The sequence below is a fragment of the Nocardia sp. bgisy118 genome, from assembly GCF_057708605.1.
On the sequence record NZ_JBYISM010000009.1, the window covers coordinates 56,339 to 114,009 of the forward strand.

At 68.4% G+C, this 57,671-nt stretch carries 43 protein-coding genes and 1 pseudogene (2 of these 44 running past the window's edge); 28 read left to right on the forward strand and 16 right to left on the reverse strand.

Annotated features, from left to right (window positions below):
• A protein-coding gene (locus tag AC3EO7_RS13640; RefSeq protein WP_435591355.1) for a response regulator transcription factor crosses the window boundary here: on the forward strand, positions 1-22 show its end. The gene continues 110 nt to the left of window position 1, outside the view; only the last 22 of its 132 coding nucleotides appear in the window; its start codon lies off the left edge, out of view; it ends in the stop codon at positions 20-22.
• A gap of 69 nt (positions 23-91) precedes the next feature.
• Here AC3EO7_RS13640 and AC3EO7_RS13645 read toward each other — a convergent pair whose 3' ends face one another.
• Positions 92-1,096 (reverse strand): NAD(P)H-dependent flavin oxidoreductase, encoded by a 1,005-nt coding sequence (locus tag AC3EO7_RS13645; RefSeq protein ID WP_435591356.1) that lies wholly within the window; start codon positions 1,094-1,096, stop codon positions 92-94.
• A gap of 50 nt (positions 1,097-1,146) precedes the next feature.
• Entirely contained in the window at positions 1,147-1,320 is a 174-nt protein-coding gene (locus tag AC3EO7_RS13650; protein ID WP_435591357.1) for a hypothetical protein, read from the reverse strand.
• Positions 1,321-1,445: 125 nt separating this feature from the next.
• On the opposite strand from AC3EO7_RS13650, the gene AC3EO7_RS13655 reads away from it, so the two are divergent.
• The 3 genes from AC3EO7_RS13655 (at position 1,446) to AC3EO7_RS13665 (ending at position 4,572) form a co-directional block, all read left to right on the forward strand.
• Positions 1,446-2,525 carry an AraC family transcriptional regulator gene (locus tag AC3EO7_RS13655; protein ID WP_488186271.1) on the forward strand — a complete coding sequence of 360 codons (1,080 nt, stop codon included), beginning with the start codon at positions 1,446-1,448 and terminating at the stop codon, positions 2,523-2,525.
• Between the two features lie 69 nt (positions 2,526-2,594).
• Positions 2,595-3,458 (forward strand): helix-turn-helix domain-containing protein, encoded by an 864-nt coding sequence (locus AC3EO7_RS13660; RefSeq protein ID WP_435591359.1) that lies wholly within the window; start codon positions 2,595-2,597, stop codon positions 3,456-3,458.
• A gap of 94 nt (positions 3,459-3,552) precedes the next feature.
• Positions 3,553-4,572 (forward strand): alpha/beta hydrolase, encoded by a 1,020-nt coding sequence (locus AC3EO7_RS13665; protein WP_431969861.1) that lies wholly within the window; start codon positions 3,553-3,555, stop codon positions 4,570-4,572.
• Between the two features lie 10 nt (positions 4,573-4,582).
• On the opposite strand, the gene AC3EO7_RS13670 is transcribed toward AC3EO7_RS13665, so the two are convergent.
• Positions 4,583-6,748 (reverse strand): acyltransferase family protein, encoded by a 2,166-nt coding sequence (locus AC3EO7_RS13670; protein WP_435591360.1) that lies wholly within the window; start codon positions 6,746-6,748, stop codon positions 4,583-4,585.
• A 248-nt stretch (positions 6,749-6,996) separates the two neighbouring features.
• On the opposite strand from AC3EO7_RS13670, the gene AC3EO7_RS13675 reads away from it, so the two are divergent.
• Positions 6,997-8,517 (forward strand): amidohydrolase family protein, encoded by a 1,521-nt coding sequence (locus AC3EO7_RS13675; protein ID WP_435591361.1) that lies wholly within the window; start codon positions 6,997-6,999, stop codon positions 8,515-8,517.
• A gap of 7 nt (positions 8,518-8,524) precedes the next feature.
• Here the strand turns inward: AC3EO7_RS13675 and AC3EO7_RS13680 are convergent, their stop codons facing one another.
• On the reverse strand, positions 8,525-9,655 hold the full coding sequence (locus tag AC3EO7_RS13680) for an IS630 family transposase (protein WP_435591441.1): 1,131 nt from the start codon (positions 9,653-9,655) through the stop codon (positions 8,525-8,527).
• A gap of 158 nt (positions 9,656-9,813) precedes the next feature.
• On the opposite strand from AC3EO7_RS13680, the gene AC3EO7_RS13685 reads away from it, so the two are divergent.
• On the forward strand, positions 9,814-10,752 hold the full coding sequence (locus tag AC3EO7_RS13685; RefSeq protein ID WP_435591362.1) for an oxidoreductase: 939 nt from the start codon (positions 9,814-9,816) through the stop codon (positions 10,750-10,752).
• Positions 10,753-10,996: 244 nt separating this feature from the next.
• Here AC3EO7_RS13685 and AC3EO7_RS13690 read toward each other — a convergent pair whose 3' ends face one another.
• Entirely contained in the window at positions 10,997-11,332 is a 336-nt protein-coding gene (locus AC3EO7_RS13690; RefSeq protein WP_431969865.1) for a histone-like nucleoid-structuring protein Lsr2, read from the reverse strand.
• A 323-nt stretch (positions 11,333-11,655) separates the two neighbouring features.
• A complete protein-coding gene (locus AC3EO7_RS13695) occupies positions 11,656-12,168 on the reverse strand; it encodes a DUF2231 domain-containing protein (RefSeq protein WP_431969866.1) in 513 nt (170 codons plus the stop codon).
• Positions 12,169-12,492: 324 nt separating this feature from the next.
• On the opposite strand from AC3EO7_RS13695, the gene AC3EO7_RS13700 reads away from it, so the two are divergent.
• The 3 genes from AC3EO7_RS13700 (at position 12,493) to AC3EO7_RS13710 (ending at position 16,082) form a co-directional block, all read left to right on the forward strand.
• Positions 12,493-12,918 (forward strand): DUF7144 family membrane protein, encoded by a 426-nt coding sequence (locus AC3EO7_RS13700; RefSeq protein WP_435591363.1) that lies wholly within the window; start codon positions 12,493-12,495, stop codon positions 12,916-12,918.
• An 85-nt stretch (positions 12,919-13,003) separates the two neighbouring features.
• Entirely contained in the window at positions 13,004-14,713 is a 1,710-nt protein-coding gene (locus AC3EO7_RS13705; RefSeq protein WP_435591364.1) for a SulP family inorganic anion transporter, read from the forward strand.
• 49 nt (positions 14,714-14,762) lie between these two features.
• Positions 14,763-16,082 carry a diacylglycerol/lipid kinase family protein gene (locus AC3EO7_RS13710; protein WP_435591442.1) on the forward strand — a complete coding sequence of 440 codons (1,320 nt, stop codon included), beginning with the start codon at positions 14,763-14,765 and terminating at the stop codon, positions 16,080-16,082.
• Positions 16,083-16,677: 595 nt separating this feature from the next.
• Here the strand turns inward: AC3EO7_RS13710 and AC3EO7_RS13715 are convergent.
• Together AC3EO7_RS13715 and AC3EO7_RS13720 are read right to left on the reverse strand one after the other, a co-directional pair.
• Complete coding sequence (locus tag AC3EO7_RS13715; protein ID WP_488186272.1) at positions 16,678-16,824, reverse strand: hypothetical protein; 147 nt, start codon at positions 16,822-16,824, stop codon at positions 16,678-16,680.
• A 41-nt stretch (positions 16,825-16,865) separates the two neighbouring features.
• Positions 16,866-18,494 (reverse strand): FAD-dependent oxidoreductase, encoded by a 1,629-nt coding sequence (locus AC3EO7_RS13720; RefSeq protein WP_435591365.1) that lies wholly within the window; start codon positions 18,492-18,494, stop codon positions 16,866-16,868.
• A 124-nt stretch (positions 18,495-18,618) separates the two neighbouring features.
• Between AC3EO7_RS13720 and AC3EO7_RS13725 the strand changes: the two are divergent.
• From AC3EO7_RS13725 to AC3EO7_RS13750, 6 genes and pseudogenes are all read left to right on the forward strand, one after another.
• Positions 18,619-20,776, forward strand: a pseudogene (locus AC3EO7_RS13725) (MMPL family transporter).
• Positions 20,777-20,864: 88 nt separating this feature from the next.
• Complete coding sequence (locus AC3EO7_RS13730) at positions 20,865-21,134, forward strand: metal-sensitive transcriptional regulator (protein ID WP_431969871.1); 270 nt, start codon at positions 20,865-20,867, stop codon at positions 21,132-21,134.
• Between the two features lie 44 nt (positions 21,135-21,178).
• The gene (locus AC3EO7_RS13735; protein ID WP_435591366.1) at positions 21,179-21,421 is read left to right on the forward strand and encodes a YgaP family membrane protein; all 243 of its coding nucleotides are present in this window, start codon (positions 21,179-21,181) and stop codon (positions 21,419-21,421) included.
• A gap of 7 nt (positions 21,422-21,428) precedes the next feature.
• Positions 21,429-21,947: a GNAT family N-acetyltransferase gene (locus AC3EO7_RS13740; RefSeq protein ID WP_431969873.1), complete on the forward strand. Its 519-nt coding sequence runs from the start codon at positions 21,429-21,431 to the stop codon at positions 21,945-21,947.
• Between the two features lie 81 nt (positions 21,948-22,028).
• Positions 22,029-22,397 (forward strand): SpoIIAA family protein, encoded by a 369-nt coding sequence (locus tag AC3EO7_RS13745; protein WP_431969874.1) that lies wholly within the window; start codon positions 22,029-22,031, stop codon positions 22,395-22,397.
• A gap of 408 nt (positions 22,398-22,805) precedes the next feature.
• Entirely contained in the window at positions 22,806-23,510 is a 705-nt protein-coding gene (locus tag AC3EO7_RS13750; protein ID WP_431969875.1) for a DUF5995 family protein, read from the forward strand.
• A 55-nt stretch (positions 23,511-23,565) separates the two neighbouring features.
• Here AC3EO7_RS13750 and AC3EO7_RS13755 read toward each other — a convergent pair whose 3' ends face one another.
• Positions 23,566-23,892 (reverse strand): GYD domain-containing protein, encoded by a 327-nt coding sequence (locus tag AC3EO7_RS13755; protein WP_431969876.1) that lies wholly within the window; start codon positions 23,890-23,892, stop codon positions 23,566-23,568.
• Positions 23,893-24,437: 545 nt separating this feature from the next.
• Between AC3EO7_RS13755 and AC3EO7_RS13760 the strand changes: the two genes are divergently transcribed.
• From AC3EO7_RS13760 to AC3EO7_RS13795, 8 genes are all read left to right on the forward strand, one after another.
• On the forward strand, positions 24,438-24,833 hold the full coding sequence (locus AC3EO7_RS13760) for an SHOCT domain-containing protein (RefSeq protein ID WP_431970016.1): 396 nt from the start codon (positions 24,438-24,440) through the stop codon (positions 24,831-24,833).
• 102 nt (positions 24,834-24,935) lie between these two features.
• Positions 24,936-26,777, forward strand: a complete 1,842-nt coding sequence (locus tag AC3EO7_RS13765; RefSeq protein WP_435591367.1) for a glycoside hydrolase family 15 protein — start codon at positions 24,936-24,938, stop codon at positions 26,775-26,777.
• Between the two features lie 12 nt (positions 26,778-26,789).
• On the forward strand, positions 26,790-28,172 hold the full coding sequence (locus AC3EO7_RS13770) for an MFS transporter (RefSeq protein ID WP_431969878.1): 1,383 nt from the start codon (positions 26,790-26,792) through the stop codon (positions 28,170-28,172).
• Between the two features lie 4 nt (positions 28,173-28,176).
• The gene (locus AC3EO7_RS13775) at positions 28,177-28,713 is read left to right on the forward strand and encodes a hypothetical protein (protein ID WP_431969879.1); all 537 of its coding nucleotides are present in this window, start codon (positions 28,177-28,179) and stop codon (positions 28,711-28,713) included.
• Between the two features lie 83 nt (positions 28,714-28,796).
• Complete coding sequence (locus AC3EO7_RS13780) at positions 28,797-29,615, forward strand: class II glutamine amidotransferase (RefSeq protein ID WP_431969880.1); 819 nt, start codon at positions 28,797-28,799, stop codon at positions 29,613-29,615.
• Between the two features lie 411 nt (positions 29,616-30,026).
• The gene (locus AC3EO7_RS13785) at positions 30,027-30,431 is read left to right on the forward strand and encodes a DUF7144 family membrane protein (RefSeq protein ID WP_431969881.1); all 405 of its coding nucleotides are present in this window, start codon (positions 30,027-30,029) and stop codon (positions 30,429-30,431) included.
• A gap of 16 nt (positions 30,432-30,447) precedes the next feature.
• Positions 30,448-31,344, forward strand: a complete 897-nt coding sequence (gene ppk2 / locus AC3EO7_RS13790) for a polyphosphate kinase 2 (protein ID WP_435591368.1) — start codon at positions 30,448-30,450, stop codon at positions 31,342-31,344.
• 28 nt (positions 31,345-31,372) lie between these two features.
• Positions 31,373-34,183 (forward strand): cation-translocating P-type ATPase, encoded by a 2,811-nt coding sequence (locus AC3EO7_RS13795; RefSeq protein WP_435591369.1) that lies wholly within the window; start codon positions 31,373-31,375, stop codon positions 34,181-34,183.
• 7 nt (positions 34,184-34,190) lie between these two features.
• On the opposite strand, the gene AC3EO7_RS13800 is transcribed toward AC3EO7_RS13795, so the two are convergent.
• Both AC3EO7_RS13800 and AC3EO7_RS13805 read right to left on the reverse strand, forming a co-directional pair.
• Positions 34,191-35,630: a DUF1254 domain-containing protein gene (locus AC3EO7_RS13800; RefSeq protein WP_435591370.1), complete on the reverse strand. Its 1,440-nt coding sequence runs from the start codon at positions 35,628-35,630 to the stop codon at positions 34,191-34,193.
• Between the two features lie 323 nt (positions 35,631-35,953).
• A complete protein-coding gene (locus AC3EO7_RS13805; RefSeq protein ID WP_431969885.1) occupies positions 35,954-37,369 on the reverse strand; it encodes a hypothetical protein in 1,416 nt (471 codons plus the stop codon).
• 320 nt (positions 37,370-37,689) lie between these two features.
• On the opposite strand from AC3EO7_RS13805, the gene AC3EO7_RS13810 reads away from it, so the two are divergent.
• Together AC3EO7_RS13810 and AC3EO7_RS13815 are read left to right on the forward strand one after the other, a co-directional pair.
• Positions 37,690-38,142 (forward strand): DUF6325 family protein, encoded by a 453-nt coding sequence (locus AC3EO7_RS13810; RefSeq protein WP_435591371.1) that lies wholly within the window; start codon positions 37,690-37,692, stop codon positions 38,140-38,142.
• A gap of 11 nt (positions 38,143-38,153) precedes the next feature.
• Positions 38,154-38,447 carry an SHOCT domain-containing protein gene (locus AC3EO7_RS13815; protein ID WP_435591372.1) on the forward strand — a complete coding sequence of 98 codons (294 nt, stop codon included), beginning with the start codon at positions 38,154-38,156 and terminating at the stop codon, positions 38,445-38,447.
• Between the two features lie 16 nt (positions 38,448-38,463).
• Here AC3EO7_RS13815 and AC3EO7_RS13820 read toward each other — a convergent pair whose 3' ends face one another.
• Positions 38,464-39,738 (reverse strand): glycosyltransferase, encoded by a 1,275-nt coding sequence (locus tag AC3EO7_RS13820; RefSeq protein WP_435591373.1) that lies wholly within the window; start codon positions 39,736-39,738, stop codon positions 38,464-38,466.
• 3 nt (positions 39,739-39,741) lie between these two features.
• The gene (locus tag AC3EO7_RS13825; protein ID WP_431969889.1) at positions 39,742-41,031 is read right to left on the reverse strand and encodes a glycosyltransferase; all 1,290 of its coding nucleotides are present in this window, start codon (positions 41,029-41,031) and stop codon (positions 39,742-39,744) included.
• Positions 41,032-41,135: 104 nt separating this feature from the next.
• On the opposite strand from AC3EO7_RS13825, the gene AC3EO7_RS13830 reads away from it, so the two are divergent.
• Positions 41,136-42,137 (forward strand): Gfo/Idh/MocA family protein, encoded by a 1,002-nt coding sequence (locus AC3EO7_RS13830; protein WP_435591374.1) that lies wholly within the window; start codon positions 41,136-41,138, stop codon positions 42,135-42,137.
• On the opposite strand, the gene AC3EO7_RS13835 is transcribed toward AC3EO7_RS13830, so the two are convergent.
• Genes AC3EO7_RS13835 through AC3EO7_RS13845 form a run of 3 tightly spaced genes read right to left on the reverse strand, consistent with a single transcriptional unit; the run spans position 42,120 to position 55,632 of the window.
• Entirely contained in the window at positions 42,120-43,193 is a 1,074-nt protein-coding gene (locus tag AC3EO7_RS13835) for an alpha/beta hydrolase (RefSeq protein WP_435591375.1), read from the reverse strand. The two genes, AC3EO7_RS13830 and AC3EO7_RS13835, sit on opposite strands and share 18 nt — an antisense overlap.
• Complete coding sequence (locus AC3EO7_RS13840; protein WP_435591376.1) at positions 43,190-45,505, reverse strand: thioester reductase domain-containing protein; 2,316 nt, start codon at positions 45,503-45,505, stop codon at positions 43,190-43,192. The genes AC3EO7_RS13835 and AC3EO7_RS13840 overlap by 4 nt, the downstream gene beginning before the upstream one ends.
• Positions 45,502-55,632: an HAD-IIIC family phosphatase gene (locus AC3EO7_RS13845; RefSeq protein ID WP_435591377.1), complete on the reverse strand. Its 10,131-nt coding sequence runs from the start codon at positions 55,630-55,632 to the stop codon at positions 45,502-45,504. Before AC3EO7_RS13845 ends, AC3EO7_RS13840 begins: the two co-directional genes overlap by 4 nt.
• 258 nt (positions 55,633-55,890) lie before the next feature.
• On the opposite strand from AC3EO7_RS13845, the gene AC3EO7_RS13850 reads away from it, so the two are divergent.
• Together AC3EO7_RS13850 and AC3EO7_RS13855 are read left to right on the forward strand one after the other, a co-directional pair.
• Complete coding sequence (locus AC3EO7_RS13850; protein WP_431969894.1) at positions 55,891-57,219, forward strand: cytochrome P450; 1,329 nt, start codon at positions 55,891-55,893, stop codon at positions 57,217-57,219.
• Positions 57,220-57,276: 57 nt separating this feature from the next.
• Positions 57,277-57,671, forward strand: partial view of a hypothetical protein gene (locus tag AC3EO7_RS13855; protein WP_435591378.1) — the 5' portion only. It continues 274 nt past the right edge of the window; 395 of the gene's 669 nt are visible here — the first part of the coding sequence; its start codon is at positions 57,277-57,279; its stop codon lies beyond the right edge, outside the window.

Consider the following 57,671-nt stretch of genomic DNA (forward strand, 5'->3'; position numbering starts at 1 on the left):
CAAGACCCACATCCCAACCTGATGACCAAAACCGGTGCCACCAACCGGGTTCGGCTGGCCGTCCTCGGGCTCCGGGGCCACGGATGAGGTGCTACGCGGACGGCGCGGCGGCGAGGTGACGCATCGACGTGCCGTCCCACACCCCGGTGGCGAGGGCCTCGTCGTACTCGGTGCGCAGGCGCGCCACGAGTTCGGCGACCGAGGTGACCTCCTCGAGGGTGCCGACGCCCTGTCCGGAGCCCCAGATGTCACGCCACGCCTTCGCCCCGGTGTTGCCGCCGGAACCGAAATTCATCTTCGACGGGTCGGATTCGGGGAGGTTGTTCGGGTCCAATCCGGCGGCGGCGATGCTGCCGCGCAGGTAGTTGCCGTGCACGCCGGTGAACAGGTTGGAGTAGACGATGTCGGCGGCGGTGCTGTCGACGAGCATCTGCTTGTACCCGGCCGCCGCATTGGCCTCGTGCGTCGCGATGAACGCGGAGCCGACGTAGGCGAGGTCGGCGCCCGCGGCCTGCGCCGCCAGGATCGACGCGCCGTGCGAGAGCGCGCCGGAGAGCAGGAGCGGCCCGTCGAACCACTCGCGGATCTCGCGAATCAGCGGGAACGGCGAGGTCGTTCCCGCGTGCCCGCCCGCGCCCGCCGCGACCGCGATGAGTCCGTCCGCGCCCTTCTCGATCGCCTTGTGCGCGTAGGCATTACTGATGACATCGTGTAGAACGATTCCGCCGTAGGAATGAATCGCGTCGTTGACCTCGGGACGTGCGCCGAGCGAGGTGATCACGATGGGGACCTGGAAGTCCACGCACGCCTGAAGGTCGGATTCGAGCCGGTCGTTGGACTTGTGGACGATTTGGTTGACGGCGAACGGGGCGGCAGGCGCGTGCGGGTTCGCGGCGGTGTGCGCGGCCAGGTCCTCGGTGAGCTGGGCGAGCCAGTCGCGCAGGGCCGACGCGGGGCGGGCGTTGAGCGCGGGGAACGAGCCGATGACGCCGGCTTTGCACTGGGCGCTGACGAGTTCCGGGCCGGACACGATGAACAGCGGCGACGCGACGACCGGGAGCGCGAGCGGAATACGAAGGGCGGGAGGCAAAGTCATGATCGATACTTTCGTTCTGAGTGACGAGTGGTCGGTGATCGGGATTCGCGTCAGGAGAGCCGGGGCAACCAGGTCGGGAGGTCATCGGGCACCCGGCCGGGAAACTTCGGGTCGCGGCGCGCCGACATCTCGATGGTGTAAGAGTTGCCCCTGCCGGGGTTGTTCATGGCGACGGTCGCGATGTGGTCTTCGACCTGGTAGTCCACCAGGGAGCGGTCGCTCATGCTCGTCGTGTTCCTGTCTGTCCGGCACGTTCCCGCGCGGGTCGCCCGAGAGTTCGCCGGGGCGGCCGCGCGGCGAAGGACGGCCGCGTTGTGCCGCCGGGCGGGTTGCGCCGACACATCGGAGTGTGCCGGGCGGGATCGACAAGAAGTTATCCGAGCACGACTCTTTTTTATCTGAGTGCGACAATCTCACCGTGAGTCATATTCGCTCCGCCAGTCTGCGCGGCTTCAGGAGCGTCGTCGCCGAGCTCGGGGGCGACGCGGACTCGCTGGCGCTCACAGTCGGCCTGTCGCCGAAGTCCCTCGACATGGACGACGACCTGGTTCCAGGAAAGGTGGCCGCGGCGTTGCTCGAGGTTGCCGCGGAGCAGTTGCGGTGCCCCGACTTCGGCCTTCGGGTCGCCGGACGTCAATCTGTGTCCGTTCTGGGGACTCTCGCCGTCGCGATGACGAACTCGCCGACCATCGGCGACGCTCTCGACTGCCTGTCGCGATACCTCTCCTCGTACGGCCGGTTTCTCACGGTGTCCATGGGTGAGGACCCTCAGCATCGTCCTGGCGTGGTCGGGCTCTACTACGGCCCGGCCACTGCGGCAGGTCCGGTGCAGGCCGTCGACCTCGGTATCGGCTTCACCCACCGCGCCATCACCTACCTCAACGGCGGACCGTACGGTTTGCTAGGCGTCCATCTCCCGTACGAGTCCCCGGTCTCGCCCCGCGACTACGCGGACTACTTCGGAGCGCCGGTCCGAACTCGGCAGCCCCACCCGGCCGCCATACTCCGTCTCCCCGCGGCACTGCCGAATCAAGAACTCGTGGGCGTCAACGACACGATTCGTCAGCTCGCCATCGCGTTCCTCGCCGAGCAGACGTCGACCGGCAAGACGGACATCGTGTCCCGCACCCGAACCGCGATCAGGGAGTCGCTCGGCACGGGCACGGTCGAGCTGGCAGGGATCGCCCGGTTGCTGATGATGCACCCCCGCTCGCTCCAGCGACACCTGGAGCAAGCCGGTGTCACCTTCGGTCAACTCCTCGACGACACTCGTCGCGAAACCGCGCTCAGACTGTTGCTCGGCACCGACCTGCCACTCGGTCATATCGCGGGCATCGTCGGTTTCGTCGAGCAGCCGTCGTTCTCGCGGGCCGCCCGCCGCTGGTGGAAGCTCTCTCCTCGTGAAGTCCGGCGCACGCGCCGCATCTGACCCGACCGGCTCACCGGGACCGGAGTCGCTCCGGCACACCACCTCTCGCGCGCCTCGTACGATGGCGACATGCCACCTGTCGAGCCGGTTCGTGACGCCGCGGCCGTATGGGACATCGCGCTCCCGGCACGGCCGAGCCGGATCGCCGGAGTCAGCATGGCCGCGTTTCGCGGTCGGACTGCGAGTCTCATCGATATTCGGGTGATCCCGTACCCGGCGCTCACAATGTTCATCGATTTCGGTGATGGGCTGCTCGTCGACGACGCCGGTGGCGGGCGGGCGCGAGGCACTGTCGTCACCGGTCTCTCGCTCGGCGGCGTTCGGGGGTCCGGACGGAATATCGACTGCCTCCAGGTACGGCTGTCGCCGGTGGTCGCGCACGCGGCGCTCGGCGCGTCCTCGGAGCTGGGCGGGGCGGTGGTCGACCTCGAGGAGCTCTGGGGGCCCGACACCGTGCGGATCCAGGAGCGCCTGGCTGCTACCCGGTCGTGGGAGGACCGGTTCGCGATCGTGGAGGCCGCGCTCGCTCGGCGCCATGGGACGGGCCCCGCGGTCGATCCGGAGATCGACTTCGCCTGGGAGCGAATGGCATCGAGCCGTGGGCGAATTCGGGTCGACCGGCTGGCGGACGAGGTCGGCTGGAGTCGTAAACGGTTGTGGACCCGGTTCCGATCCCAGATCGGTCTCACTCCCAAGAGCGCCGCGAAGCTGATCCGCTTCGACCACGCGGCGCACCTGCTCGCCGCGGGTCACAGCGCGGCCGTGGTGGCGGTGGAAAGCGGCTATGTCGACCAATCCCATCTGCACCGGGACGTCATGGCCTTCGCCGGGGTGACGCCACGGGCCGTCGCGGTCGCGCCGTGGCTCGCCGTCGACGACGTCGCGTGGACCGGCGCCGGGCAAGCACAGGCGAACCAGCGCTCGTCCGCCTGACCACCCGAACGGAACATTTCTCCAAGACACCCCCGCGGTGCGCTGGCCATGCTGGCAGTCGAATCTGCAAGCGGGACAGTCCCATGGAGGAGAAATGAACGACGTCACCGGCACCGAACGACTGCCGCTGGGTATCCGGTTGCTGCACGCCGCGCGTAAGGCGCCGGACTGGTCGACGATGACGGCCGACGAATTGATCGCCTACCGCGACGCGGAGAACCGCAGGCGGTCGTCTCGTCTCGGCAGGGTGATCACCGGACGCCCGGCAGGCGGCGTCGCGATCCGGTGGCGTGAGGTGACGCTGCCCGATCGTGAGATTCGGGTCCGTGAGTACCGGCCGTCGACCGAAGACGGCGGTGCGCTGCCGCTCGTGCTGCACGTACACGGCGGCGGGTTCGTCGGCACGGCGGTCCAGTGCGACTGGGCCAACAGCCATCTCGCCGCCTCGCTGCCCGCGGTCGTCGTCTCGGTCGAGCATCGTCTCCTCGCCCCGGGCACTCCCCTGTCGGCGGCCGTCGACGACGGGTGGGAGGTGCTGCGGCACGTGGTGCGGCACGCCCACGAATGGGGAGTGGACCCGACGCGGACCGTGGTCTTCGGTGAGAGCACCGGCGGATTGATCGCCGCGGTGGCTGCGATCCGGGCCAAAGCTTCCGGCCAGCACCTGCGCGCGCAGGTGCTGGTCAATCCCGTGACGGACGTGACCGAGACGGCGTTCGACCATCCCTCGATCACCCGGTACGCGGACACTCCGACCCTCGACGCGGCGCAGCTGCGGCTGTTCCAGCGCTTGGCCGTGCCGCCGGGATCGGACGCGCGGGCGGTGTCGCCGCTGCTCGCCGACGACCTGAGCGGGCTGGCCCCGGCACTCGTGGTGGTGCCGACCGTCGACCCGCTGGCCGATCACGGTCGTCGTTACGCCGAACGGCTGCTGTCGTCCGGCACGCCCGCGCGGCTCACCGAACATCCAGGCGCGCCGCACGCTTTCCTGAGCATGCCGGGCCTGGTGCCGCAGGCCAAGGCCGCGCGTGCGGAGATCACCGAGTTCCTCCGGGATCGTCTCGCCGAATCACGTTCGTTCGCAACGAAATCGAAGAAGGCAGGAAGGCGATGACCAGCCCGGCTCAATCCTCGGCGAGCGCACGGTCGGCGAGTGCGGCGATGACCGGTCCGAGCGTTCTGGCGTAACCGACGGTGAGGTGATTGTCATCGCGGTACACCAGGTTGTCGCCGATCACGAGCGGGCAGCGGGCGGCGGTGCAGAACAGCGAGGTCAGATCGGCGTACCGGCCGCCACCGGCGGTGGCCGCCGCTTGCTCGGCCGCGATACCCGCATCGTCGACCGCGACCGGCCGCGTCGGCGTGCAGGCCCCGGCATTGTCGAGATGTTCGGACAGGCACGCGGGCACGGTGGTGCGCGGATCGGGGACCGACCCGAGAACGAGGACCGCCGCACCGGTCGCGCGCAGCCGGCCGACCAAGCGGTTGAGGCTGTCGACCCAGGCCTGGTCGTAGGAGACGAAGCCGAAGTCGGCGCCGTAGCGCCTGGACATGCTCAGCACGACCAAACGGGGGCGTTCGGCCTGTAGCCGGGTCAGGATCTGGCCGCGCCACTGTTCGCATTCGGTGTACTCCCGGCCCAGATACGGGCTGGTGATGGGCAGGTCGAGCAACGGGCAGGTGACCTTGGCCATGGTTTCCAGCCGCCAGTGCCGTGCCGCGGCGATCGGCTCGAACGCCGGATGCCACATCGCCGCATGCGAATCGCCGACCAGGGCCACCGTCGTGGCCGAGTCCGGATCGCCGGAGGCGCACTCGGCCTGTCCCACGTCACGCCACGATCGCACGCAGCCGTCGGTGAACACGCCTGCCTTGTCGCCAGGCGCGTCGGCGAGCGAGGGCGTGAGATTCGAAGGGACAGCCTGGATTTCGGCCGATGCGGCGACCGCGTCCTGGGTCTCCGCAATCAGCTGCCGGACCACCGCGTCGCGCGGGTCGACGCCGGGAGTGGCCGATGCGGCGGGCGTGGCGAGCGTGAGAGCCGGGGCTGCCGCGCCACGGCCGACCGGGGCGGGAACGAGCACGAGCAGCGTCAGTGCCACACAACTGACGACCGCCGTGATCGCGCCGCCGCAGGCGAGGCTGCGTGCGGCCGAGCTTCGCAACGGGGCGGCGAAGCGGGCCGGATTCTCGACCAGCCACAACGTGAGCATCGCGAGCCCGCCTGCCATCATGAGCGCGCCCATCGAGCCACCCAGTCCGAGCTGGTGCCCGAGCACGCGCGGCGCCAGCAGCAATACCGGCCAGTGCCACAGATACCAGGAGTACGACACGCGACCGATCGCTCGCATTCCACGCAGCGCCAGTCCGCGCCCGACTCCGAATCGCGTGTCAGCGCAACCGGATACGATCACCAGGGCGGTACCGAGAACGGGCAGCACGGCCGCGGTGCCCGGATACGGTGTCGTCTCGTTCAGCTGGGAATACGCCGCGACGATGAGGACCAGTCCGATCCATCCGGCAAGGGCGGCGACCGATTTCGGCAATCGGGACCACACGCCGGCCGACAGCGCGATCATGCCGCCCGCACCCAGCTCCCAGGCTCGCGTCGGCAGCGAGAAGAAGGCCCACGAGGGCAGCGTGCGGGTCAGGATCAGCGAGATCGCGAAGGAGAGCGCGGCGACAACCGCGAGAACGACCATGTACGGGAACGGACCGGTCGATCCGATCCGGCGCCGTCGCGCGAACCAAGCCGTGGCGGCGATCAGCACGGGCCACAAGAGATAGAACTGCTCCTCCACACCGAGCGACCAGAAGTGCTGAAACGGCGACGGCAGCGTATCGCCTGCGAGGTAGTCGTTGCCGCGCAACGCGAGCCGATAGTTCCCGGCGTACAAGGCGCCGGCGATCCCATCGCCGAGGACTTGGCGGGCCTGTAGCGGCGGCAGCAGTACGGCCGCGCCGATCGCGGTGGCGATCAGCACGACACCCGCCGCGGGCAGCAGACGGCGGACCCGCGCGCCGTAGAACCGGACCAGTCCGACAGCGCCGTCGGCGGCCGCCTCGCGGAAGAGGATTCCGGTGACGAGGAAGCCGGAAATGACGAAAAAGACATCCACGCCGACGAATCCGCCCCGAACCCCGGGCATGTTCGCATGGAAAAGCACAACAGCCAGTACGGCGACTGCCCGCAACCCCTCGATGTCGGGTCGAAATCCTCCGCGCGGTGTCGCGTTGAGTGCGCGATTATCCTGCAGATTCGTCAATCCGCCGCTCGCCACCACCGTCATGGACGGCATTGTTCGCGATCTTGCTGGCTATGTCACGGCAACTCACCGCGTCGCAGGCTCCCCGACCTCGACCCTTTCGGACCGATAGGCAGATCGAGTACGAGATCGGGATTTTCACAATGCATCGGCATCGGGACGCGGACAATCAATAACTCCGAATAGTTTCATTCCCGCAAATAAGAAATTGGCCTGACTTCGATCGAGGTGGGCTCCGCCTCGTCGGTGATCCACCGTGATAGAGGAAGAGCGTGGGAATCCTCATCGAAGACGCACACGTGCTGACCATGGACGGCATCTCCGGCAGCACACCGGTCGTGCGCAGCATCCGGATCGAAGGCGATCGCATCGCCGAGATCGGCGCCGGCCTGACCCCGGCCGACGGCGACACCGTCATCGACGGGTGCGACCGCTTGGTCGTTCCCGGGCTCGTCAACGCGCACACCCACTCGTGGGAGACGCTGTTCAAGGGGCGCTACGACAATCTGCCGCTCGAACTGTGGCTCACCATGAGCTATCCGATCCTCGGTGACAGCCGCGTCGCCCCGGAGCTGGTGCGGTTGCGCAGCACGCTGTTCGCGATCGAATCGCTCAAAGCCGGCGTCACCACCATCGTCGACGACGTGATCGAGAATCCGAATCAGGAGTGGGCGCAGCTCGCGGCGGTGTTCGACGCCTACGACGAAGTCGGCATCCGGGCCAACATCTCCGGGCACGTCATCACCCGGCCCTTCGTCGACACCATCCCCTTTCTGGACGATCTGCTGGATTCGGCGATGGTGCGGCACCTCAGGTCGCTGCCCGCTCCCGCCGACGACGAGTACCTCGATTTCTGCCGCCGCGCGTTCGACACTCTGCACGGCCGCGGCGACGGACGGCTGCGGTTCATGACCGCGCCGTCCGCGCCGCAGCGCTGTAGCCCCGAGCTGATCGCCGGGGCGACCCAGTTGGCGCGGACCAACGACGCCGAGTGCCACATCCACGTGCTCGAGACCAAGACCCAGATGATCACCGGACCCGAACACTACGGCGGAACACTGGTCGAGTATCTGCACAGGATCGGCGCACTGACCGCCAATACCACTTTGGCCCACGGCATCTGGGTGACCGAGTCCGATATCGAACTCGTCGCAGATGCCCGCACCTCCCTCGCGCACAACCCCGTCTCCAACCTGAAACTCGGCTCGGGCATCGCGGCGTGGCGGCTGCTGCACGACGCCGGGGTCAACGTCGCGCTCGGCACCGACGGCTGCTCCAGCAGCGACTCGCCGCGCATGCTCGACGTGGTGAAAACGGCGGCGCTGTTGCACAAGGTGACCGATCCCGATTTCCGCCGCTGGCCGCGAGTCGACGAGGTGCTCACCGCGGCGACCATCGGCGGAGCCCGCAGCGCGGTGCTCGATCGCGTCATCGGAACGATCGAGGTGGGCAAGCAAGCCGACCTGGTGCTCTTCGATCTCGACACCATGGCCTTCACCCCGCGCCAGAAGCTCGACAATCAGCTGGTCTACTCCGAGAACGGATCGTCGATCGACACGGTCCTCGTGGCGGGGCGCGTCGTCGTCGCGGGCGGCGAGGTGACCACGGTCGACGAACGCGCGACGCGCGCGGAACTCGACCGGCTGCTGCCGGAAATCATCGCCTGGCAGGACGATCTGGATCGTCGCAATGCCGTGCTGGCCGACGCGATCTCCGCGGCCTATTTCCGGGCGGTCGCCACCCCGGGTCCCGTCAATCGCTTCGCCGGTGACGAGCGCGCCTGGCTAGCCTAGTGCCTCGTCAAGCAACCTTCGGTAGGTAATCAGGTTGCCGGATCTTGGAGTTGACGGCGAAGTCGCGTTTGGGTTGGGCGTGCTGGTTGTACCAGCGGATGTAGGCGCCGATCGCGGCGTCCTGTTCGTTGTGGCTGCGGTGGTCGGTTCCGTTCAACGCGAAATAGCGGAGAGCGGCGAATTCGGCTTCGATCCAGTTCAACCACGATGAATAGGTCGGCAGGAACACCAGCTCCACGTCGTTGACCGCGGCCCAGGCGCGGACCTCGGCTCGCTTGTGCGGGGAGAAGTTGTCGACGATGACGTAGAGCCTTTCGCCAGGCCAGCGCGCCCGCAGCGACTTCAGCAACGACAGGAACTCCTGCCATCGCTTACGATCCCGGATCCGATAGTGGAGCTTGCCGGTCGCCAGATCCAGAGCGCCGAGTAGGTGCCGCACGCCCTGGGTGCGCCGGTAGGTCGCCCGCAGCCGTTTCGGGGTTCGTCGTGGGAACCAGCCACGACCAGCGCGGGGTTGCAAGTTCAGCGGCCCGAACTCGTCCACGCAGACCACCCGTCCATCGGTGGGCCGGTGGTCGTAGAGGTCCAGGACACGGTTCATCTTCGCGGTGAACTCGGGGTCGGTCCCGGCTTTCCAGGTTTTGACCGCCTGCCACGACACCCCCTCGGCTTTGAGGATCTTGCGCAGAGTTTCGCGGCTGATATCAGCGATTCCGTTGCTGAGCAACACTTCTCGCAGTTTCGACAGACTCCACACCGAGAACGGCCAGCCCAGGTCCCGCGGGCAGCACCGGGCGATGCAGGCGATGCGTTCACGCGTCGCCCGATCTACCTTCTTCGGCCTGCCCGCGCTCCATTTTGGGTCCAAAGCCTCGAACCCCCGTTCGTTGAACTCGTGGATCACCTGCCGCACATACGCCTCGCTGACCTGCATCAACCGAGCGATCGCGGGCACCGGCTGCCGCTGCGCCGAGGCCATCACCACGATTGCTCGTCGTGTCCTGATCGGCTGTTTGCTCGCCTTGGTGATCTTCTGCAACCGGCGCCCGTCCTCCGGGGTCACCGCTCGCACAAACACTTCCGGCTTCCGGGCCACCGGCACCACCTCCACCGGCAGCATCACCGACCACAGGCCCACGATCAACCCGACACCCGGTTACCGAGGCAACCTACTTGGACGAGGCACTAGTTCACCCCGATACCCGCTGGCCGGTGATTACGGCCCGATGCCGGTTCCGCGCGCCCTCGATTTGGTAGATTTCGCTGACGACCGAACATTCCACCAGGAGGTTCGCGATGTTCTGGAACGCTTCCCAAATCCCCGATCAGCGCGGCCGGACGGCGGTGGTGACCGGGGCCAACAGCGGGCTCGGGCTGGAGACGGCGCGGCAACTGGCGGCCAAGGGCGCACACGTGGTGATGGCGGTGCGCAATCAGGACAAGGCCGCGGCCGCGGTCGAGAACATCCGCGCGATGGCGCCGGACGCCTCCCTCGAGTTGATCGCCCTCGATCTCTCCGCGCAGGCATCCGTCCGCGCGGCGAGCGAGAAGATCCTCGGCGCACATCAGCGCATCGATCTGCTGATCAACAACGCCGGGGTGATGGCGACCGGCGAGGCGAAGACCGTCGACGGCTTCGAAATGCAGTTCGGCGTGGACCATTTGGGGCATTGGACGCTGACCGCGCTGCTGATGCCTGCGCTGCTGCGCACTGCCCGAGCCCGGATCGTGACCGTGACGAGCACAGCGCATCACATGGGTCGCGCCGTCGATCCGGCCAACCCCCACCTGGAAGGTCGCTACGGACCGTGGCGCGCATATGGTCAGGCCAAGCTCGCCAACTTCCACTTCGGCCTGGGATTGCAGCAGGAGTTCGAGCGGGCAGGCGTGGGCGCGGCGAGCCTCCTCGCGCATCCCGGCTTGTCGAACACCAACCTGCAAGCGGTCAGCGTGCGGGAATCCGGCGGCGGCCTGACACAGCGGTTCAGCCAGTGGGCCGCTGTGCACACGGGGATGTCCGCATCCGATGGGGCGCTGCCGCAACTGCGTGCGGCGACGGACCCTGCCGCGAACGGCGGTGATTTCTACGGTCCGATGTTCGTCAACAATGGACCGCCGGTGCGCAAACCGATCTTCCGCAGAATCGGAATGAACAGCGCCATCGCCAAACTGTGGGACGTCTCCGAGCGGGAGACCGGGGTGCCGATCGACGTGTCCACCGCGGCGAGCAGTTGACGACGGTGCCGCCGAGTGGGTTTCGCGCGGAGAAATGCGTGCGCCGCGGAAAACAACCGACGTATGACCACCACAAGCCAAGCGACGACACAAAGTTCGCGTCAAACGCCCCCCGTTCGCCCATTACCCGATATGGTCGTAGCGGCCCGAGAACGTGGCGGCGTTCCCGCGGCCTGACGGGGAAGTGGTCCGTCCTCCCGTTTCGACCTTCGGGAGGACGGACCCTGATCCGCGATTGCCGCGCCTAGGACGCGGCCTTTTGGTACGCGGCCACGACATCGGCGGGCACGCGCCCTCGCCGGGGAACGTCGAATCCGTTCGCCCTGGCCCACTCCCGCACCACACCGGGACGAGGACCATCGGTGGCCGCGGTCTCGATACTCCTGCTGCGCCGACCCGCTTTACCCACCCGTCGGCTATGAGGAACCCATTGCGCGAACGACTCTCGCAATCGCGCGGCGTTCTCCTCCGATAGGTCGATCTCGTACTCGACACCGTCCACCGCGAACGACACCGTCTCCGCCGCCTGCGAGTGACCGTCGAAATCATCGACGACCGTGACGACTACCTTGCGCGCCATACCAGATACCCCACTCCCAATTCGAAACCCACCGACACCTGCGCGATGAACCGGACGCGCAGAGACTCGACACCAATCTACGAACTCGCCGGTCGAGATTCAGCATGTTACGCCCACCTCGTCGTCGATTACACATCGCAGAAGCCGAACGAACTCCTTCGGGCGCGGCCTGACCTCACCGGTATCTCATTCGGTTCGGGTGCTTCGCCCCCGACGAGCGGCTCGCGGCGATTCTCGGCCGCGCCGCCCGGCAGGGCCGCGATCAACTGCTGATCGAACCCGACATCACCCCCGCCTGACCTCCGGTTCTTCCTTGTCGCGGATCAGTGTCGGAAGCCGCTCGCCTGGGTGGTTTCGTCCGCGACCCGGACACCGTAGTGATAGGCGAGCTGCCCGCCGAGATAGCCGGAGACGCCAAGCACAGCCAGGGCGACGATCGACAGCACCAGCTGGCCCCAGGACACGGCGCCCTGCGGACCGCTACCGGCAGTGCGCCAGAAGAAGCCGACGACGAAGGCGGCGGTCACCGTCAGATTGAGGCTCATGTGCAACAAACCGATGCGAAACGCCGTGGTGCCGGTCGGTATCGCGAGCAAGTCCAGCAGACCCACCACCGCCGCGACCAGTGCGCCGAGCACTCCGATCGCGATCAGCCACGTCGCGCCGCGGGCGAGGAACTGCGGGTCGTCCACCACCCGCGAGGCGATATCGAACACCACGCTCGCCACCCACGCCCCGATCGGCACGGTGACCAGGATCGGGTGGAACGGATGTCCGTACGGACCGGCCACCACGGAGACGACCGGTTGTTTTGCCTTCTGCATCTCACTGGTCATAGCAACCCCTGCTGCCTGGGTATCGGTATCGGTGGCCGCTCGGAGCGCGGCCGTTCGCTGCTCGTTTCTTTCGATCCAGACTCGACAGACGCATACCCGAAAAGATCGGAACTACCGATTCGACGGGACGCCGACCACGCGGTTGCCACGGCGCGTCGACTGATAACCACCCTGATCGCGCCGTACCGGGTCACGTCGCCGTGAGCGTTCCCGGCGGGGAGTCGCTCTGTCGGTCGCTCACTTCACCCGGAACAGGTGAGGATTCGCGCCCGCTCGCGGGGCGACAATCGGCGGATCCGGTCCGATAGCGATGAGGAGTCCACCATGACGAACCCATCGGGTGTCCAGAGTCCCCCGCCCGCCGAACCCTTCCAGCGGCAGAGCGTCGCCACGGGGATCTCGATCACGGCGGCGATCATGCTGCTCGTGCTCGCCACGGTCTCCGTGCTCGAGGGAGTCTCGGCCATCGCCAAGGACGAGATCTACGTCGCGGGCGTCGACTACATCTACGCGTTCGACTCGACCACCTGGGGTTGGATCCATCTGATCCTCGGCGCCGTCGGCGTGCTCTGCGCCGTCGGACTGCTCTTCGGCCGGACATGGGGCCGCTACGCCGCAGTGGCCGTAGCCATGCTGGTGATCATCGCGAACTTCCTGTCGCTGCCCTATTATCCGGCATGGTCGCTGCTCGTCATCGCGCTGAGCGTGGTGGTCATCTGGGCGGTGACCGCCTGGCAGCCACAGCTGTGAAGCGCCTCGGAGGAGAATCGTGAGCAGGAAATCCCCTCACCGGGACGGTGGACCCTTGCGCGCACGTGACGGCTGAGGCCGATCGATGTCCTGGACAGATGTCCTCGGCCGGTTGCCCGGTATCGCGACCGCCCTGCGGTACCGGCGGGACTGGCTGCGCACGGACATCACCGCCGGACTCGTCCTGACCGCGCTGCTGATCCCCGCCGGAATGGGATACGCCGAGGCCGCGGGCCTGCCCGCCTACGCCGGTCTCTACGCCACCATCGTCCCGCTGCTCGCCTACGCGGTAGTGGGTCCATCCCGGATCCTGGTCCTCGGCCCGGACTCCTCGCTGGCCCCGCTCATCGCGGCCGCCGTCCTGCCGCTGGCCGTGGCGGGCGATCAGGACGACGCGCTCGCCCTGGCCGGTGTCCTGGGCGTTCTCATGGGCCTCATTCTGTTGATCGGCGGATTCCTGCGGCTCGGCTTCGTGACCGAATTGCTGTCCAAGCCCATCCGGCTCGGATATCTCAACGCGATCGCGCTCATCGTCGTCGTGGGGCAGCTGCCCAAACTGCTCGGATTCTCCGTCGACGCCACGGGTGTGCTCGCGGAGGTCGCCGAGACCGCCAGGGCGGTGTTCGACGGCAGGGTCGATCCGGTGGCGGCCGGTATCGGCGTCGGCGCCATCGTGATCATCGTGGCCATCAGGATGTGGCTGCCCGTAATTCCCGGCGTGCTGGTGGCCGTGGCGGGAGCCATCGTACTGTGCGCCGCGGCGGATCTCACGGACGACATCCCCATGGTCGGTGCCCTTCCCGAAGGGTTGCCGCTGCCCTCGATCGGTGGCGTCGACTGGCACGACGTCGTGCGCCTGATCGGGCCCGCCGCCGGGATCGCGCTGATCGCGTTCGCCGACACCGGTGTGCTGTCACGGACATTCGCCTCCCGCCACGGCGAGGACGTGAACGGCAGCACCGAGATGAAGGCCATCGGCGTGTCGAATATCGCGGGCGGGTTGTTCGGCGGGTTTCCGGTGTCGGCGAGCGGTTCCCGCACTCCGGTCGCCGAACAGAGCGGAGCTCACACCCAGTTGACAGGAGTCGTCGGCGCGCTGGCGGTCTTGGCGTTCGTCCTCGTCGCGCCCGGTCTCACCGCGTACCTGCCCGACGCGGCGCTCGCGGCCGTGGTCATCGTCGCGGCCACCGCGCTCATCGACGTGGGCGGCATGGTCCGGATGTGGCATATGAGCACCGTGGAATTCTGGCTCGCGGTCGCGGCTTTCCTCGGGGTGGTGTTCGCGGGTGTACTGCAAGGGATTCTGGTCGCGATCGGATTGTCGTTCGTCGCCGTGGTCGCGCGCGCGTGGCAGCCCTACCGCACCGAATTGGTGCGCACGGCTGACCGCCCCGGCTACCACGACATCGAACGCCACCCCGACGGACAGCGAATCCCGGGGTTGGTCCTGGTCCGGTTCGATGCTCCCCTGTTCTTCGCGAATGGCGAGATCTTCGACGAGTACGTCCGCGGGGTGGTGTCCAAAGCCCCGACTCCGGTCGAGTGGGTCGTCATCGCCGCGGAACCGATCACCGGCCTCGACACCACCGCCGTGGACGAACTCGTCGACCTGGACAGGTACCTGGAAGGCCAAGGAATCCGGCTGGCCTTCGCGGAGATGAAGGGGCCGATCAAGGATCGGCTCCTCCGATTCGGCGTGGGTGACCGATTCGACGCCACCCACTTCTACCCCACCGTGGACGCCGCGGTCGCGGACTTCCTCGAACGCCAGGACCGCATCCACCCACAGGAATGAGGCGACCGTGAACAAGGACGAATACGGCAACGATGCGGCGGCCGGCGATGTGCGCGTGCGACGGTGGTCGGCGCGAGCCGCTTTCGTGTCGGTGGGCTGCGCCGTGCTCGTCCCGGTGCTGTTCGCCGGACTGCTCGGGACCGCGGGGTTGGTGATGGTCGGCATCGGCGGCGCGGTGGTGACGGTCGCGGCGCTCTATTGGTTCCTGTCCCGGCGCGGGGTGCTGCGGGCGGCCGGAGCGGTGGTGGCGGTGCTAGCGCCGATCGTCGTGTTCGTTCTGTTCGTTCGCGCCCAGCTGCTATGGGTGGTGCTGCTGACGTGCGGCCTGGCGGCGCTGGCGCTGATCTGCGCGCGTATCGCGCTGGGCGAGCACGAGCGCGACACGCGGATGCCCGAATACCCGGCCGCGCCGCCGAATCACCCGTTTCTGATCATGAATCCGCATTCCGGCGGAGGCAAGGTCGCGCGATTCGACCTGCGGCGCAGAGCCGAGGAACTCGGCGCCGAGGTCCTGCTGCTCGAAGGGCCGGAGACCATTGACGTCGTTGCCGCGGCACGCGACGCCGTCGCGCGCGGCGCGGATCTGCTCGGCGTCGCGGGCGGTGACGGAACGCAGGCGCTCGTCGCGGGCGTCGCCGCCGAATCCGACGTGCCGTTCCTGGTGATCAGCGCGGGAACGCGCAACCACTTCGCCATGGATCTCGGTCTGGACCGCGCCGATCCCGGCGCCTCGCTCGACGCGCTCACCGACGGCGTCGACTTGCGAGTGGACCTGGGCGCCATCAATGGCCGCCCCTTCGTCAACAACGCCTCCTTCGGCGTCTACGCCGAACTCGTACGCAGCCCCGCCTACCGCGACGACAAGACCGCGACCACACTCCAGACGCTCCCGGATCTGCTTGCCGGACAAACGGGTTCGCGGCTCGTCGCGCATATCGGCGACACCGTCGTCGACGGGCCGCAGGCCGTCCTGGTCAGCAACAATCCGTATGGCAGCGGGGATCTCGCCGGACTGAGCCGCCGCGCCCGGATCGACCGCGGCCTGCTCGGGGCGGTCGCCCTCTCGGTGGCCAGCACCCGTCAAGCCATCGATCTGCTGTGCGTCGGCCGATTCCGGCAACTCGTCCAGCAGACCACCCGCGAGGTGATCGTCGAAGCCGACACCGGCACCATCCCCGTCGGAGTCGACGGGGAATCGCTGCTGCTCACCACGCCGGTCCGCTGCACGATAGCGCCGGGCGCGCTGCGGGTGCGTGTGCCGAGAACGCGACCGGGCACGCCCGCGCCCACCCCCGCGGTGGACTGGATTCGCCTGCGGGAGAGGGCACGTCGCCCCAGGCGCGCACCCGGATCACGCTCCGGCGCCTGATGATCGGGTCCCGCGCGGAGACGGTGTGCCGGCGCGAATCAGGCCGCGCAGTACCGGCCCGCCTCGGGCAGCAGGTAGCGGAGCGACTCCGCCCGGCGACCAGCCGGTACCTCGGCGCGGCCGGTCACCGCCCGAGAAACAGTCGTTCGCAAGGCAGTCGCGGCAACAGCCGACAGTCCTCGACAGCGTTTTGTATCAATTCGATCGTGCAACAGTTCGTTTGCCTCCAATCGAGGATCGAATTGCGTACCGCCGCCATGTCGGCCGTGTAGTCGAAGGCCATCCCGGCCAGCCAAATCCGCAGGTACACATCACCTTCGCATGGGCGTCTTCGTTCGGCGTTCATGGCCTGCCACCTCGAGCAACGTACAGGTGGGAATCAGTCAACTTCCGCTCCTCTTCCGGAATCGTCACCGGCCGTATGAACTTCTCGGCCTCATCGGCCACGACGCCGCTCCCACGGCAACGTCGATGGCAAGCCCGCGACAAGGCCGACCGGGCCCGTAGCCCAGACCTCGACCACGCCCCACCGGGTTGGCTGATCGCGCGAGTCGGCAGCGTGTTCGTCGCCTACGGATCGATCAGCCGGCGGTCCTCAGAACCAGCGCTTGCGGGGGCGCGGCTGGACGTCACAGGAACAGCGCTGCGCCTCAGGTACATCGCCGAGCACCTGCTCGACGTGACTTCCACATCCCTCGTAGCCGGGCTTGCCGCACCTATGGCAGATGATTCGTTGACACATGTCCCTTTTCCCTTTCTGTGTATACGGATTTCGCGGCAGAGTTACCTGGATTGTCCGGCGATCGCATCTCGCCAGGTCCGATATCCGCCATCCAGGTTGACCGCCTGCCTACCGCGCTGGGTCAGCACTCGCGTCGCACTGTTGCCGCGTTGCCCCACCTGACAGAAAACCAGAACGGAGCCTTGCGGGATCTCGTCCACCCTTTCACGCAGTTCATCCAAGGGGATATTGCGTGCGCCGGGGATGGAACCCGCGGCGAACTTCTCCGGCGATCGCACGTCGACCAGGTGCGATCCCGCAGCGATCACCTCGTCGATTTCGTGCCACTGCACCGTGCGAAGCGCGCCGATGCGCAGGTTGTCGGCCATGTAACCAAGCATGTTCACCGGATCCTTGGCCGAACCGAACTGCGGTGCGTACGCCAGCTCCAGGTCCATCAATCGGGAGGCCGGGATTTCGCCTGCCATCGCGGTGGCGAGCACGTCGATACGCTTGTCGACGCCTTCACCGCCGACCGCCTGCGCACCGAGTATCGCGTCCGTTTCGGGATCGATGAGCAGCTTCATCGACATCGCGCGGGCTCCCGGGTAGTACCCGGCGTGGGCGAGCGGATGCGAATGGAGAACACGGAAAGGACGCCCCGCGGCACGCAATCGAGTCTCGCTCCATCCGGTCATTGCCGCTCGCACATCGAATACGCCGATGATCGCGGTGCCTCGAGCTGGCGGGTCCGCAACCGTCAGGCCCGTGATCGCATCGGCGACCAGCCGCCCTTGCCGATTCGCCGCATTCGCCAGCGGGACCAGCATCGACTGTCCTGTCACCGCGTCCAGCTTCTCCACCACATCGCCGACGGCATAGATGTGCGGGGCCGACGTGCGCAGCCGATCGTCGACCACGATGCCGCCACCCGAGCCGATCGCCAATCCGGCATCGCGGGCAAGAGCGCTCTCCGGTCGTACTCCGATCGCCATGACGACCAGATCGGCCGGGATCACACGCCGATCGGAGAGGGTCACCGCCTCGGCGTCGATGCCGACCGGCTCCACACCCAGCTCCAATCGAATCCCGTTGTCGCACATTTCGGCGGCGACCGGCGCGGCCATCTCGACATCCAGCGGAGCCAGCACCTGCGGGCCGCGCCCGACCACGGTGGTCGAAATCCCCTTGCGTACGAGGTTTTCAGCCATCTCCACTCCGATGAAGCCCGCGCCGACCACGACCGCGGACTGCGCATCGGCCGCAGCCGCGGCCAAGCGATCGACGTCGGCGACATCGCGCACCACCAGGGCGCGCTCGACGCCCGGCAGCGGCGGCACGATCGGCGCGGCGCCGGTGCTCAGCACCAACTCGTCGAACGGTTCGACGTATTCGCGACCCGAATCCAGCGCACGCACGGTGACGGTGCGATTCTCCGGGTCGAGGGCGATCACCTCGTGCCGCACGCGCACGTCCAGGCGGAACCTCGCCGCGAGCGACTCGGGTGTCTGCAACAGCAGCGATTCGCGTTTCGGGATCACCCCGCCGACGTAGTAGGGCAGGCCGCAGTTCGCGAACGACACATGATCGCCGCGCTCGAGAACGACGATTTCCGCCGATTCCATCAACCGCCGCAAGCGGGTGGCGGCCGACATACCACCGGCCACTCCACCGACGATCACAACCTTCATCTCGCTCCTTCCGGACTGGCCTCGCCCCACTGTGCGGCAGGCCACCCTTCACTCTCGTATACCCCCAGGGGTATCTTGACTACGAGCATCAGAATACCCCCCGGGGTATGGAAGGAGAATTGTGATGACCGACTCACCGACGCTTTCCCCCGCTAGAAACAGTTCGCCACCCGGCGGGTCCGCCGGGATGCTCGGCCGAATCGGGGCCGCGATGGCCGGGCGCGCCCGGATCGTGTTCGGGGTATGGCTGCTCGTGTTGATCGTTCTCGGCGCCGCCGCGCCGAGCGTGTTCACCTCACTCGCCGGGGCGGGCTGGCAGGCCAACGGCTCGGAATCGGTGCAGGTGCGTGAACTGGCGCAGCAGCACTTCGGCGGAAACTCCTCGGCCGCGGTCCAGGTTGTCGTGCACTCGGACACCGCGACGATCGATAGCTCGCAGGTGCAGCATGTCCTGAGCGAGATCACACAGGTGTTCGCTGATGATTCGCGCTTCGGAGAGGTCATCTCCCCGCAGCCCGGGATGTCGATCAGCCGCGACGGGCACACCGGCATCCTCATCGCGGGCGCCAACGCCTCCACCGACGACATGGTCAAAGCCGTCGATGATCACAAGGACACGCTGACCGCCCTGTCCGGCGACGGAATCGAGGTCTACCCCACCGGCGCGTCCGCGCTGTGGAGCGACTTCAACAAGGCAAACCACGACGCCATGATCAAGGCAGAAATGTTCTCCTGGCCGGTCACCCTGGCGATCATGGTGCTGGCCTTCGGCTCGCTCGTCGCGGCCGGACTGCCGCTGTTGCTGACTCTCGCGGGACTGGTCGCCTCGGCCGGCGGACTGGTGCTGCTCAACCAGATCACGCCGATCTCGGTGTGGGCCATGAACTTCGCCATGATGTTCGCCCTCGCGCTGGGCATCGACTACGCGCTGTTCATCGTCGCCCGCTTCCGCGACGCGCTCACTACCGCGCCCACCGCCAGGGCCGCCGTGGCCGAAACCATGGACACCGCGGGCAAAGCCGTTGTGCTGTCCGGACTGACGGTCCTGGTCAGCCTCTCCGCGGTATTGATCGTGCCCGCCCCAGCGGTCCGGACGATGGCCGTCGGGATCATGTTCGCGGTGGCGTTCGTTTTGCTGGCCACCACGACGCTGCTACCGGCCGCGCTGGGATCCCTGGGCGGCAAGGTCAATGCCGGTGCGCTGCCACACGCCAAGCGCCAGCAACACCGTTCTCCGAAGTTCGCCTCCTGGGGCCGACTGCTGCACGACAAGCCGTGGCCGTTCGCGATCGGCGCGCTGGCCATGTTGATCGGGCTGTCGGCGCCCGTGTTCGGCCTGACGGTGGCGATGCCATCGATCCAGGTCGTCCCCGCCGACGCGTCCGTCCGCCAGGGCTATGAACTCGTCCAGGCGCAAATGGGCGAGGGTGCACCGGGAATGCTGCAGATCATCGGACCCGCCGACGAAGCCACCGAGCTCGCCTCGGCTGCTGTGACCGTGGACGGGATCAGCATGGTCACCCCGGCTCAGCCCGCGCTCGATGAGAGCGGTCTGGTGATGATGCAGGCGCTGCCCGATATCGATCCGTCGGATGCGCGCATGGGCGGGATCCTCGACGATCTGCGGGACACCCTGCCTTCTGGCGCACTGGTCGGCGGCGCACCAGCGGAGAACCTGGATCTACAACAGGCGCTGAACGACTACCTGCCCATGATCGTCGGCATCATCCTGGTGCTGGGATTCGCACTGCTGCTGATCGCCCTGCAAGCGCCGTTGATCGCCGCGCTGGGCACCGCGGTCAGCCTGCTGTCCACCGCCGCGGCGTTCGGTGTCGCGAAGCTGATCTTCCAGGACGGACACGGCGCGGGTCTGCTCGGCTTCACCCCGCAGGGATTCCTGGACGGGTGGGGACCGGTGTTCTTCTTCGCCATGATCTTCGCCATCGCCATGGACTACACGGTGTTCCTGCTGGCCACCGCCAAGGAGCACTACGAACGCTCCGGCGATCCGAAGCTCGCTCAGGTCGACGGCATGGCGCATTCCGGACGGGTGATCTTCGCCGCCGCCGCGGTCATGGTCGCGGTGTTCTTCACCTTCGCCCTCGCCGACCCGCTGCCACCGAAGGAGATGGGCATCATCCTGGGCGTCGCCGTGCTGCTGGACGCGTTCGGTGCGCCTGGTGCTGCTGCCGGTGCTGCTGCGGCTGACCGGCCACGCCGCCTGGTGGTCCCCCGCCTGGCTGCGCAAAGCCCTCCCCTCGATCAGCTTCGCCCACCACTGACCCCGCCTTCCCGGGCTCGGTTCACACCGAGCCCGGGAATACCCCCAGGGGTATCATGGGTTGAAGTATTCGAGGAAAGGAACCCATCATGGTCGGCAACGAAGAGACTATCGCCCAGGTGCTCAACCGCCTGCGCCGCGCGCAGGGTCAGCTCACCGGCGTGATCTCCATGATCGAGCAGGGCCGCGACTGCAAGGACGTGGTCACCCAGCTCGCCGCCGTCTCCCGAGCGCTCGACCGCGCCGGCTTCAAGATCGTCGCGACCGGCCTGCGCGAATGCCTCACCGGAGACACCGCCGACGGCTCCGAACCGATGACCGAAGCCGAACTCGAAAAGCTCTTTCTTTCTCTTGCCTGATCGCATAATGCGAAGGCACACAACATGATTGGATTCGATGACCTGTGCCGACTCTACCCCGCCACGACGGTTGGACCATCGGACGCGTCGTCCCGCTACTGGCCGGCGTCTTCGTTCTCGTCAGCACCCTGCTCGCCGCGGCGGTCTCGCCTTGGTGGCTCGTCCTGACCGGCTTCGTCGGCGCGAACCTGCTGCTCTACAGCGCCGTCGGCTGGTGCCCGGCCACCCTGCTGCTGCAGCGCCTCGGCGTTCCCGCGACCGCGAGTTGCACCACAGCGCGAACCTGAGACGTCGATGACCCTCCGGACCATTTCGGCGGATCCCACCGACCCCGACGTGGCCGATCTTCTCTTCGCAGCCATCGGCGGCGACCGTTCACGACTGGACGCCGCAGCGCGGCGCTACCGGGCCGACCATGCCGCCCACCTCATCGCGGTGGTCCTCGACAACGAACTGATGGGCGTGGCGGGCTACGTGGTGTCCGAGGACCACGCGGTACTGCTGCATATCGCTACACGAGAACCTCACCGCCGCACCGGCATCGGTCGGCACCTGCTTGCCGAGATTCGGTCACGGGCGCCTGGGCACAGCCTGCTCGCCGAAACCGACCGAGACGCCCTGACCTTTTACCTCGCAACCGGATTCGAGGCGATCTCGCTGGGAGAAAAGTACCCCGGCGTCGAACGATTCCAGGTCCGCTGGACGCCGCCGAGTCGACCTCAGCCGAGGAAGAACTCGGGCCCGAATCTCCCCCACAATGACGCGCACCGCAGGCAGGCACCCCGCAGCGATTCGATCGACCCGCGCGAATAACGCCTCGAGCACTCGACGTGCGAAATCGCATTTCGAGTAAGCACCTGCGAGTGATTCGATATGGGTGCTACGGTCGTGATCATGCTGGAACCGATCGGAGGATTGCCGGACGGCGTCATCGGGTTCGAAGCAACGGGACGGCTCGAGGCATCCGACTACGAAAAGATACTGATGCCCGCCATCCGCGAAGTCTGGGGTCGCGGCGACGAGATCCGAATCGTCTTGGTGTTCGAACGATTCGAAGGCATGACGCCCGAGGCGGCGTGGGAGGATCTGAAGCTCGGAGTCGAGCACCTCACTCGCTGGAAGCGGATCGCGCTGGTCACCGACCTCGACTGGATGATCACCGTCACCTCGCTGTTCGGCTGGATGACACCGGGAGAATTCAAACGCTTCCCCGTCGCGAACCGAGACGAAGCGATCGCCTGGGCGGCAGCGGCCGACCACTGAGGCCCGGACACCGGATACGCGAACTCGCGTTCATCCGGGCCGTCGAGCCCGGTCTTTCGGCGGCCGCCGGAGAATTCTTCGTTGTCCGGTGAGCGTGGTGGCTTGCCAGTATATTCGGGAAGTACGTGAATTCGGCCGTCGAACAGGGCGGCGGTGTACGCAGACACGTGGCCACCAATATTCCCCGCTCGGCAAGAGCCGCAATTCTCGCGGCTGCTCGAGGAAAGACTTCGATGCCGAGGGCCCGCGTACGTGCGATTCCGGCCATTCAGTGGCACGTGAACGGTGCGGTTCCGAGTTCTACGAAGCAGCGAAATCGACACTGTAGCAGTGCTTTACGAGACGCTGTCGATACAGCGTCCAGACAATGTCGCTGACAGACGAAACGATCCTGCGGAGGAGGACAGCATGAAGGTTACCCAGATTCCCGGGCCCGTCGAAGAGGTCATCCGGCGGATGCGCGCTATCAAGGACGAACTCGATCCGCGCGACGGAGTCGCGAGCTTCAACAACATGTATCTGCGCGTCACCGAATTGGTGGGACAACAGATCACCGAAGGATTCTTCACGGACTCCGCATTCGTGGAACGCCTCGATGTGATCTTCGCTCGGCTGTATTTCGACGCGGTCGATGCCGCCAAGCTCGGCAAGCGGCCCAACCCGGTCTGGCGGCCGGTCTTCGATGCCCGCGCCAACCGCACCGTGTGGCCGTTGCAGTTCGCGCTGGCGGGCATGAACGCCCATATCAACCACGATTTGGCGACCGCGGTGGTCGAGACGTGTAAGGAGCGCGGCACCACGCCGGACACCAAACCGGTGCATGCCGACTACCTCAAAGTCAACGAGCTGCTGAGCAAGATCGAGGCCGAGGTCAGGGCGGAATACGAGCCCGCGCTGCTGAAGCTGACCACCAAGGACGCCGAGGCGCTCAAGCACATTCTGTCCAGCTTCAGCATCGCCCGCGCGCGGGACACCGCGTGGAACACCACGCAGATTCTCTGGCAGCAGCGCAACAACCAGGTGCTGCTCGGGATGAGCAAGCGAACCCTCGAGGAAACCGTCGGCACCGCGGGCCGAATGCTCGTCACCCCGGTCGTTCCGCCGCCGAAGTGACGATCGAACGACTCGGCCGAGGCCGCGCGGCGGTTCGGCCGAGTCGTTCCACGCGCTAAGGCGCCTCCACCGGAGGCCGATAGGTGACCTCCCGCGCGACGGCTTCGTCGACCTGCTCGGGGGTCAGCAGAGTCACGGTGTGCGACATCGCCGCGCCGGAGGCCGCGGTGCGGATGGCGAGCGCCGCGGCCGAAACCTCGTCCGGGACATCACCGATCACGAACAGATCGTCGTCCCCGAAAGCGAAATAGCAGACGTCCACATGGCCGCCCACGCTTTCGACCATTTCCGTGATAGCCGCCCGGCGGGCGCTGCCGCCCTGCGCCAGCACACCGCGAGCCCCCTCATCGGAGTAGCCGACTCGCCACAGATACTTGGGCATTTCCTAACTCCTCCTTCTCGCAGAACTCTCTTGGCAGGACCGACCTTACGGTCTCGGCGACCACGGGGCGGCGCCGCGGAGGCACCGTCGCGGCAATGATGCGGCACCGTGACAGTGGGGACACTGCGACGTCGTCGCGGCCGCCCGACGCCACTCTTCCCGCCGCAGTGAAATAAGCGGGTTTCGCTGTGTCCGAGTGTTTGCTACTGTGCTGGCACGAGGCAGGGTGGGTTGCCGGGCACCGATCGACGCGGCATCCTACGATTTTCGAGACGAACGAGACGCCCCTGGCAGATGGCATCGACGCGCACCGAAGCGCGTCAGCGAAAAGCAGTGACGTCGTTTACCACGATCCCCACCGGATTCGGTTGCTGAGAGTGGCCGCATCCGCATTGTCCGCCGGATATCATCGGTGAACGGATGTGCACGTAGGCGATGCGAGGCGGGCCGATATCAGCGGTGGATCGTCCCGCTCCGGCGCAGACGGGCGCCGCCCGGTCGGACAAAGAAGCGGGGGTCGCACACTCGGAGGAGGATTCACCATGTTGGATTCGTTCTGGGACCTGTTGTGGTACACGATCATCGTGTTCGCCTTCGTGGCGTACTTGATCGTCCTGTTCCAGATCTTGGTCGATCTGTTCCGCGACCACACCGTCTCGGGCCTCGGCAAGACCCTGTGGGTGATCGTGCTGATACTGCTGCCCTACCTCAGTGCGTTCGTCTACCTGATCGTCCGTGGTCGCGGCATGGCCGAGCGGGCGCGGCAGATGCAACTCGAGGCCAAGCAGAGCACCGACGAGTACATCCGGCAGGTCGCGGCGGGCAAGTCTCCCACCGAGCAGATCGCCGAAGCGAAGTCGCTGCACGACTCCGGCGTGATCACCGCGGCGGAATTCGAACAGCTCAAGGCTCGGGCGCTGGGACAAACCCCCTCCGTGTAAGAGGCGGTGACCCGGAAAGAGGCGAAATATCCGTTCCAGAAATGGAATTCGCCCCTCGCCGGTCCACCGATCACCGACTTGCACGGGAGTGAAGGAGCGCTCGTGAACAAGTACCCACCGATCGCCGAGCACGGCATCGTCGGCGACCTGCAAACCGCCGCTCTGGTGTCCTCGGCGGGCACGATCGACTGGTGGTGCACGCCGCGGTTCGATTCGCCGAGCGTCTTCGCTTCCCTGCTGGACAGCGAGCGCGGCGGCTTCTGCCGACTCGCCGTGGATTCCACCGACGACGAGGTGTCGATCCGCCAGCTGTACATGCCGGATACGGCCATTCTCGTCACCCGGTTCCTCGGACCGGACGGGGTCGGTGAGGTCGGCGACTTCATGGATCCGATCCGGGGTACCACGCCCACCGATCGGCATCGGCTGGTGCGGGTGGCCCGGGTGGTGCGAGGGACTCTGTCCTTCACGCTGACCTGCAAGCCGCGATTCGACTACGGTCGCGCCGCGCACACCCTCGAGCAGATCGACGACCGCGCGGTGGTCTTCCACGGCCCCGGCACGGACCTGCACCTGCGGACCACCGAACCGGTGACGCTGCGGGCCGAGAACGGTGACATCACGGCACATTTCACGCTCTCCCAAGGCGAGACCGCCGTGGTGGTGTTGACCAGCACGGCGAGCGAGGGCCCCGCGCCCGAGCATCCCGGTCGTGACGACATCCTCGCCGACTTCGAACGGTGCCGGAACTTCTGGCAGTCCTGGTTGCGTTCGTCCACCTATCAGGGCCGCTGGCGGGATATGGTCAACCGCTCGGCGATCACGTTGAAGCTGCTCACCTACGCGCCGACCGGTGCGCCGATCGCCGCGGCCACCATGGGGCTGCCGGAGCAGGTGGGCGGCGAGCGCAACTGGGACTACCGCTACACCTGGATCCGGGACGCCTCCCTGTCGGTGCGGGCGCTGATCGATCTCGGCTTCACCGAGGAGGCCTACGCGTTCCGGCGTTGGCTGCGTGACCGTCTCGACGCGGGCGGCACCGCCTCGGGTGAGCCGCTGCAGATCATGTACCGGATCGATGGCGACCCGCTGCTCGAGGAGGAGGTGCTCACCCACCTGGAGGGCTACCGAGGTTCCGCCCCGGTCCGGGTCGGCAACGCGGCGGCCGACCAGATCCAGCTCGATATCTACGGTGAGGCCGCCGACGCGCTGTCGCAGGCTCCCGATATCGGCGGCATCGAAGGGTGGCGCGCGTACGCGAAACTGACCGACTGGCTCGCCGACAACTGGGACCGGCACGACGAGGGCATCTGGGAAACCCGCGGCGGCAGGCAGGAGTTCACCTACAGCAGGCTGATGACCTGGGTGGCGTTCGATCGCGGCATTCGCTTGGCCACCAAATACTCGCGGCCCGCGGATGTGGCGCGGTGGACGCGCGCGCGGGACGAGGTGTTCACGCAGATCGTCGAGCGCGGCTGGAGCACGAAGCGGCAGGCGTTCGTCCAGCACTACGCCACCGATGTGCTGGACGCGTCACTGCTGCTGATGCCGCGCATGGGTTTCCTGTCACCGCGGGACCCCGCGTGGCTGAGCACGCTGGACGCCATGGACCAGGAACTGGTCAGCGACAGCCTGGTCTACCGGTACGACCCCGAGGCGTCTCCGGACGGTCTGCGCGGGGTCGAGGGCACCTTCAATCTGTGCAGCTTCTTGTACGTGGAAGCACTGGCCCGCGCGGGTCGTGTCGCGCAGGCCCGCTACGCCTTCGACAAGATGCTCACCTACGCCAATCACGTCGGGCTGTTCGCCGAGGAGATCGGCCCCTCCGGTGAGCAGCTCGGCAACTTCCCCCAGGCGTTCACCCACTTGGCCCTGGTCGCCGCCGCCATGGCTCTCGACGAGCAACTCGACCGCGCCGAGGCGCGACCGGAACCATCCGGATAGATCGATGAGCCGATGACCGACACAGGCGTCTCCAGCCCACCGCGCGCGGTACTCGTTCCGCTGGCGCTCGCGCAGTTCATCTGCAGCTTCGCTGGTTCGAACATGAACGTGATGATCAACGACATCAGCCGGGATCTGAACACCACGGTGCAGGGCGTGCAGATCGTCATCACCACCTTCCTGTTGGTCATGGCCGCGCTGATGATCCCCGGAGGGAAGCTGACCGACCGATACGGGCGCAAACGCTGTTTCATCGTGGGCCTGATCGTGTACGGCATCGGCGCGGTGCTGAGCGCGCTCGCGCCCGGACTCGGCGTGCTGATCCTGGGCAACTCGATCCTGGAGGGCGTCGGCACCGCGATGCTGATCCCGCCGGTCTATATCCTGACCACCCTGTTCTTCACCGAAACCACCTCCCGCGCAAGGGCATTCGGTGTGATCATGGCCTTGGGCGGGATCGGCGCAGCCGCAGGCCCGTTGCTCGGCGGACTCATCACCTCGGGTCTCGGCTGGCGCGCGGCGTTCGGGTTCCAAGCGCTGGTGGTCGCGGTGATCGTGCTGCTCAGCCTGCGCGTCGTCGACCCGCTCCCCGCGGACCCGACGAAGTCGTTCGACATTCCCGGCTCGGCGCTCTCGGCGATCGGGCTGGTGCTGCTCGTCATGGGAATCCTGGCCGCCGACGACGATATTCGGCTGATGGTCACCCTGCTCGCGGCGGGCGCGGCGGTGCTGGTGTGGTTCTTCCTGTGGATTCGCGCGCGGGAGCGATCGGGTCGGGAGCCGCTGATCTCGACCAGCTTGTTCCGTAACCGCACCTCGAACCTCGGTCTGGTGACGCAGAACCTGCAATGGCTGCTGCTGATGGGAACGTCGTTCGTCGTCGCGGCGTATCTCCAGGTTGTCCGGGGCTACAACGCGATCGAGACCGGCGTGATCTTCACCGCGGCCACCCTGGGACTGCTGGTGTCGTCGCTGGCCGCCGCGCGGCTGGCCCGAAGGCGCGCCCAGCGCACGCTGATCATGGCCGGTTTTCTGATCACCGTCGTTGGCATCGTCGTGCTGATCGCGATGACCGGGCGCTCGGAGAGCCTGTGGGCATTCGTCCCCGGATTGCTGCTGATCGGCGTGGGATTGGGCGTGATGCTCACCCCGGCGGTCAATATCGTTCAGTCCAGCTTCGGCGAGGAGCAGCAGGGCGAGATCTCCGGCTTGTCGCGCAGCGTGTCGAACCTCGGCTCCTCGCTGGGCACCGCCATCGCGGGCACCATCCTGGCCGCCGGACTGACCGGTCACGCCTACGCCGCCGCGATGATCACGCTGGCCGCCCTCGGTGTCGCCGGACTGATCACCGCGGCACTTCTGCCCCGGCAATCCGGCCCCGTCCAGCCCACCTGATCCGATGGGCGTCGACACGCGCACGCTGCTGCACGGTCCGCTGTTCTCCCGCAGCAGACCGTTGGATCGCGACAACGCGGCCAGCCGCATCAGCGCCTACATCTATGGCAATGTGCTGGTGCTGGCCGCGCTCGTGCCGTTCGTCGCGGCGGAAAAGCACCTCGGCATTCTGGTCGTTCTCGGCACCGCGCTGTCGACGTTCGTCGCCCATGCCTTCGCCGAAGCCGTCGGACACACGGTGCGGCAACGAAGTCCACTGACTTGGGCGGAACAGGTGCGTGAATTGCGCAATTCGATCCCCATTCTCAGTTCCGCCGTGCTGCCGTGCGCGATCCTCGCCACCGGGTGGCTGGGGTGGCTGGAGCCGAAGACCGCGCAGATCTTCGCGGAACTCACCGTGCTGGCCCGCATCGGGGGCATCGTGTTCGTCATCGCCCGGCTGAAGGGCGAGCGCCCGACGCGGTCCTCCGTGCAAGGCGCCGTCCTGCTGACCGCGGTCGCCGCGACCGTTGTGATCGTCAAGGTCGTGCTCACCCACTGAGGCGAGCGGCCACCGGTCGACGGAATGCGAGTTTCGATCCGAGTCTTGCAACGGTCTGCTTCAATCGATATATGTGCAGGTGGATGGCTTACTCGGGGAAACCGATCCTGGCCGAGGACCTGCTGTTCCGGCCGGTGCATTCGCTGATCGACCAGAGCATGCACTCCCGGCTCGGCGCGACGACGACGAATGGTGACGGCTTCGGGATCGGCTGGTACGGCGAGGGTTCGCGGCCGGCGGTGTTCAAGAACATCGAACCCGCATGGAACGACCAGAACCTGCGCGAGATCGCGGGCGCCGTGCGGACGCCGCTGTTCTTCGCCCACGTGCGCGCGTCGACCGGGACCGCCGTGCAGCGCAGCAACTGCCACCCCTTCCGGCACGACGGGTGGCTGTGGATGCACAACGGAGCGCTCAACGGTTTCCGTGCGATGAAACGCGATCTGCTGACCGCGGTGGATCCGGCCCTGTTCACCGATATCGAGGGGTCCACCGACTCCGAACTCCTGTTCTTCCTCGCGCTCACCTTCGGTCTCACCGACGATCCGTTCGGCGCGGTCGCCCGTGCCGTCGGTCTCGTCGAAGAGGTCGGGCGCGCGCACAACGTGACCCACCCCGTGCAGATGAGCGTCGCCACCACCGACGGCGAGTCGATGTGGTTCTTCCGGTACTCCAGCGAACGGCACACGCGGACGCTGTTCTACTCGACCGAGATAGCGAAGGTGCGCGCGCTGCATCCGGAGGTCGAGTCGCTCGCCCTGCTCAGCGAGGAGGCGCGGTTCGTGGTCTCCGAGCCGCTGCGCGATCTCTCGGGCGCGTGGAACGAAGTCCCGGAATCCTCGGCCGGTGTCGTCCGTCCCGGGCACGACGAAATTCGCCCCTTCCAACCGATCTCGCCGTAACGCGTGTTCGCCGCACACCCGAGCGGCGCACCGGGCGGTGGGACCACCACCCGGCACTTCCCCCTGATCGGGCAGGTCACCGGGAGGTTGCGACGGGCCCGTGCGGTCGCGATTCGACTACGGCGATAGTGTCGCTGGAGATATGCTGACGAAGTGAGGCGAGTGCCGTCATCGGTGCCAGCGGCCGCGATGCGGGCGTCACGCCTCGCTGAACTCCGGGCGTCGAAGCCGACCTCGGACCGAGCGACGCAGCCCGCCCGCCCTTGGCATAAACCATCGTTCTACTGCGCCGATCCATCGACACTCTCGGCCAACGGCGCCGTTCGGCTGTTCTCCTACTGGCCCATCCGGTTCGAGCGATGCGGCGATTGATCGATCGAAATCGTCCCGAATGATTAGAGGTGACTCGCGATGTCAGCAACTGATGAGCATTCCGTGAAGCAGGCGGTGGCGGCGGGGACGTCGATCGGCGCCGCGATCTTGCTGTTGGCCGTCGGCATTCTCTCGATCTTCGAGGGAATCTCGGCCATTGCCAAGGACGACATTCTGGTGACCGGGCCCAACTACGCCTATCAGTTCAGCGCCACCAGTTGGGGCTGGATCCACCTGATTCTAGGGATTCTGGTGGTGATCGCGGCAGCCGCGCTGATGGCCGGAGCCATGTGGGCGCGCGTGGTCGCGGTCTTCCTCGCGGCGCTGTCCATCCTGGCGAACTTCCTGTGGCTGCCCTACTACCCGTGGTGGTCGATCGTGATCATCACCTTGAATGTCGTCGTGATCTGGGCCGTGACGACGTGGCAGCCCGACCGCATCTGAACCGGGCCTGCGCATCATGGGAAAGAAGGCCGGACACGGCAAAACCAAAGGCAAGAAGGGTGGGGCGGGCAAACACGCGCCGAGCGAACGAACCGACGCCTCGGGTGAGTTGATCGAGCCCTCCGCTCCGGCGCCGCCACCACCGATGACGAAAAAGGAGTACTACCGTCATCTCGCGCCGCTGCACGCCGAACTCGTCGCGTTGCAGTCGTGGGTGAAGTCGTCGGGGGCGAAGATCTGTGTCCTGTTCGAGGGGCGCGACACCGCGGGGAAAGGCGGTGTCATCAAGGCGATCACCGAGCGGGTCAGCCCGCGGGTGTTCCGCGTGGTCGCGCTGCCCGCGCCGACGGAACGCGAGAAATCGCAGATGTACGTGCAGCGCTACCTGCCCCATCTTCCCGCGGGCGGGGAAGTCGTCATCTTCGACCGCAGCTGGTACAACCGCGCCGGTGTCGAACGCGTGATGGGATTCTGCACCGAGGAGGAGGCCCAGCGCTTCCTCGAGGCCATCCCGACGGTCGAGAAATCGATCGTCGAATCCGGCGTCATCCTGCTGAAGTACTGGCTCGAGCTGAGCGAGGAGCAGCAGACATTGCGGCTGCAGAGCCGGATCGACGACCCGCGCAAATTCTGGAAGCTGTCCGACCTGGACCTGGAGTCCTACAGCCGCTGGTACGACTACTCGCGAGCGCGCGACGAGATGTTCCGCTACACCGACACCGGTTGGGCGCCATGGTATGTCGCGAACAACGACGACAAGAAGCGTGGGCGGCTCAACATCATCAGCCACCTGCTGAGCCAGATCCCCTACGAGCACCCGGACCACCCGAAGATCACGTTGCCGGAACGGCAGAGCCCGGCGGGCTACCAGCCACCGACGCTGCCCCTGCACTGGATTCCGACCCCCTTCTGAGAGTCCCGGCCAGGAAAGGACGAGCGCCATGGCTTCGATGGAATCGGCGCCGAGCCCGGCGCATCCGGCCGGCACCGGGGACCCTCCGGTCTGGTACGCGCTCGACGCGTCCGTCGCGCTGTCCGCCTTCGGTTCGGATGAGCGGTCTGGTCTCACGGCGAGGGAGATCACGCGACGTCGCGAACGGTACGGACTCAACGAGATCGTCTCCGAGCCCGCGCCGTCGGTCTGGGCGATCGCGCTCTCCCAGCTGAAGGATCCGATGAACCTCATGCTGGTCGCGGTGGCCGTGGTCAGCGTGATCATCGGTGAGATACCGACGGCGATCGTCGTCGGTGCGCTGGTCGGGCTCAACATCGTGCTCGGCACCCAGCAGGAGGTCAAGGCGCGAGCCAGCGTGGACGCCCTGGCCAAGATGCAGACGCCGCAGGCGCGCGTGATTCGCGACGGAGCGCTGACCCAGCTCGACGCCACCGAACTCGTGCCGGGCGACATCGTCGAACTCGAGGCGGGCGACATCGTTCCCGCGGACGGAAGGCTGCTGAGGTCCGCGACGCTGGAGACGCAGGAAGCGGCGCTGACGGGTGAGAGCGCACCCGTCGCCAAAGACGCTCAGACACTCGGCGCCACCGATGTCTCCCTCGGTGACCGCACCAATATGGTCTTCCAGAACACCTCGGTCACCCGCGGCACGGCGGGCATGGTGGTCACCGAGACCGGCCAGGACACCGAGATGGGCCGGATCGCCTCGATGCTCTCGGCCGTCGCGCCGAGCAAGTCTCCGCTGCAACGGGAATTGAACGCGCTCACCAAAGTGCTCGGCGTGATCGCCTGGACCGCGGTGGCGATCATCGTGATCATCGGTTTGATCCGCGGGCAGAGCGTCACGACCCTGCTGCTACTCGGCATCTCGATGGGCGTGTCCGCGATTCCGACCGGCCTGCCCACCTTCGTCCAGGCGATGCTGGCGTTCGGTGCGCGCCAGCTGGCCGACGCGAAGGCTGTCGTCAAGAACCTCACCGATGTCGAGACGCTCGGCGCCACCAGCGCGATCAACTCCGACAAGACCGGCACGCTGACCATGAACCAGATGACCGTGCGGTCGTTGTACTTCCACGGCAGGCAGTACCTCGTCGAGGGCCAGGGCTACGACAAATCGGGGAAGATCACCCAGATCGCGGGTGAGGGTGTTCCGGACTTCACGCTGCTGGCCTACGGGCTGTGCCTCGACAGCGACGCCACCGTCTCCGACGCCGGAGAGATCGTCGGCGATCCGACCGAGGCCGCGCTGGTGGTGCTGGCGGCCAAGCTCGGCGTCGACGCCCCGCTCACGCGCGGGACGTATCCCCGTGTCGCCGAAGTGCCGTTCGATTCGGCGTACAAGTTCATGGCCACGTTCCACCATCTCGAAGTCGACGAGCTCACCCGGTTCGTCGAATTGGTCAAGGGCGGGCCCGACGTCGTCCTCGACCGGTGCGCGACCGCGTACCGGCCGGGGCGTCGACCGGTACCGATCGACGACATGCGCGACGAGATCGTGGCCGCGAATCGCGCCATGTCCGAAAAGGGTTTGCGTGTACTGGCCTTCGCGGCGCGGGTGCTGGACGGGCAGGAGGAGGCCGTCGCGGCTGATCCGATGGCGTTCGTCGACGACCTCACCTTCGTCGGCATGGTCGGCATCATCGACCCGCTGCGCCCCGAGGCGATCGACGCGGTGCGCACGGCCCACGAAGCGGGCATCGACGTCCGGATGATCACCGGCGACCACGCGATCACCGCGTCCGCGATCGGCGCCGAACTCGGGCTCGGACCCGGTGCGATCGGCGGCGCCGAACTCCAGGCCATGACCGACGGGGAGCTGGCGGCCGCCCTGCCGAACCTGCACGTGTTCGGGCGCGTCACCCCGCAGGACAAGCTGCGCCTCGCCGACATCATGCAGCGCGGCGGCGCGGTCGTGGCGATGACCGGCGACGCCGTCAACGACGCCGCCGCGCTGAAGAAGGCGGACATCGGCGTGGCCATGGGATCGGGCAGCGAGGTCACCAAACAGGCGGGCAAGATGGTGCTCACCGACGACAATTTCGGCACCCTGATCACCGCGATCCGCCTGGGCCGCAGCATCTACGACAAAATCGTGTCCTACATCCGCTATCAGATGTCCAAGCTGTTCTCGCTGGTGCTGCTCTTCCTGGTCGCGAGCATCTTCGACATCAACGACGGCGTCGCGCTGACCCCGCTGATGGTGCTCTTCCAGCACTTCTTCATCACCCTGTTCCCGGTCGCGGTGATCATGCTCGATCCGCCGCCGCCGAACCTGATGAACAAGCCACCCCGCGACCCCGCGCGGCCGATCGCCAACCGGAATTCGTTCCTGCAGTGGCTGGCCTACGGTGTCCTGCAGTTCGCCGTGACACTCGCCGCGATGCTCCTCGCGCCCGGCGAGATGAGCACCACTACGGCGAACGTCCCGATGACCACGGCGTTCGTCGTGCTGTCGTTCGGCTCTATCCTGAGCGGGCTGGTCATGCGCCGCGATCCCGAATCCGGCCTGACGCCACCGATTCTCGGCGCACTGAAGATCCTGACGATCCCGGTCGTCGTCACGGTGTTCGCCGTGGAGATCGGGTTCCTGCAAGACCTGCTCATGACGACGTCGCTGACGGGCGGCCAGTGGCTCGCCTGCCTCGGCTGGTCGCTGATCGTTCCGATCGTCATCGAGGCCGAGAGCGCGGTCCGCCGTGCGCGTCTGCGCGGCGCCACGCCCTCCGCGCGCATCCCGGTCGGCGCGGCGGTCGGCCCGCAGCGGGCCAGGACGACCCTGGTCACCAGCGGACGCTGACTCGCGGTCAGTCGACCCGTTCGAGCTTCGGCATCTGCCAAACACCCTCGACCGCTTCGTGTTTCGGGGCGTAGAGGCGCATGGTGAGAGAGAACGCTCCGGCGGCGGGGATGGGCAGCCAGTTGCCCTGCGGTACGGCCGCGCCGGGATCTGCGCTCTGCACGACCAGCTCGACCGAGCCGTCGGCGCCCCGAACGACCGGGACCTGATGACCGACGGCATAGATGCCCGCCGGGTTCTCCACGAAGTGACTTGCCGCATCGTAGGCGGTCAGTGACCAGAAAGCATCGACCGGCGGCAATTGTCCTGCGGCGAAACGGATTCGGAAGCGCCGCGGCACTCCGTCGTCGTCGGCGACAGCGTCGACGGTCGGGTAGATGGCGTCTTTGGCGAGGTTGGCGCCGAGCCCGTGCATGGCCACGGTCGCGCGCAGGTCGTAGTTGGTGCCGTAAGCGCCGACGGTCGGATCGAAGGTCCAGCCGTTGATGTCCTCGGCGTACGGGTTGCGGTAGGTCGGGATCCGCTTCTTCGCGTCGTCGGCCGCGGCGTTCAGCACGTCGGGCGAAACGTCGGCCGGGCTGCCGCCGGGGGCGATGCCTATGGTGGCGAATCGCCGCACGGCGTCGGCGTCCTCGGGCGCGGGCGGGTTGAGCGCCATGACCTTGCCCATCCGGTCGAAGAAGGTGGGTCCGTCCATCCCGGCGACGATCGCGGCGGGGTCGGCCGCGCGTGCGGGTTGCGCGCCGGGGTCGCCGTGGGCCGCGGTCGGGTCCTTCACCCATGCGCTCAGCGGCACCAGCTCCAGCTGCCGTTGCAACTCGCGAACCCGGTCGACGTCGGCGGCGCCGTCGAATTGGAGCCGGCCGAGCAGCCAGGCGGTGCCGGTGGGCACGGCGAGCCGGGTCACTCCGTCGGGCAGCGGTCCCGACCAGCCGGGCCCGGTGACGGCGTAGGTGAACGGAGGCGTCGCCGTGCCCGGCGTGACCTGCAGGTCGACGCTGCTGGGATCGTGCACGGTGTTGGACCACGCGTCCATGATCTGCATGAGCCAGTACCGGCCGGGCTCTATCGCGGGTACCCGCAGGATCATCGGTTCGGCGCGGACGTCGAGCCATGCCTGCGAGTAGAGCGTGTCGAGGTTGAGGCGCACCACCTGCTTGTTCTCCGGGGTCGGCGGGTCGCCGTGCTGGAACCGGTTGGGCGGAGCGCCGTTCTCCCGGGTGACGTCCATGAGGACCAGGGGGTAACCGAAGACGTAGGCGTCGGTGGCGATGGCCTTCGTGTCCACGGCGGCCGCGCCCGCGGACGTCGCCGTCGCGCCGCTGTCCTCGGCGTCGCCGCACCCGGCCATTCCCAGGATCGGGACGGCGGTGATCCCCAGGCCGAGAGCGGACCTGCGCGATACCGCGGCAAACTCCCGATGTTCGCGACTCTTCCCGAAGTTCATGGAAAACGCCCCTTCTTCGATGTGGCGCCGCCCGAAAGCGACACCGACTGGCCTGGCCGTTCTCGAGATTCGAGGAGAGACTATCGGGAAAATACTTCCAAGCGGCGGCATTTCCGTGCAACGAACCGGCATCGAGAAAGTTAACTAGCAATTCATCAGCAACAACTTCAGTATGGCCGAGCGAGGTCGTTCGCCAGGGCACCGCATCACGGTCGCCGATGCTGCCTCGTGCAGGACGAACAGGTCCGGGCTCTTTCGGCCTGGCGCCAGCAATTCTCGGTGCACACGATTCTGTGGTCCGACGGCGGCCGCCGGTCGCGGGGTCAAGCGCCTGCCGGGGCCGGGGTCCCTGTACCGTCCTCGGGCCCGGGCGGGACGGCCTCCTCCTGGCCGCGCGCGGGACGAATCAGGATCTCCAGCGCGAGCAACGCCAGCAGGGCGCCGAGCACGATCCACACCACCACCAGTCCGGTGGGGTAGCGCCAGAAGATCAGCAGGAGCGCGGCGACGCCGACGATCGCCCATCGCAGCGCCACGCGCGCACGGAACGCCCACACCTCCACCGGATTCGGTGGGCGCGAACGCCGGAGCCGCTGCACCGCGTCCAGGCCCTGCCCGAAGCCGCGGCGGACGGCGACGGCCGAGCCCGCGCCTCCGGTGAGGTAGGCGGCGATCGCGATCACGATGCCGAGCACGGCCACCCCGCGCAGCGCGGTGCGCAGCGGCACCAGCACCGTGTCGACGATCGCGGTGGCCGCGTCCGGCGACAGCACGTCGGGCGGCATCCGGTCCAGATACAGCGCTCGGGCGAGGAGCAGCGCGATCGCCAGGATCAGCATGCCCACCACCAGCGCGAGCCCGACGAAGACCAGGGCACGGCGACGGCGGCCCGGCGGCGCCACGGCGATCGCGGACACCGCGGCCGCGATCGTCAACCAGGGCAGCACGTTCGCCGCATTGTCGAGCGCGTCGACGGCCCGCTGCGCCCGGACCAGCTCCGGGGACCTGAACAAGACGAACTGCTTGTCGACCGGCGGGATCTTCTCGACGAAGGTGAAGCCGCGGTCGAGCAGCCGCGCTTTCACGTTGTCGAGCACCGTGCCGAGCGAGACGGTCACCGTTCCGTTCTCGTCGACGGTCACCGAAGACGGTCCGACCTGCCCGGTCACCACCGCGACCAGCGCCGTGTGGGCCGCGCGATTGGCTTGCAGCCACAGGTCCTCGAACTTCTCGCTGCGCACGAACGTCAGCACCGTCTCGTTGACGAAGTTGCGCGCCTGGACGGCGATCACCGGCGCCAGCCCCTCGATCGCGCGATCGAGCCGCGGCCGTTCCTCGGTCGCCGGGACCGCTTCGGTCAGTGCGGCCAGCGCGTCCGCGGTCAGCCCCTCGATATCGACGCGCGCGAAGATCTCGTCGGTGATCGTGTTCCCGATCTCGTTCTGCAGTGCCGGATCCGTTCCCAGCGGCGCCACCGTGGTCAGGTACCGATCGGTGTCGAGAATCTGGCTCCGCACGTACCGCGACATCACCGTCGTGATCGCGAGAACGGCGACCAGCACCGTCAGCACCGCCACCGCGGTCCACCGCCACGAATGCCGCGGCGGTCGAGCGACCGGCGGCGCGCCGCGACCCTCCGCGCGCATCGCTGCCACCTCGGCGCGTAGCCGTTCGAGTTCGGCGCGTTCGTCCGCGCTGAGCGCACCGGCGGGTAGATCCTCGGGCGGTTTGGAGTTCATCGGAATCCCTCACTCCAGGAACGGATTCGGGGGTGCGACGGCAATTCGCCGACTTCGGCCTTTCCCTTTCGGGACGAGACCGGTGCACGTCACATCGAAACAAAGAGCGGAACCCTCGGGCCCGCCCCGACCGCATTTTTCACAGCCGCCGCCGATCAGGGCGTGCGCTATGATCGACACTAACATCGGCGACGTCGGCAGAGCGTAGATTCTTCTCGGAATCAACGCCACCCGTCGCACAAAAAGCCATGCTTCGACAGCTCGTTCGGTAAGAATGTCAGGCGATTTGTCTCTTTCTCGGCACAGAAAGAGGGGTTACAGTGACCGGCTCCGATATCGACATGATCGGCCCCATCGACTATCTCGTGATCGAATTTCCTCCCGACCGACCTCCGGACGGTTCGGCGCTGCCCCTCCTGCGCGACCTCGTCGAACGCGGCATCGTCCGGGTGCTCGATCTGGCGTTCATCCGGAAGGACCTCGACGGTTCGCTGACCGGAATCGATATCGCCGAAGTGGGATTCGAAGGCGAGATCGATATAACCCTGTTCGCGGAGGCGGGATCGGGCCTGCTCGACGACGCCGACCGCACGGAAGCCGGTGCCGCGCTCGAACCGGGACGTTCGGCCGCGATCCTGGTTTACGAGAACACCTGGGCAGCGCCTTTCGCGTCTGCGTTGCGTCGCAACGGCGCCGAACTCGTGGCCTCCGGACGCATTCCGGTGCAAAGCATATTGGCGTCTCTCGATGCCCTCGAAACGGAAAATCGTTGAGGAGAATTGTCATGCCCGGACTGCTGCGCGGCGTCGCCCGCACCGCTATCATCTCCGGAACCGCGACCGCCGTCTCCAATCGCGTTTCCCGACGCCAGGGAGAGCGCTGGGCGGCGCAGGAACAGGAGCAGTACGCCCCGCCCCCACGCTATGCGGAACCGCCCGCCGCACCGCAGCCCGCCCCCGGCGGCGGCGCGAGCACGGAACGGATCACCGCGTTGAAAGAGCTCGCCGGGCTCCGCGCGCAGGGCGTGCTGACCGACGCCGAGTTCGAAGCCGAGAAGGCCAGGATCCTCGCGTCCTGAGCCTGAGTCCGGGCCGTCATCGATTCCGCCCGAGGCATCGCGGAGAACCGACGACTCTCCCGCTGGCATCCGGTGTGGCGAGCGCTTCGGCGTAGACCGACAGGATCGCCGCGATGTGCCGCGATTGGCGCGGCTCGTCGGCGTGCTCCGCGAGCGTCCGGCGCACGGCTTGGAGACGGATTCGATTGCGCGCGAGGTCTTTCAGCACCGCGGCGAACGATTCCACCGACCGATCGGGGGCGCGAACGCCGCCCTCGGCGGGCACGGTTTCGGAGAGTTCGGGATCGCAGTACACAACAGGCAGGCCCATCGCCATCGCCTCGAGCAGCACCATGCCCTGGGTATCGCAGTCGGAGGTGAGCAGCAGCAGGTCGTGATCGCGCATGGCGCGCAGGCAGTCGGCCTGGCCGACCTCGCCGTGCAGACGCACACGTCCGCCGAGATCCGCCTCGGTGACCGCCGAGCGGGCCCGGTCGGCCAGCGGGCCGCCGCCGTAGACGTCCAGCGTGCAGTCCTCGACCAGGCGCGCCACCTCGATCGCCTCGAGCGGACGCTTCTCCGGCGACAGGCGACCGCACCACAGGGCCCGCAGCGGTGTTTCCGTGTTCGTCGCCTCGTCGTCCCCGCCGCGGACGCGGTCGAGCAGTTCGTCGTCGATTCCGTTGGACACCACGTGAATCGGCCGGTCCACGCCGTGCGCGGCGACGCGACGGGCGAAGTGCCGGGTCGGCACGATCACCCGATCGGCCGCCTGTGCCTGCGCGATCAGCGGACGCCAGGCGAGCCGGGCGATCCGGCCGTCACCGACGGACGGCGGTCGCCCGCGCAACGGCACGAACCAACCGTGCACCCAACGCATGGTCAACGCGGACAGATACGGCGCGGGCGAATACTGCGCGATGACCGTGTCGTCACGGCTCTGCATGGTCTGGACGACCGGAATGCCGTGCCTGCGCGCGGCGCGTGCGCCGGAGATACCGCAGCCGTAGGTCGTCAGCGCGTGCACGATGTCGATCGGACCGCGCTCGGCGAAAGCGGCATCGATCGTGCGCCGAGTGGCCCGGGTCGGCAGGACGACCGGCAGCCCGTTCGACATCGCGACCGGCAGCGCGGCGAGCACCACCGTATCGGCGTCCGATGTCACGGAACCCGGTGCGGGAGGGCAGAATACGGTCACCCGATGACCGAGCCGCCGCAGGCCGTCGCACAGCGACCGCATCGCGGTTTGGACGCCACCCAGGGTGGCCGGGTGGAAGTCGGTGAAGATCGCGACGTGCACGGAATCGCCCACGGCTCAGGCCGATGCCGAGACGACCAGGCGTTCCACCGCGTCCGCCGTGGCGCGGACCCCGTTCTCGGCGGAGACCGCACGCCCGAGTTCTGCCGCCCGCCTGCCCGCCTCGGGTGTCAACGCCCGGACCAGCGCGTCGTGCAGCCGGTCCTCGGTCAGCGACGGATACGGGAAATCGGCCCCGATGCCGAGCGCCGAAATGCGCCAGCCGTAGAAGAACTGGTCGCTGTGCACGCCGATCACCACCGCGGGCAGGCCCGCGCGCAGCACATCGTGGGTGTTGCCGCTGCCGCCGTGGTGCACGACCGCGCGGCACCGCGGCAGGACCCGGTCGTAGTCGAAGGAATCCAGCACGAACAATCGCCGGTCGTACCCGATGCCGCGCGGAAACCCCTCCCCGCGCACGGTCACCAGGGCGCGGGCCCCCAGCCTGCGGCAGACGGCGGCGATCAGCTCGCAGCATCCGGTGGGATCGAGGATCGGCATCCCGGTCATGCAGAAGTAGATCGGCGGCTCGCCCTCGTCGAGCCACGCGGACAACGCCGGATCGACCACCGCCTCGCCCCACGCCTCGCGCAGCCGGGCGGGCAGAATCGGCGCACCGACCACGGTCGACCGGTCCGGCCAGTCGCCGGGTTTCGGCAACAGCACCGGACTCACCATGTGCACCAGCGGAATACCGTCCTCGCGCATGCGCCGGAACGGATTCCGTGGCTTGCCCGGCAACTCCATCATCGCGCGCACCCGCCGATCCACCCGGCGATACGCCAGGCCGTAGGCCATCTCGAAGCCCGAGTAGCTGGCCAACCGCAGTCGCGGCGACGAAATCATGTGCTTGACCATGAACGACGACGGGAACTCCGTGGTGCGCTCGAGCGGATACGGCAGACAGCCCACCACGGTCTGTCCGTACTTCTCCCCGCGTTCCATCGCCCAGGGCAGGGTCGAGGCGCACGAGACGATCACATCCGCCGACTCGCACGCGCCGCTGAGCGCCTCGTGCATCCGTTCCCCCCGCTCGCCCGCCATGATCTTGACCGTGTCCAGCATGATCCGGACGAACGGCAGCGTCTTACCGGAGGACAGGGCGCGTTTGGCGGCGGGCGATTCCAGTAGTTCCGCGGAGTTGAACGGGATGACGTGCGGCTCGAAGCCCGACCGCCGCACCACGTCGGCGTAGTTCTCGGTGGCGGTCATCTCGACATCGTGCCCGCGCGAACGGAATTCGTCCGCCAGTGCCAGATACGGCTGATGATCGCCCCGGGTTCCCGCCGTCAACAATGCGATACGCATACTCTCGACTTTCGCTCGTGATCTGCTGTCGTTCGTCCGCAGTCGGAATTCGCCCGGCCGTCGCGGCGGACCGGTCGCGGTGCGGCCGATGTTAATGTCTGCTGGTGACCGACCACCTGCGCTCCGGGCTCCGCATCGGCATCCTCGGCGCGGCCCGCATCGCGCCCGCGTCCCTGATCGCGCCGGCGGCGCGCAGCTCGGAGGTCGTCGTCGCCGCGGTGGCCGCGCGGGATCGGTCGCGCGCGGAGCAATTCGCGCGCAAGCACGGTATTCCGCATATCTATGACAGCTATCGGGCGCTGATCGAGGCGCCCGATCTCGACGCGGTCTACATTCCGCTGCCGAACGGCTTGCACGGCCGCTGGACCCGGGCCGCCGTGGCGGCGGGAAAACATGTGCTGTGCGAGAAGCCGTTCACGGCCAACGCCGCCGAGGCGCGTGAGATCGCCGCGCTGGCAAGCGATTCCGATCGCGTCGTGATGGAGGCCTTCCACTACCGCTATCACCCGCTGATGTCGGCCGCCGAGGAGATCATCGCGTCCGGCGAACTCGGAACACTGCGGCGCGTGGAGGCCGCGCTGTGCTTTCCGCTGCCGAAGTTCTCCGACATCCGCTACGACTACGCCCTCGCGGGCGGCGCCCTGATGGACGCGGGCTGCTACGCCGTGCACATGGCCCGCGTGCTGGGCGGGGAGGACCCGGAAGTGGTCACGGCGCGGGCGAAGCTGCGCGAATCCCGGATCGACCGGGCGATGACCGCCGACCTGCGCTTCCCTTCCGGGCACAGCGGCCACATCCGATGCTCGATGTGGTCGGCCGACGTGCTGCGCGTCGGCGCCACCGTCGTCGGGGACCGCGGCCGGATGCGGCTGATCAATCCGGTGCTGCCGCATCTGGGACATCTGCTCGCGGTCCGCTCGGAGCGCGGCAGGCGGGTGCGGCGTTTCGCGCATCGGACCTCCTACGACTATCAACTCGACGCCTTCGCCGCCGCGGTGCTGCGCGGCGAGCCGGTGGCCACCGCGCCGGGCGACGCCGTCGCCACCATGTCCGTCATCGATGCCATCTACCGCAGCGCCGGTCTGCCACTACGCCAACCGAGCTGACATCTCGTCGAGGAAATCGACGATGTGCCCGAACACGTCCAGCGCCGCGCCACGCCCGATGAACGTGTCGAGGTGGCCGTAGGAGGGAATCTCGGTGTAGCGGACATCGGTTCCCGGATTGCGCGCCGAAAGTACCTCGTAACACAGCTTGTTGGAATCGAGCCACGCCTCGTTACGGCTGCCGGACAGCAGCAGCACGGGGCAGTCGATGCGATCGGCGTGGTCGAGCGCGTTCTCCGGCAGCGCCGCGTAGCGCTCGTCGTCGACGTTCCACCGCACCACCGCGTGCGCGAGTTCCATCTGCCGCAGGTGCGGCAACACCGAAAGCGGTATCGCGCCGAACAATTCGGCCAGCCGATCGTGCGTGCGCGAATCCAGATGGTCGTGCTCGAACAGCTTGGCGCCCATCCCCCAGCCGTGCTGCACCATGCGGCAGGTCGGGTCGGGGCAGTCGCCTTTGCGGGACAGCGCGGCGTAGAGCAAGGTGCGCCGGGACCAGAGCCCCACCTTGCGGAAGTCGGATTCGATGTGGCCGACCCGCGAGCCGAGCAGCTCACTGCCGAGCAGCACGCGCAGCCGCGCCGACGTGCTGACCTTGGGCGTGAGGAAAACGCCCTGCGCGACCACGCCCGCGAGTCCGGGCAGCAGTCCGGCCGTCATGCTCAGCGAGAGGGCCAGCGCACCGATGCAGTGCGCGACGACGAACAGCGGACGGTCGCCGATTCGGGCCCTGATCTGCGCGACCGCCGCGGGCAGGTCGTAGAGCGCGACATCGTCGAAGGTGTAGGGCGGGCCGGATTCGTTGTACGGCAGGCGGCAACTGCCGCGCCAGTCGAGCAGCCACGACTGGTAACCGGCGTCGGCCAGGACATCGGTGACGTTCCGGATCTCGGAGAGCGCGAACATCTCCGACGACACCCCGTGCCCGTGCACCAGCAGCACCGCGGGACCGTCCGCAGGACCGACACGGCGCAGGCCGAGGTCGACGCCGTCGGCCGTGCGGAAGGAAATCGTCTCCGCGGCAACGGTTCCCGTCGCGGTAGATCGCAGGTTCATCGGCGGTGCTCCTTACGCGCGGCCCGGCGCAGATCCAGCAGGTCGATTCCGACCCGGAGCATCGGTTCCATCAACCCTTTGCCGAGCTGGCCGCCGAACCAGCTGAGCCACAGCAGTTTCGCCAGGCGCCGCTGCCGTTCGGGCAGTCGTGGATCGATCCGGATGCCGTCGATCTGGTCGGGCAAGTAGGTGTGCATGGGCACGGCGACTTCGCCGCGGTACGACGCGGGTTCCCCGGCGCGGCCGATCTCGATCACCTGCGTGCCGAGCTGCCGGACGAAACGCCTGCGCGCCGCGGCGAACTTGTATCCCTCCAGCCACCACGCGCCGCCGGAAGAATCACGCAGGGTCAGGCGGTAGTGCATGAGCGGATGCCGCACCTCGTGACGCAGCGGAATCCCGTCGTGCGGCCGGACGGTCGCCGTGCCTTCGACGGTGAGCGGCTCGTCGTGCAACCGAGCGCAGGTGAGCTCGCCGGTGACGTCGAGCGTGCGCGCGGTGAACACCTGCGCGCCGCTCGCGACGGACAGTGTCAGCCGCAGATCGCACGGGAGGTCGGCGGTCTCGCCGACCGGACCGACTGTCCCGGCGAGTGTTTCGTCGAATCGCAGATAGGGCTCGTCACCCGGCTGCGGGCCGACGCCCGCCAAGGCCGCGAGCATCCGGCTGCGGGCCGCCGGGCCGGACGCCGCGGGCGCGGGCAGGCCGTTGGCGGAGACGAACGCCTCGGTCCGGGTGGCCGAGGCGGGCGGCGCGGTCACCATCGCCGCCAGCTGACGCCGGGCGACGGGGCTTTGCAAAACCTGCGCCAGCGACTCCAGTTCCGGTACCGGTTCTTCGCGGATCGCGCGGACCACGTCGTCGCACCACTGCTCCCAGTGCTGCACGCGAAGACCCATGCCGCCCAGCGTGGTTTCGGCGACCACCTGATCGAGCGAGGTGGGCGCACCCGTGAGGTGATAGGTGTGACCCCAGGCGCTCGGCGTGCCGACGATCTCCGCGGTCACCCGGCTGACCCAGTCCACCGGCGCGGCGTTGAGGTACCGGAAGCCCGGCGCGGTGCGAAATCGCATCAGCGCCGCGGTGATTCCGGCGTTGAGGTCCCGCGGATTGTGTGCGCCGGTCTCCGGGTGGCTGCCGATGCCGCCGGGACGAAGGATGGTCACCACGAGTCCGTGTTCGCCCGCGCGGCGCAACGCGGCCTCGGCGGCCCATTTGGATCGGTCGTATCCGATGGGCAGCGCGGCGACGTGCGCGGTCGGGTCGTCCTCACCCAGGGTGGCCGCGTCCGTTCCGTTGAACACCGCCAGCGACGAGATGTGGTGCAGCGGTTTGGGCCGGTCGGTGCAGGCCAGTTCCGCGAGGGTCAGCGGGCCGAGCACGTTGGTCCTGCGCAGCGACGGGTAGCCGCGCAGGAAGTCCACCGCGGCACCGGCATTGACGATGGAATCCACGTCCGCGGCGAGGGTTTTCCATTGCTCGTCGGACAGACCGAGCCGGGGCTTGCGCAGGTCGCCCGCCAGCGGGGTCACGCGCCGCAGTATCTCCCGCGACCACGGCAGCGCGAAGCGCCGGACGGCGTCTTCCAGCCGTCGGGTGGCGTCGTGGTCGTCGTCGGCGCGGACCAGGCACACCACGTGGGCTCGGCTGTGGCGCAAGAGATCGAGCAGCAGATGACTGCCCAGAAATCCAGTGGCCCCGGTCAGCAGGATGCGGCGCGGTGCGACCCGTTCCGGCGCCGCGACGAGCGGCAACCGATCGGCGCCCACGAGGTCGGCGAACAGCTGTGCGAGGTCGGCGGTGTCGGCCTCGGGTTCCGCGTTCGGCTGCGGCGGTGCGGATTCCGGGTGGTCCGCCAGCCAGCGCTGCGCCAGCCTGCGGGGCCGTGCGTCGAAGAACACCGTGTCGAGATCCAGGTGGACATCCAGCTCGCGCGCCAGCGCCGCGACGAATTCCACCGCCGCGAGGGAGGTGCCGCCCGCGTCGAAGAAGTCGGCGTCGGCGTCGAGTGGCGTCGCGGTGAACCGATTCGCCACGGCGGTCACGGCCGTGACCAAAGCGTCGGCGTCCCTCGGTGGTGCGGCGGGTCCGGACTCGTCCGGCTGTGCCGCGCCGTTTCCTCCGGTTGCCTCGGCATCCATGGATCGCGCACCGTGCTGGGGTTCGCCTCTCGGCGCAGCGCCGTTGCCGCCCGTGCGCGCCAGCAGGGCGGCGACATCCAGTCCGGTGGTGGCTCGTTCGAGGGCTTCGCCGCGCACGCGACGGTCGACGGCCGGGTTGCGGGCCGCCGTCCGTTCGTCAGCACCGGTCACCGAGTCATCTCCTCTTCTCCATGGGCTGCCGTGGTTTCCCAGGACCTGAACTCCCGCAGACGATCCGGTGTCGCGGTGACTTCCAGCCGCGCATCCTCCGAGGCTCTGCCGCCCAGCCGCGTGGCCAGTCGGCGGGCGGGTTCGTTGCGGCCCGAGCCCTCGACCGACATCCGCACCGTCGAGCAGCCGAGGGCGTCGGCCCGATCGGCGACCCAATTCAGTAGCCGCTCCTCGACGCCGCGGCCGAGGGCGCGGCAGCTGAGCTGCCAGCCGCGAATCCAGAGGACGTCCGCGTCCGCCCGCAGCGCGAGCACCGAGATCAGGCCGTAGTCGCCGAAGCGATCGCGCGCCGTCGCCGTCCACACCTCGCCCTCGTCGCGCCACCCGTCGAGATCCTCGTGAGTGACCGTGGCGAGGGTGAACTGATTGGTCCGCCGCACGAGCTGTTCGGCGCGCACCGCGGTGGCCTCGGTCAGCGGCTCGATGGCGACCTCGAGGTTCAGCCCCGCGAGGAATGCGGCGAATTCCGCGGTGGCGCGGGCCTTGTCGCGCTCCCGATCCTGGCGGTAGAAATCGGCCCGCGCGCGGTCCTCGGCCGTCGATGCGATCGGAACCACCGGCCACAGCCGCGTGAGGAACGACTCCAGTTCCGCGCCGGGAGGACATGTCACCGACAGCACCTCGGGCAGCCGCGCGCGCATACGCGCCACTTCGACCGGGTTGTCGTCGAGATAGCAGAAGCTGTCGAGACCGAGCCCCAGGGTGTTCGCGACCTCCTCCAGCCGCTCCGGCTTGCCGTCCCACCCCGCGGAGACGGCCGCGAAATGCTCACGGCGCAGCGGGCTGTCAGGCCGGTCCAGGATCGCGTCGACGATATCGGCGTCGTTGTTGGTCAGCAGCACCAGCAGCGTTCCCGCGTCGCGCCAGTGCAGCAGCCGCCGCGCCAGCACACGGCGTGGCTCGTCGAAAGCCACAGCGGCGGAACCGATCTCGCCAGCCGTTCCGCTCCACAGGGTGTCGTCGCCGTCCACGGCGATCACCTTCGGCGCGGGCTCCGTCGCGTCGGCCGCGGTCGCGACGACGGTGAGTGCCACTGCCGCCTGGAATTCGGGCGTGAAGGGCAGATGCGCCAGGACCTCGGTTCGATCGTCGAAGGGCTGGTCGACCGGATGACGGCGCGTCCACTCCTGCGCATCCAGTACCGCCACGCCGGGCTTGTCGTGCAGGCGTTCGGCGACCAGCCGCTCCCATTCGAGCCACCGTTCCTCCGCGCGGGCCGAGGGCAGGATGCCCACGATCACCGGCCGGTGCGTGCGTTCGGCCACCTCGAGCACGGCAGCGGGGAACGCGGCGGCCAGCTCGGCGAGCTGGTCGTCGGCGAGCGCGCCGAAGCGTTCCAGATCCGCCGCGCGCAGCAGCACGATGCCCAATTCCGTCGACGGCTGCGCGAACACACCCGAAGGGTCGCGCAGGCAGGACAGCACATGATGGTAGGGCGCCTCCGCGACGGTGATCGGCGTGGCATCGGACGACGCCGCCGCCATCAGCTCGGGCAGCCTGCCGAGCGCGAACGTCGCGCCCACCGCCGCGCGGAGTCCGGGAACCGGCTGCTGCCCAGCGGTTTCCGGTCGGGCCGAAGCCCCGGGGTCGGCGACGACGGCGGCGACCGTCGCGAGGTATTCGGCGCCGAACTCGGCGCAGGCGCCCGCATCGATGATGTCGCTGTTGTAGGTGAACCACACCTGTCCGGTATCGGGCAGCACCGCGACCATGAGGTCCAGATCGGAGTAGCCCGTGCTCACCGGAACGACCGCTGCCGGCGCGACGGCGGAGTTGGCGCGCAGGTAGTTGAAGTACACCTCGATCATCGGCGCGTTGTCGCGGTAGAGGCCCTCGGCGGCCAGCGCGGCGAGCACCTCGGCGAAGCCCGCGCCGGGCGCGAGCAGATTCCGCAGTCGCTCGCCGGTGCGCCGCAGCACGTCGGCGACGAGATCACCGGCCGACGCGGCCGCCGGGAACGGCACAGGCACACCGAAATACCCGACTGCGGTAGTCGCGTCGGCGTGCATGCGGGTGTCCACCGGAACCGCGAGCGCGAACCGATCGACCCGCTGACGACGGGCCAGCAGGATGGTCAGCGCGCCGAGGAACACCGCGGCCGGGGTGATGCCGAGGTCGCGGGCGCGGTCCGCGACCCGGTCGTGCAATTCTGCGGGCAGGTCGAGCGCCACCGACCCCGCGCCGTAGCTGCGGGCGGCCGGACGCGGATGCGCAATGGTCAGGTCGAGCCTGCGCGAGCCCGAGAACGCCTCGCGCCACCGCGTTTTCGCACTCTCGGCGTCGGCGTCGTCGCGCCCGCTCGACTGCGCGGCGAGCAGCTGATGCATGTCACGGTTGGTGACGACGTCGTCGAGCTCCGCGCCGGACAGTTCCGCGGCGAGTTCACCGGCGACCAGCAGCATCGACTGCACATCGCTCATGCTGTGGTGCGCGCCGAAAAGCAGTGCCTGACCGCCGGATTCGGCGTTCAGCAGTTCGAAGCGCCACAGCGGGCCCGTCGCCAGATCGAACGGCCGCGCCATCAGCTCCGCGAAACGCTGCTGCACCACGGTGTCGTCGAGCCGTTTCAGGTCGCGCCAACCGGCCGATGTGCCCGGCTCCCGACGGATCTCCAGCTGCCGCCCGTGCTCGTCACTCGACCGGATGGTGGTGCGCAACGCCGCATGCCTGCGGGCCAGCCGCGCCAGCGCCTCGTCCAGCCGCGGCCTGGTGACCCGCGCGGTCAGCCGCACGGCGACGCCGCCCGTCTGCGCGGCGCTCGGGATGCCGAGTTGCTCGGTGCGCAGCAGGCGCATCATGTCCCGGGTGACCGGCAGCACCTCCACCTCGGGAGCCTCGGCGGCGACCGCGGCGGAGCCCCCTGCGTCGGCCTGCCGCACCACCTCGCCGACGAGATGATCGGCGAGGTCGGCGAGACTCTGCTCGGCGAGGATCGTGCCGAGCGGCACCGAGATTCCGGTGTGCTCGCGCACCTTGTTGCGCAGTTCCACCGCCATCAGGGAGTCGAGACCGAGGCTCTGGAAGGTCTGCTCGGCCGCGACCGTTTCGCTGCCCGCGTGGCCGAGCACCTCCCCGGTCCACTCGACGAGGGCGGCGAGGGCCAGCGCGCTGGCCTCGGCGCGCGGCACGGCCCGCACTCGTTCGGCGAAGCGCGAACCCGCCGCCGCGTCGACGGTCGCGCGGTCGGCCACCGCCCGCCGGGGCGCGCGGCGCACGAGCCCGCGCAGTAGCGGCGGGACCGCGGGCGCACGGCGCAGCACGCCGGTGTCGAGCAGCAAGGGCACCAGCAGCGGGTCACCGACTCGCAGGGCGGCGTCGAAACAGGCCATGCCCTCGGGCACCGAGAACGCGCGGACGCCCGCGCGCGCGATCCGCCGGATGTCGGCCTGCGCCATCTGGTCGTGCATGTCGACCTCCCACGCGCCCCAGGCCAGCGACTGGGCTGGGAGTCCGCGGGCGCGGCGACGCAGCGCCAGCGCGTCGAGATAGGCGTTGGCCGCCGCGTAATTGGCTTGGCCTGGCGTGCCGAACAGGCCGCCCGCGGCGGAGAACAGCACGAACATGGACAGCTCCCGGTCGGCGGTCAGCTCGTGCAGATGGTGTGCCGCATCGACTTTCGGCCGTAGCACGGCGTCGAGCTGCTCGGCGGTCAACGCGCCGAACGTGCTGTCGTCCAGGACGCACGCCGCGTGCACCACACCGGCCAGCGGCAGCCCGTCGAGCAACCGCGCCAGCGCCGACCGGTCGGCGATGTCGCAGCGCGCGAATCGCACACGCACACCGCGGCTTTCCAGCTCGTCCCGCAGCGCGACGCCACCGGGGCCGTCGATACCGCGGCGGCTGACCAGCACCAGATCTCTGGCATCGTAGGCGTCGGCCAGGTGCCGGGCCAGCGCGGAACCGAGCCTGCCGGGCGCGCCGGTGATGAGCACGGCCCCGTCCCCGAGCGACACCCGGCCTTCCGGCGCGCGCCATGCCGCCTCGGGCAGCCGAGTCAGCCGCGGCGCGAATGCCACTCCGTTTCGCACGGCGAGCTGCGGTTCTTCCGCGGCGAGGAGCGCGACGACGTCCACGTCACCGTCGGCCGCATCGATCAGCGTGATCCGGCCGGGATTCTCCGACTGCGCGGAGCGCACCAGTCCCCACACAACCGCGCCCGCCGGGTCCGGGCTGTCCTCGCCGAGCAGCGTCACCGCTCGGTGGGTGCGCACGACCAGCCTCGACCGCTCGAATCGATGGTCGGCCAACAGCGTTTGGAGCGCGGCCAGGGTCTGCTGGGCGGCGTCGTGCACCTGGCTCGGTGCATCGCCTTCGGACGCCCGCAGCACGATCACATCGCGGACCTCGCGGGCGGCGGGATTCCACTCGCCCACCGTGAGCGTCCGGTCCGGGACGGGCAGCGGGAGCTCTGACCACTCCATCCGGAACAGCCGACGGTACGCGGGCGCGAGCGCGGCGGCGTCCCACTGCGCGGCGGCCACCGGCCGCGACAGCACCGAACCCACCGACACCACGGGCTGTCCGGTGCGGTCGGTCGCGAACACGCTGACGGCGTCGGATCCCGACCGGGTGAGCCGGACGCGCAGCGCGGTGGCGGCGGAGGCCCACAGCGTGACATCGGTCCACACGAAAGGCAGCAGGGCATTCGCGCCGTCGGCGGCGAACAGTGCGGTGGCGTGCAACGCGGCGTCCAGCAGCGCCGGATGGATGCCGAATCTCGCGGCATCGCCGTGGGCGGCTTCGGCGAGTTCGACCTCGACGAAGATGTCGTCATCGCGTCGCCACGCCGCTCGCATCGCCCGGAACAGCGGACCGTAGTGATGCCCGCGCGCGAACAGCGTCGCGTACAGGTCGTCGACGTCGACGCGAACCGCGTCCGCGGGCGGCCACGCCGAGAAATCGACTTGTGCGGGAACAGGTTCGGATTCCGCGGCCAGCGCCCCGTCGGCGTGGAGCGTCCACTGGGCGTCCGGGTCGTGCTCGGCGCGGGCGTAGACGCGCACGGTACGGCGGTCTCGGTCGTCCGCGCCGCCGACGACTGTCTGGATCTGCAAAGCTCCGCGCTCGGGCACGAGCATCGGCGCGCGCAACACCAGCTCACGCAGCACCGGGCTGCCCACCTCGTCACCGGCGCGAACGGCCAGTTCGACCAGCGCCGCGCCGGGAACGAGCACCGCGTTCGGTCCGGCGTGATCGACCACCCACGGCTGCTGCGTGCGCGAAAGCCGTCCGGTCAGCGTGAGGCCGTCCGAATCCGGCTGCGGCACACCGGCGCCCAGAATGGGATGGGCGACATCCTGGAGCCCGAGCGACCCGGAGTCGCGGTGGACGGGGTCGGTCCAGAAGCGCCGTTCGTCGAAGGCATAGGTGGGCAGGTGGACCCGCCCGTGGTCGGGAACCAGCCGGGTCCAGTCGAGTTCGTGGCCCGCGACGTACAGTTCGGCCTGCGCCCTGGCCAGGCAGGTGGGTCCGTCCTGGTCACGCACCAGCGAACCGACGGCCACCACCTCGCGCCCGAGCTCCTCCGACACGGCCTGCACGGCCGCGGTCAGCGAGGGGTGCACGCCGAGTTCGACGAAGTAGCGGAACCCGTCGGCGATCATGCGCTCGATCGTGGCCGCGAACCGCACGGTCTCCCGCGCGTTCCGGTACCAGTAGCCGGGTTCGATCGGTTCGGCCGTCATCGGCTCGCCCGAGACCGTCGAATACCACTGCGTGGCGGGCGAATCCGCGGTAAGGTCGGCCAGCGCGGCGGTCAGTGGATCGCGGATGGACTCGATCAGCCCGCAGTGCCCCGCGAATCCGGGACCGGCCGCGCCGAGCCGGGTGTAGATTCCCGCGCGGTCCAGCTCGGCGAGCAGTTCCTCCACCGCCGCCTGCTCGCCCGCCACGATCGTCGAACGCGGCACGTTCACCGCCGCGATCGACACCCGGCCGTCGACATCCGCCAGCCGCCCGCGCACCTCGGCCTCGGGCAGGCCGATCATCGCCATCGCGCCCGGTTCGGTAATGCCCTGCATCAGGCGGCTGCGCGTGACGACGATCCGTGCGGCATCGCTCAATTCGATGACACCGGCGCAGTAGGCGGCGGCGATCTCGCCCTGGCTGTGGCCGACGACCGCGTCCGGGGTGACGCCCGCGGCCCGCCAGGTGGCCGCGAGCGCGGCCATGGTCGCGAACAGCAGCGGCTGCACGACGGGGAAGTCGGCGAGGTCGGCGGCAGTCATGGTGTTCAGCCGGTCCACCAGCGACCAGCCGATATGTGTGCCGAAAGCCTTGTCGCACTGTTCGAATTCGGCGCGGAACTCCGCGGAGCCCGCGAGCATGTCGCGCGCCATGCCGATCCACTGTGTGCCCTGTCCGGGGAAGACGAACGCGGTCTTGGCGTTGGTGAGCACCGGGCCGGAGCCGACGACGGCGTTCGCCGACGACCGGCCGTCCACCAGATCGCCCAGCGCGCCGACCATCTCGTCCCGGTCGCCCGCCACCACGACGGCACGACGCTCGAACTGGGTGCGCTGCAATGCCAGTGCGCGAGCGACCGGTCCCGGCCGCAAGCTCGGCTCGGCCAGCACCAGATCGAGCAGCCGTTCGGCCTGACCGTGCAGCGATGCCTGACTGCGGGCCGAAATCGGCAGCAGCGCCACCCTTCGGTCCTCGCTCGCCGGCTCCGGCGCGGCCGTGGGCTCGGGTGGCGCCTCCTCGAGGATCAGGTGCGCGTTGGTGCCGCTGAGCCCGAAGGCGCTCACCCCGGCACGGCGCGGCCGGTCGCCGCGCCGCCACGGCATCGGCTCGGCCTGCACCGCCAGACCGCTGCTCGCCCAATCGACCTGCGGCGACGGCACTCCCACATTCAGTGTGGCCGGGATGCGTTCGTGGTGCAGCGCCAGCACGAGTTTGACGATGCTGCCCACGCCCGCGGCGGCCTGGGTGTGCCCCACATTGGATTTCAGCGATCCGATGCCGAGCGGCCGCTGCGGATCGCGGCCGGGTCCGAACACTCGCGCCAAGGCGCGCGCCTCGATCGGGTCGCCGAGCGCCGTCCCCGTGCCGTGCGCTTCGACATAGTCGATATCGTGCGGCGCCAGACCCGAGACTCGCAGCGCCGAGCGCAGCACCTGTTCCTGGGCCGCGCCGTTCGGCGCGCTCAGACCCTGGCTGCGGCCGTCCTGGTTGACGGCGGAACCGCGAATGACCGCGAGCACCCGGTCTCCGTCGCGGCGGGCGTCCCCGAGACGCTTCAACAGCAGCAGACCAGCGCCCTCGGCCCACACCGTGCCGTCGGCGTCGGTGGAGAACGGCGCACACCGGCCCGTCGGCGACAGCACACCGAGCCTGCTCAGTTCGATGTGGGCGGTCGGCGACATCAGCAGCGTGGCGCCGCCCGCCAAGGCGAGGTCGCACTCCCCCGCGCGCAGTGCCTGCATCGCCAGGTGCACCGCGACGATCGACGAGGAGCAGGCCGTGTCCAGGGTGACCGCCGGGCCGTGCAGCCCTAGCGTGTAGGCGATCCGGCCGGACGCGACGCTCGGCGAGAGTCCGGTTCCGACTTGGCCGTTCAGCTGTTCCGGCGCGACGTCGGCCAGATAGCCGGTGCTGTACACACCGAGATAGACGCCGGTCGCGCTGCCGTGCAGGGTGCGCGGATCGCGACCCGACCGCTCGATCGCCTCCCAGCCGAGCTGCAACATGACGCGCTGCTGCGGATCCATCACCGCGGCCTCGCGCGGGCCGATGCCGAAGAAGGCGGCGTCGAAACGGTCGATGCCGTCGACGTATCCGCCGCGGAAGGTGTACGCCTTGCCGGGCGCGGAGGTGTCCGGGTCGTACAGTCCGTCGATGTCCCAGCGGCCCGCGGGCACCTCGGTGAGCGCGTCACCGTTGCCGTCCAACAGCCGCCACAGCGCCTCGGGCGAATCCGCGGCGCCCGGGAAACGGCAGGACATCGAGAGGATCGCGATCGCGTCGTCGTCTGCGTCGTCGCCGGGAGCGGCCTCGGCCTCGGCGGCACTCGCCGCAGCCGGATCGTGCGACGGGTCGGGGGCCAGTGCCGTGGCCACCCCGTCGATCGTGGGATGGTCGAACAGCAGGTTGGTGTCGAGGAAGCGCCCGACGAAATCCGACAGGTCGACCACCATCTCGACCAGATCGGCCGAGCCCAAACCGAATTCGACCATCGGACGATGCGCGTCGATGCGTTCCGGATCCAGCGCGGCCTGCCGGGCGATCGCCGTCACCAGCCAGGATCGGATCGCCTCCGCGGAGGGCTGCGCCGCGGACCCCGCCGCGGGCTCGGCGGTCTCCGGCCGCACGGTCTCGGGCTCCGCGTCGTAGTCGTCCAGCTCGTCCTCCGGCGATCGCACCGGGCCCGCGAGCAGCGCGAGCAATTCGCCGGACAGATAGGCCGCCCGGCACGCCGAACGCTGAATCTTCCCGCTGCTGGTCTTGAAGATGGTTCCCGGCCGGATCAGCAGCACCGCCGCGAGGCCGATCCCGTGGTCGGCCGCCACCGCGGCGCGGACGGAGCCCTCGATCGCGGCCTGCTCGCCGGGATCCTCGCCGCGCACCTCGGCCACCACCACAGGCTGTTCCCCGTCCACCCCGACGTCCACGGAGAAGGCGGCGACGCATCCGGCACGGACGGCGTCGTGCGCCGCTTCGACGGTCTCCTCGATGTCCTGCGGATAGTGGTTGCGGCCGTCGACGATCAGCAGATCCTTGCGTCGGCCGGTGACGAAAAGCTCTCCGCCGGAGAGGAATCCCAGATCACCGGTGCGCAGGAAGCGACGGTCGTCTCCGGGCAGCCGCGCCCCGAACACCTCGGCGGTGGCCTGGTCGTCGCGGAAATATCCGGCGGCCACGCTGTCGCCTGCGACCCAGATCTCGCCTTCCGCCCCGGCGGCGCGTTCGGCGCCGCTCTCGGGGTCGACGACCGCGATCGAGATCCCCTCGGACGCGTGCCCGACGCCGACCAACTCGGTTGCGCGCGTGGGGTGTCCGTCGGTGGCACGGCTCGCGGCGTCGAGGAACGACGGCGGCGCGGCGATGGCGGGCGCGGTCACGATCAGGGTGGCCTCGGCCAACCCGTAGACCGGCTGGTGCGTTTCGGCGCGGAACCCGGCCCTGCCGAAGGTGTCGGTGAACCGCCGCACCGTCGCGGCCCGCACCGGCTCGGAACCGTTGAACGCCACCCGCCACCGGCTCAGGTCGAGCCGATCGATCTGCTCCGGCGCGACGCGGCGCACACACAGCTCGTAGGCGAAGTTGGGGCCGCCGCTGGTGTGGGCGCGGTAGGTGGAGATCGCCTGTAGCCACCGTTCCGGACGTTGCAGGAAGTGCAGCGGCGACATCAGCACCGAATTCCCGCCGAGATAGACCGTGTGCAGCAGCGGCGCGATGAGCCCCATGTCGTGGTACATCGGCAGCCAGCTGGCGAACAGCGCCCCGTCCCACGACTCGGCCAACGCCCGGTCGTGTCCGAGTCCCGTGGCGATCGCCGCCTGGTTGTGCAGCAGATTTCCGTGGGTGAGCAGTACGCCGCGCGGCGCGCTGGTCGAGCCGGAGGTGTACTGGATGAACGCGACCGAATCCGGGCCGAGATCCGGCTCCCGCCACCGCGTTGCGAGATCGCCCTCGATCTCGTCGGTTCCCAGCCATCGCACGCCCGCCAGTTCGGGAATCTCCGCGCAGAGCGCGGCCGCGTCGGCGACGACCCGCCGCGGCGCCAGCACCACATCGACCTCGGCGTGCGCCACCATCCGCCGCAGCCTGCGCAGCGACCGGTTCTCCCATTCGGGCAGCGGCGCGGGGACGGCGACAACGCCTGCCGCCAGGCACCCGAAGAACGCCTCGGCGAACTCCGGTCCCGCCGGGTACAGCAACAACGCGCGCCGCGGCGTCGAGTCCTGGAGCGCGGCGCCGATAGCCCGCGCGCGGATACCCAGCTCGGCGTACGACATTGCGCGGACGACACCGTCGACATCACCGCTGTCCAAAAATCGATACACCACATCGCCCGGCCGGTTCTCGGCCTGAGCGACGAGTGTCTCGACGAAAGTGTTTAGCACGAACTAACTTCCTCTAACGGTGATGTGACCCGAGATCCAACCGATCCCGCTACCCCTGGATGGACGAGGAGCGACGGACGGTGCGTTGTGACCGACAGCGCCCACAATATAGCCGTCGTGGCACCCCGTGCCGGGGCTATCAAGATCGAATCCAGCGCGCCGAGCCCCCAGAAATGGGGGCACCGAATGCTCGACTCTCTTTGCGCCCGCGACTATTTCATGTTTGCATCTCGCCGGGACAGCGATCAGGATGGCTGCGTGTCGCACACTCCGGTATCGCTGCGTGATCTCCCCTTGCTACGTACCCGCCACCTCGGGCAGATCGGTGGACTGATGCGGCCCGGCACCCACCGTTCCCCCTTGCTTCAACTCGGGGAACGGTTCGTCTTCTCGCCGCCGGGATTCCCGGACATGCTGGTCACCCACGACATGGACGATGTGCGAGAGCTTTTCGCCAACCACGATGACTTCTCGGTCGGCCAAGTGCTGAGCCGGTTCTCCAGCCACGACGCGATGTTCGGCAAGCAGACGTTGATCTTCCTCGACGGCGACGAGCACCGCCGCGAACGACGGCTGTTCGCTCCGCCGTTCCAGAGCAAGGCGCTTCGATCCTACGAAGAGCTCATGGTGGAGGTGGTCCAGCGCGAACTGCCGCGCTGGCCGGTCGGTGAGCCGTTCGAGTTCCTGAAGGCGGGCTACGACCTTGCCATCGGCGTGCTGCTCGCGGTCGTCTTCGGCGATGTGGCGCCCGCCCGCCGGGATCGGCTGAAGCAGGCCGTGAGCCAATGGTTCGGGGAGATCGAAAGTCGCGGTTTCCTCGCCGTCACCTTGCTCACGCCGCTGATCGGCGGCTACACGCTGCCCTACCCGCCGCTGCGTCGCCGCCAAGCCGAGGTCGACGCCGTGATCATCGAGGAGATCGCCGCGCGCCGCGCCGAACCCGGCGATCGGAGCGACCGGAAAGACGTGCTGTCCCGGTACGTCGGCACCGAACTCGATCAGCACGACGACGCCGCGCTGGCCCGCAACATGCGCGGCGTCCTGCTGGGCGCCTACGAGACCACCGCCATCACCCTCGGCTGGATCGCCGCCATGCTGGCGGGCCACCCGCAGGCCATGGCCGAACTGGACGCGGCGGCCGACGCGGGCGACGGGGAGCGGCTCGACGCATACCTCGACGCCGTGGTCGCCGAGACGATGCGGTTGCGCCCGGTCTCCCCGTTCACCGGGCGGCGCGCCCTCCGCGACACCGTGCTCAACGGAATCCGTATTCCCAAGGGCGCCATCGTCATCGTGCCGATCCTGCTCATTCACGAATCACCCAGGCATTACCCGGATCCGATGGTCTTCCGCCCCGAACGCTTTCTCGACGAGCGACCGAACGGCCAGACCTGGCTGACCTTCGGCGCGGGCGCGCATCGGTGCCTTGGCGCGCAGTTCGCCCTCGTGGAAGCCCGCATCCTGTTCCGCACCGTGCTCGAGCAGCGTCGCATCCAGGCCGCGTCCGGGCCCATCGAACCGCCACGCCGTTACCACACCGGTCTCAGCCCGGCCGAGAACGCCCGCATCACCCTGCTGCCGCGCTGAGCCCTCGCGCCGCCTACACTCGCCGTACTGGAACCTGTTCTACAAGGTGGTGGTGCGGTGCCGGAGGATCTGATCTTCGCGCTCTGGGGTGTCGGCGATCTGCGGGACGCGGCGCTGACGCGGCAGTTGGTCGCGGCGGGCGTCGAATCCGTGCGGCTGAACATCTCCGACGCCGACGTGGCCGAGGCGATGCTCCGCTTGACGACCTTCGACGCGCCGATCGACGCGGTCCTCGCCCTCTCGTCCTCGACCGGCTGCGACCGCGCCGCCGTGCTCGCCACGCTCGGAGGCGTCGCCGAACGGTGCGAGGGGTGGCGGGTCGAAGTCAGGACGCCGCTGCCGCCGCCTCCGGTGCCGATCGGCGAGCGCACCCCGGGGCTGGCCAATGTCGCGTTCCTGCGCAGGCCGCCGGAACTGCCGTACGGCGAATGGCTCGATCATTGGCGCAACCG

Excerpts from the sequence above, each read along its gene's own strand:
- AC3EO7_RS13720 (WP_435591365.1), bottom strand. The coding sequence starts at position 18,494 with ATGAAGGTTGTGATCGTCGGTGGAGTGGCCGGTGGTATGTCGGCCGCC.
- AC3EO7_RS13665 (WP_431969861.1), top strand. The coding sequence starts at position 3,553 with ATGAACGACGTCACCGGCACCGAACGACTGCCGCTGGGTATCCGGTTG.
- AC3EO7_RS13775 (WP_431969879.1), top strand. The coding sequence starts at position 28,177 with ATGGGCGTCGACACGCGCACGCTGCTGCACGGTCCGCTGTTCTCCCGC.
- AC3EO7_RS13805 (WP_431969885.1), bottom strand. The coding sequence starts at position 37,369 with ATGAACTCCAAACCGCCCGAGGATCTACCCGCCGGTGCGCTCAGCGCG.
- AC3EO7_RS13715 (WP_488186272.1), bottom strand. The coding sequence starts at position 16,824 with ATGTGTCAACGAATCATCTGCCATAGGTGCGGCAAGCCCGGCTACGAG.
- AC3EO7_RS13740 (WP_431969873.1), top strand. The coding sequence starts at position 21,429 with ATGACCCTCCGGACCATTTCGGCGGATCCCACCGACCCCGACGTGGCC.
- AC3EO7_RS13750 (WP_431969875.1), top strand. The coding sequence starts at position 22,806 with ATGAAGGTTACCCAGATTCCCGGGCCCGTCGAAGAGGTCATCCGGCGG.
- AC3EO7_RS13755 (WP_431969876.1), bottom strand. The coding sequence starts at position 23,892 with ATGCCCAAGTATCTGTGGCGAGTCGGCTACTCCGATGAGGGGGCTCGC.
- AC3EO7_RS13835 (WP_435591375.1), bottom strand. The coding sequence starts at position 43,193 with ATGAACCTGCGATCTACCGCGACGGGAACCGTTGCCGCGGAGACGATT.
- AC3EO7_RS13795 (WP_435591369.1), top strand. The coding sequence starts at position 31,373 with ATGGCTTCGATGGAATCGGCGCCGAGCCCGGCGCATCCGGCCGGCACC.
- AC3EO7_RS13825 (WP_431969889.1), bottom strand. The coding sequence starts at position 41,031 with ATGCGTATCGCATTGTTGACGGCGGGAACCCGGGGCGATCATCAGCCG.
- AC3EO7_RS13770 (WP_431969878.1), top strand. The coding sequence starts at position 26,790 with ATGACCGACACAGGCGTCTCCAGCCCACCGCGCGCGGTACTCGTTCCG.
- ppk2 (WP_435591368.1), top strand. The coding sequence starts at position 30,448 with ATGGGAAAGAAGGCCGGACACGGCAAAACCAAAGGCAAGAAGGGTGGG.
- AC3EO7_RS13685 (WP_435591362.1), top strand. The coding sequence starts at position 9,814 with ATGTTCTGGAACGCTTCCCAAATCCCCGATCAGCGCGGCCGGACGGCG.
- AC3EO7_RS13785 (WP_431969881.1), top strand. The coding sequence starts at position 30,027 with ATGTCAGCAACTGATGAGCATTCCGTGAAGCAGGCGGTGGCGGCGGGG.
- AC3EO7_RS13730 (WP_431969871.1), top strand. The coding sequence starts at position 20,865 with ATGGTCGGCAACGAAGAGACTATCGCCCAGGTGCTCAACCGCCTGCGC.
- AC3EO7_RS13660 (WP_435591359.1), top strand. The coding sequence starts at position 2,595 with ATGCCACCTGTCGAGCCGGTTCGTGACGCCGCGGCCGTATGGGACATC.
- AC3EO7_RS13705 (WP_435591364.1), top strand. The coding sequence starts at position 13,004 with ATGTCCTGGACAGATGTCCTCGGCCGGTTGCCCGGTATCGCGACCGCC.
- AC3EO7_RS13780 (WP_431969880.1), top strand. The coding sequence starts at position 28,797 with ATGGCTTACTCGGGGAAACCGATCCTGGCCGAGGACCTGCTGTTCCGG.
- AC3EO7_RS13670 (WP_435591360.1), bottom strand. The coding sequence starts at position 6,748 with ATGACGGTGGTGGCGAGCGGCGGATTGACGAATCTGCAGGATAATCGC.
- AC3EO7_RS13815 (WP_435591372.1), top strand. The coding sequence starts at position 38,154 with ATGCCCGGACTGCTGCGCGGCGTCGCCCGCACCGCTATCATCTCCGGA.
- AC3EO7_RS13745 (WP_431969874.1), top strand. The coding sequence starts at position 22,029 with ATGCTGGAACCGATCGGAGGATTGCCGGACGGCGTCATCGGGTTCGAA.
- AC3EO7_RS13700 (WP_435591363.1), top strand. The coding sequence starts at position 12,493 with ATGACGAACCCATCGGGTGTCCAGAGTCCCCCGCCCGCCGAACCCTTC.
- AC3EO7_RS13690 (WP_431969865.1), bottom strand. The coding sequence starts at position 11,332 with ATGGCGCGCAAGGTAGTCGTCACGGTCGTCGATGATTTCGACGGTCAC.
- AC3EO7_RS13800 (WP_435591370.1), bottom strand. The coding sequence starts at position 35,630 with ATGAACTTCGGGAAGAGTCGCGAACATCGGGAGTTTGCCGCGGTATCG.
- AC3EO7_RS13695 (WP_431969866.1), bottom strand. The coding sequence starts at position 12,168 with ATGACCAGTGAGATGCAGAAGGCAAAACAACCGGTCGTCTCCGTGGTG.
- AC3EO7_RS13650 (WP_435591357.1), bottom strand. The coding sequence starts at position 1,320 with ATGAGCGACCGCTCCCTGGTGGACTACCAGGTCGAAGACCACATCGCG.
- AC3EO7_RS13645 (WP_435591356.1), bottom strand. The coding sequence starts at position 1,096 with ATGACTTTGCCTCCCGCCCTTCGTATTCCGCTCGCGCTCCCGGTCGTC.